General features: G+C 60.6%; 55 protein-coding genes, 1 pseudogene and 1 riboswitch (1 of these 57 running past the window's edge). Of the genes and pseudogenes, 24 read left to right on the top strand and 32 right to left on the bottom strand.

What is annotated here, in order from left to right:
• Positions 1-324: 324 nt before the first annotated feature.
• From ssuD to RlegSU303_RS12535, 8 genes are all read left to right on the top strand, one after another.
• On the top strand, positions 325-1,515 hold the full coding sequence (ssuD, locus tag RlegSU303_RS12570; RefSeq protein WP_131644254.1) for an FMNH2-dependent alkanesulfonate monooxygenase: 1,191 nt from the start codon (positions 325-327) through the stop codon (positions 1,513-1,515).
• Positions 1,516-1,602: 87 nt separating this feature from the next.
• On the top strand, positions 1,603-2,439 hold the full coding sequence (locus RlegSU303_RS12565) for an ABC transporter permease subunit (RefSeq protein WP_131628974.1): 837 nt from the start codon (positions 1,603-1,605) through the stop codon (positions 2,437-2,439).
• A 10-nt stretch (positions 2,440-2,449) separates the two neighbouring features.
• Positions 2,450-3,277, top strand: coding sequence for an ATP-binding cassette domain-containing protein (locus tag RlegSU303_RS12560; protein WP_131628973.1), 828 nt, complete (start codon positions 2,450-2,452; stop codon positions 3,275-3,277).
• A gap of 247 nt (positions 3,278-3,524) precedes the next feature.
• Positions 3,525-3,848: an ArsR/SmtB family transcription factor gene (locus RlegSU303_RS12555; protein WP_094085762.1), complete on the top strand. Its 324-nt coding sequence runs from the start codon at positions 3,525-3,527 to the stop codon at positions 3,846-3,848.
• A complete protein-coding gene (locus RlegSU303_RS12550) occupies positions 3,845-4,255 on the top strand; it encodes an SRPBCC family protein (protein WP_017960779.1) in 411 nt (136 codons plus the stop codon). Before RlegSU303_RS12555 ends, RlegSU303_RS12550 begins: the two co-directional genes overlap by 4 nt.
• Before the next feature lie 57 nt (positions 4,256-4,312).
• Positions 4,313-4,534: a hypothetical protein gene (locus tag RlegSU303_RS12545; protein WP_026158716.1), complete on the top strand. Its 222-nt coding sequence runs from the start codon at positions 4,313-4,315 to the stop codon at positions 4,532-4,534.
• A gap of 11 nt (positions 4,535-4,545) precedes the next feature.
• On the top strand, positions 4,546-5,016 hold the full coding sequence (locus RlegSU303_RS12540; protein ID WP_131718602.1) for a DUF1801 domain-containing protein: 471 nt from the start codon (positions 4,546-4,548) through the stop codon (positions 5,014-5,016).
• A gap of 47 nt (positions 5,017-5,063) precedes the next feature.
• The gene (locus RlegSU303_RS12535) at positions 5,064-5,531 is read left to right on the top strand and encodes a DUF1801 domain-containing protein (RefSeq protein WP_131628971.1); all 468 of its coding nucleotides are present in this window, start codon (positions 5,064-5,066) and stop codon (positions 5,529-5,531) included.
• A gap of 78 nt (positions 5,532-5,609) precedes the next feature.
• On the opposite strand, the gene RlegSU303_RS12530 is transcribed toward RlegSU303_RS12535, so the two are convergent.
• The 4 genes from RlegSU303_RS12530 to RlegSU303_RS12515 form a co-directional block, all read right to left on the bottom strand.
• Positions 5,610-6,086 carry an SRPBCC family protein gene (locus RlegSU303_RS12530; RefSeq protein ID WP_131718601.1) on the bottom strand — a complete coding sequence of 159 codons (477 nt, stop codon included), beginning with the start codon at positions 6,084-6,086 and terminating at the stop codon, positions 5,610-5,612.
• Positions 6,083-6,424, bottom strand: coding sequence for an ArsR/SmtB family transcription factor (locus RlegSU303_RS12525; RefSeq protein WP_131628969.1), 342 nt, complete (start codon positions 6,422-6,424; stop codon positions 6,083-6,085). Before RlegSU303_RS12525 ends, RlegSU303_RS12530 begins: the two co-directional genes overlap by 4 nt.
• Positions 6,421-7,107 carry a glutathione S-transferase family protein gene (locus RlegSU303_RS12520; RefSeq protein WP_131628968.1) on the bottom strand — a complete coding sequence of 229 codons (687 nt, stop codon included), beginning with the start codon at positions 7,105-7,107 and terminating at the stop codon, positions 6,421-6,423. The genes RlegSU303_RS12525 and RlegSU303_RS12520 overlap by 4 nt, the downstream gene beginning before the upstream one ends.
• Positions 7,108-7,235: 128 nt before the next feature.
• Positions 7,236-8,054, bottom strand: coding sequence for a class I SAM-dependent DNA methyltransferase (locus RlegSU303_RS12515; RefSeq protein ID WP_131718600.1), 819 nt, complete (start codon positions 8,052-8,054; stop codon positions 7,236-7,238).
• 114 nt (positions 8,055-8,168) lie between these two features.
• Between RlegSU303_RS12515 and RlegSU303_RS12510 the strand changes: the two genes are divergently transcribed.
• On the top strand, positions 8,169-8,894 hold the full coding sequence (locus tag RlegSU303_RS12510) for a DUF2270 domain-containing protein (RefSeq protein WP_131628966.1): 726 nt from the start codon (positions 8,169-8,171) through the stop codon (positions 8,892-8,894).
• A gap of 59 nt (positions 8,895-8,953) precedes the next feature.
• Here RlegSU303_RS12510 and RlegSU303_RS12505 read toward each other — a convergent pair whose 3' ends face one another.
• From RlegSU303_RS12505 to RlegSU303_RS12490, 4 genes are all read right to left on the bottom strand, one after another.
• The gene (locus RlegSU303_RS12505; protein ID WP_003540344.1) at positions 8,954-9,220 is read right to left on the bottom strand and encodes an usg protein; all 267 of its coding nucleotides are present in this window, start codon (positions 9,218-9,220) and stop codon (positions 8,954-8,956) included.
• 221 nt (positions 9,221-9,441) lie between these two features.
• On the bottom strand, positions 9,442-10,272 hold the full coding sequence (locus tag RlegSU303_RS12500; RefSeq protein ID WP_131628965.1) for an ABC transporter permease: 831 nt from the start codon (positions 10,270-10,272) through the stop codon (positions 9,442-9,444).
• On the bottom strand, positions 10,269-11,075 hold the full coding sequence (locus tag RlegSU303_RS12495) for an ABC transporter permease (protein ID WP_017960769.1): 807 nt from the start codon (positions 11,073-11,075) through the stop codon (positions 10,269-10,271). The genes RlegSU303_RS12500 and RlegSU303_RS12495 overlap by 4 nt, the downstream gene beginning before the upstream one ends.
• A 113-nt stretch (positions 11,076-11,188) precedes the next feature.
• On the bottom strand, positions 11,189-11,962 hold the full coding sequence (locus tag RlegSU303_RS12490) for a transporter substrate-binding domain-containing protein (protein WP_017960768.1): 774 nt from the start codon (positions 11,960-11,962) through the stop codon (positions 11,189-11,191).
• Positions 11,963-12,292: 330 nt separating this feature from the next.
• Here RlegSU303_RS12490 and RlegSU303_RS12485 point away from each other — a divergent pair, with 330 nt between their 5' ends.
• A complete protein-coding gene (locus RlegSU303_RS12485; protein WP_131628964.1) occupies positions 12,293-14,443 on the top strand; it encodes an OmpA family protein in 2,151 nt (716 codons plus the stop codon).
• A gap of 254 nt (positions 14,444-14,697) precedes the next feature.
• On the opposite strand, the gene RlegSU303_RS12480 is transcribed toward RlegSU303_RS12485, so the two are convergent.
• The 11 genes from RlegSU303_RS12480 to RlegSU303_RS12430 form a co-directional block, all read right to left on the bottom strand.
• Entirely contained in the window at positions 14,698-15,786 is a 1,089-nt protein-coding gene (locus RlegSU303_RS12480) for an ABC transporter ATP-binding protein (RefSeq protein WP_017960766.1), read from the bottom strand.
• Positions 15,787-16,005: 219 nt separating this feature from the next.
• The gene (locus RlegSU303_RS12475; protein ID WP_017960765.1) at positions 16,006-17,460 is read right to left on the bottom strand and encodes an ABC transporter substrate-binding protein; all 1,455 of its coding nucleotides are present in this window, start codon (positions 17,458-17,460) and stop codon (positions 16,006-16,008) included.
• A 44-nt stretch (positions 17,461-17,504) separates the two neighbouring features.
• Positions 17,505-18,533: a carbohydrate ABC transporter permease gene (locus RlegSU303_RS12470; protein ID WP_131718599.1), complete on the bottom strand. Its 1,029-nt coding sequence runs from the start codon at positions 18,531-18,533 to the stop codon at positions 17,505-17,507.
• Positions 18,530-19,405, bottom strand: a complete 876-nt coding sequence (locus RlegSU303_RS12465; RefSeq protein ID WP_003540324.1) for a carbohydrate ABC transporter permease — start codon at positions 19,403-19,405, stop codon at positions 18,530-18,532. Before RlegSU303_RS12465 ends, RlegSU303_RS12470 begins: the two co-directional genes overlap by 4 nt.
• Positions 19,402-20,334 (bottom strand): ribokinase, encoded by a 933-nt coding sequence (rbsK, locus tag RlegSU303_RS12460; protein ID WP_131718598.1) that lies wholly within the window; start codon positions 20,332-20,334, stop codon positions 19,402-19,404. The genes RlegSU303_RS12465 and rbsK overlap by 4 nt, the downstream gene beginning before the upstream one ends.
• A gap of 12 nt (positions 20,335-20,346) precedes the next feature.
• Positions 20,347-20,802, bottom strand: a complete 456-nt coding sequence (locus tag RlegSU303_RS12455) for an RbsD/FucU family protein (protein WP_017960761.1) — start codon at positions 20,800-20,802, stop codon at positions 20,347-20,349.
• 159 nt (positions 20,803-20,961) lie between these two features.
• Positions 20,962-23,349, bottom strand: a complete 2,388-nt coding sequence (locus tag RlegSU303_RS12450; RefSeq protein ID WP_094085768.1) for an aldehyde dehydrogenase family protein — start codon at positions 23,347-23,349, stop codon at positions 20,962-20,964.
• Positions 23,350-23,354: 5 nt separating this feature from the next.
• Positions 23,355-24,383 carry a deoxyribose-phosphate aldolase gene (deoC, locus tag RlegSU303_RS12445; RefSeq protein ID WP_165505269.1) on the bottom strand — a complete coding sequence of 343 codons (1,029 nt, stop codon included), beginning with the start codon at positions 24,381-24,383 and terminating at the stop codon, positions 23,355-23,357.
• Positions 24,384-24,558: 175 nt separating this feature from the next.
• Positions 24,559-25,281: a DeoR family transcriptional regulator gene (locus RlegSU303_RS12440; RefSeq protein WP_094085769.1), complete on the bottom strand. Its 723-nt coding sequence runs from the start codon at positions 25,279-25,281 to the stop codon at positions 24,559-24,561.
• Between the two features lie 399 nt (positions 25,282-25,680).
• Positions 25,681-26,439, bottom strand: a complete 759-nt coding sequence (locus RlegSU303_RS12435; protein ID WP_094085770.1) for an alpha/beta hydrolase — start codon at positions 26,437-26,439, stop codon at positions 25,681-25,683.
• A 51-nt stretch (positions 26,440-26,490) separates the two neighbouring features.
• Positions 26,491-28,266 carry a cytochrome c biogenesis protein DipZ gene (locus tag RlegSU303_RS12430; protein ID WP_131718597.1) on the bottom strand — a complete coding sequence of 592 codons (1,776 nt, stop codon included), beginning with the start codon at positions 28,264-28,266 and terminating at the stop codon, positions 26,491-26,493.
• A gap of 359 nt (positions 28,267-28,625) precedes the next feature.
• Between RlegSU303_RS12430 and RlegSU303_RS12425 the strand changes: the two genes are divergently transcribed.
• From RlegSU303_RS12425 to maiA, 6 genes are all read left to right on the top strand, one after another.
• Complete coding sequence (locus RlegSU303_RS12425; RefSeq protein WP_131619799.1) at positions 28,626-29,675, top strand: alpha/beta fold hydrolase; 1,050 nt, start codon at positions 28,626-28,628, stop codon at positions 29,673-29,675.
• Positions 29,676-29,801: 126 nt separating this feature from the next.
• Positions 29,802-30,542, top strand: coding sequence for a response regulator (locus RlegSU303_RS12420; protein WP_094085773.1), 741 nt, complete (start codon positions 29,802-29,804; stop codon positions 30,540-30,542).
• On the top strand, positions 30,539-31,861 hold the full coding sequence (locus tag RlegSU303_RS12415) for a sensor histidine kinase (protein ID WP_131619800.1): 1,323 nt from the start codon (positions 30,539-30,541) through the stop codon (positions 31,859-31,861). Before RlegSU303_RS12420 ends, RlegSU303_RS12415 begins: the two co-directional genes overlap by 4 nt.
• Positions 31,862-32,069: 208 nt before the next feature.
• Complete coding sequence (locus tag RlegSU303_RS12410) at positions 32,070-32,486, top strand: organic hydroperoxide resistance protein (protein WP_017960752.1); 417 nt, start codon at positions 32,070-32,072, stop codon at positions 32,484-32,486.
• A gap of 66 nt (positions 32,487-32,552) precedes the next feature.
• The gene (locus RlegSU303_RS12405) at positions 32,553-32,714 is read left to right on the top strand and encodes a hypothetical protein (protein ID WP_165504554.1); all 162 of its coding nucleotides are present in this window, start codon (positions 32,553-32,555) and stop codon (positions 32,712-32,714) included.
• Positions 32,715-32,733: 19 nt separating this feature from the next.
• Entirely contained in the window at positions 32,734-33,369 is a 636-nt protein-coding gene (gene maiA / locus RlegSU303_RS12400) for a maleylacetoacetate isomerase (RefSeq protein ID WP_094085774.1), read from the top strand.
• A gap of 88 nt (positions 33,370-33,457) precedes the next feature.
• On the opposite strand, the gene RlegSU303_RS12395 is transcribed toward maiA, so the two are convergent.
• Positions 33,458-34,447 (bottom strand): aldo/keto reductase, encoded by a 990-nt coding sequence (locus RlegSU303_RS12395; protein ID WP_094085775.1) that lies wholly within the window; start codon positions 34,445-34,447, stop codon positions 33,458-33,460.
• 14 nt (positions 34,448-34,461) lie between these two features.
• The gene (locus RlegSU303_RS12390; protein WP_017960749.1) at positions 34,462-34,857 is read right to left on the bottom strand and encodes a (R)-mandelonitrile lyase; all 396 of its coding nucleotides are present in this window, start codon (positions 34,855-34,857) and stop codon (positions 34,462-34,464) included.
• Between the two features lie 121 nt (positions 34,858-34,978).
• Here RlegSU303_RS12390 and RlegSU303_RS12385 point away from each other — a divergent pair, with 121 nt between their 5' ends.
• The 3 genes from RlegSU303_RS12385 to RlegSU303_RS12375 all read left to right on the top strand — a co-directional run bounded on the left by RlegSU303_RS12385 (position 34,979) and on the right by RlegSU303_RS12375 (position 39,669).
• On the top strand, positions 34,979-35,872 hold the full coding sequence (locus tag RlegSU303_RS12385; protein ID WP_017960748.1) for a LysR family transcriptional regulator: 894 nt from the start codon (positions 34,979-34,981) through the stop codon (positions 35,870-35,872).
• A gap of 145 nt (positions 35,873-36,017) precedes the next feature.
• A complete protein-coding gene (locus RlegSU303_RS12380) occupies positions 36,018-37,529 on the top strand; it encodes an ATPase domain-containing protein (RefSeq protein ID WP_017960747.1) in 1,512 nt (503 codons plus the stop codon).
• Entirely contained in the window at positions 37,504-39,669 is a 2,166-nt protein-coding gene (locus tag RlegSU303_RS12375) for an ATP-binding protein (RefSeq protein ID WP_231283822.1), read from the top strand. Before RlegSU303_RS12380 ends, RlegSU303_RS12375 begins: the two co-directional genes overlap by 26 nt.
• On the opposite strand, the gene mobB is transcribed toward RlegSU303_RS12375, so the two are convergent.
• From mobB to RlegSU303_RS12360, 3 genes are read right to left on the bottom strand one after another with little or no spacing between them, the layout of a single operon-like run.
• Entirely contained in the window at positions 39,601-40,122 is a 522-nt protein-coding gene (gene mobB / locus RlegSU303_RS12370; protein ID WP_017960745.1) for a molybdopterin-guanine dinucleotide biosynthesis protein B, read from the bottom strand. The two genes, RlegSU303_RS12375 and mobB, sit on opposite strands and share 69 nt — an antisense overlap.
• Positions 40,119-40,748, bottom strand: a complete 630-nt coding sequence (mobA, locus tag RlegSU303_RS12365; RefSeq protein WP_017960744.1) for a molybdenum cofactor guanylyltransferase MobA — start codon at positions 40,746-40,748, stop codon at positions 40,119-40,121. The genes mobB and mobA overlap by 4 nt, the downstream gene beginning before the upstream one ends.
• A gap of 9 nt (positions 40,749-40,757) precedes the next feature.
• Complete coding sequence (locus tag RlegSU303_RS12360; protein WP_131718596.1) at positions 40,758-41,666, bottom strand: DMT family transporter; 909 nt, start codon at positions 41,664-41,666, stop codon at positions 40,758-40,760.
• A 327-nt stretch (positions 41,667-41,993) separates the two neighbouring features.
• On the opposite strand from RlegSU303_RS12360, the gene RlegSU303_RS12355 reads away from it, so the two are divergent.
• Positions 41,994-42,761 (top strand): SDR family oxidoreductase, encoded by a 768-nt coding sequence (locus RlegSU303_RS12355; RefSeq protein WP_131644237.1) that lies wholly within the window; start codon positions 41,994-41,996, stop codon positions 42,759-42,761.
• A gap of 85 nt (positions 42,762-42,846) precedes the next feature.
• On the opposite strand, the gene ribB is transcribed toward RlegSU303_RS12355, so the two are convergent.
• From ribB to RlegSU303_RS12325, 6 genes and pseudogenes are all read right to left on the bottom strand, one after another.
• Entirely contained in the window at positions 42,847-43,482 is a 636-nt protein-coding gene (gene ribB, locus RlegSU303_RS12350; protein WP_131718595.1) for a 3,4-dihydroxy-2-butanone-4-phosphate synthase, read from the bottom strand.
• 126 nt (positions 43,483-43,608) lie between these two features.
• Positions 43,609-43,760, bottom strand: a riboswitch (FMN riboswitch).
• 195 nt (positions 43,761-43,955) lie between these two features.
• Positions 43,956-44,737 (bottom strand): annotated as a pseudogene (locus RlegSU303_RS12345) (glucose 1-dehydrogenase).
• Positions 44,738-45,007: 270 nt separating this feature from the next.
• A complete protein-coding gene (locus tag RlegSU303_RS12340; protein ID WP_131718593.1) occupies positions 45,008-45,796 on the bottom strand; it encodes an SDR family oxidoreductase in 789 nt (262 codons plus the stop codon).
• A gap of 22 nt (positions 45,797-45,818) precedes the next feature.
• The gene (locus RlegSU303_RS12335) at positions 45,819-47,297 is read right to left on the bottom strand and encodes a sugar ABC transporter ATP-binding protein (RefSeq protein WP_131718592.1); all 1,479 of its coding nucleotides are present in this window, start codon (positions 47,295-47,297) and stop codon (positions 45,819-45,821) included.
• A gap of 28 nt (positions 47,298-47,325) precedes the next feature.
• Positions 47,326-48,255, bottom strand: coding sequence for a sugar ABC transporter substrate-binding protein (locus tag RlegSU303_RS12330; protein WP_003540275.1), 930 nt, complete (start codon positions 48,253-48,255; stop codon positions 47,326-47,328).
• A gap of 116 nt (positions 48,256-48,371) precedes the next feature.
• A complete protein-coding gene (locus RlegSU303_RS12325) occupies positions 48,372-49,352 on the bottom strand; it encodes an ABC transporter permease (protein ID WP_094085787.1) in 981 nt (326 codons plus the stop codon).
• Between the two features lie 210 nt (positions 49,353-49,562).
• On the opposite strand from RlegSU303_RS12325, the gene RlegSU303_RS12320 reads away from it, so the two are divergent.
• The 4 genes from RlegSU303_RS12320 to RlegSU303_RS12305 all read left to right on the top strand — a co-directional run bounded on the left by RlegSU303_RS12320 (position 49,563) and on the right by RlegSU303_RS12305 (position 53,892).
• Positions 49,563-50,372, top strand: a complete 810-nt coding sequence (locus RlegSU303_RS12320; RefSeq protein WP_017960734.1) for a transketolase — start codon at positions 49,563-49,565, stop codon at positions 50,370-50,372.
• Positions 50,372-51,328 (top strand): transketolase family protein, encoded by a 957-nt coding sequence (locus RlegSU303_RS12315; RefSeq protein WP_131709211.1) that lies wholly within the window; start codon positions 50,372-50,374, stop codon positions 51,326-51,328. Before RlegSU303_RS12320 ends, RlegSU303_RS12315 begins: the two co-directional genes overlap by 1 nt.
• A 125-nt stretch (positions 51,329-51,453) precedes the next feature.
• The gene (locus RlegSU303_RS12310; protein ID WP_131718591.1) at positions 51,454-52,920 is read left to right on the top strand and encodes an FGGY family carbohydrate kinase; all 1,467 of its coding nucleotides are present in this window, start codon (positions 51,454-51,456) and stop codon (positions 52,918-52,920) included.
• 21 nt (positions 52,921-52,941) lie between these two features.
• Positions 52,942-53,892, top strand: a complete 951-nt coding sequence (locus tag RlegSU303_RS12305) for a sugar-binding transcriptional regulator (RefSeq protein WP_094085790.1) — start codon at positions 52,942-52,944, stop codon at positions 53,890-53,892.
• 24 nt (positions 53,893-53,916) lie between these two features.
• On the opposite strand, the gene RlegSU303_RS12300 is transcribed toward RlegSU303_RS12305, so the two are convergent.
• Together RlegSU303_RS12300 and RlegSU303_RS12295 are read right to left on the bottom strand one after the other, a co-directional pair.
• Positions 53,917-54,669, bottom strand: coding sequence for an ABC transporter ATP-binding protein (locus RlegSU303_RS12300; RefSeq protein WP_094085791.1), 753 nt, complete (start codon positions 54,667-54,669; stop codon positions 53,917-53,919).
• Positions 54,663-54,834, bottom strand: the 3' portion of a protein-coding gene (locus RlegSU303_RS12295) for a FecCD family ABC transporter permease (RefSeq protein ID WP_131709209.1). 899 nt of this gene lie beyond the right edge of the window; 172 of the gene's 1,071 nt are visible here — the last part of the coding sequence; the start codon falls outside the window, past its right edge — the gene reads right to left on this strand; it ends in the stop codon at positions 54,663-54,665. Before RlegSU303_RS12295 ends, RlegSU303_RS12300 begins: the two co-directional genes overlap by 7 nt.

Below are 54,834 nucleotides of genomic sequence, written 5' to 3'. Positions count from 1 at the left end.
GAGAGGGCCTCCATGCCGCCGAACCGGAAAAATATTCCCCAAAACGGATTAGAATAGCAAATTGATATTGTCGATCTAATTGATGGTCTATGTCACTATCCTCACGATCGAGCGGACAGCGAAAGGGCATCTGGCTGCTGCCATCCGATCGACAGGGATATTTCAGATGCTCGCACATAGACAGACAGCCGGCCTTCTTGCCGCCTCCGCCGCCACTACGATCCTCCCAAGCATCTGTGCGGCGGCGCTATGCCAGGCAGACAGAGAGCCATCTCGACCACGCGAGTTGATTTTCGAATTCCGCAGCTAAAGGACCGTCTTCCAATGACCACCATCTCCCATACTGGCCAATCCGAGCCCATCAATTTCCTCTGGTTCATCCCGACATCGGGGGACGGCACCTATCTCGGCTCCTCCGATCTTAACCGCGCGCCCGAGATCGGCTATCTCACGCAGATCGCCCAGGCCGTCGACCGGCTCGGCTATTCCGGCGTGCTGTTGCCGACCGGGGTTGCCTGCGAAGAATCCTTCGTGACGGCGGCAGCCCTTGCCGCCAAGACCGAGAAGCTGCAGTTCCTGGTGGCGATCCGCCCGGGCACGGCGTCTCCGGCCTATTACGCGCGTCTGGCGACGACGCTCGACCGAATCTCCAACGGCCGCCTGCTGCTCAACATCGTCGTCGGCGGCAGTCCGGCGGAGCTTGCCGGCGACGGCATCCATCTTGAGCATGACGAGCGCTACGCCCATGCCGAGGAGTTCTTCACCGTTTTCGAGGAGCTGCTGGAAAAGGGAACGGCAAGCTTCGACGGCAAATACATCAAGGCAACCAATGCGCGCCTCGGCTTTCCCTCGGTGCAAAACCCGCGTCCGCCGCTCTATTTCGGCGGCTCGTCGGATGCCGGCATCGATTTCTCCGTCGGCCGTGTCGACAAGTATCTGACCTGGGGCGAACCGCCGGCACAGGTTGCCGAGAAGATTACCAAGGTGCGCAAGGCCGCCGGCGAGCGCGGCCGCGAGGTGAGCTTCGGCATCCGTCTGCACTTCATCGTGCGCGAAACCGACGAGGAGGCGTGGGAGGCGGCCGAGCGGCTGATCCGCCATCTCGACGACGACACGATCCGCGAGGCGCAGGAGCGCTTCGTTCATGAGTCCGACTCGGTCGGCCAGAAGCGCATGGCTGCCCTTCACGGCGGTCGGCGCGACAAGCTCGAAGTCTCGCCGAACCTCTGGGCCGGCGTCGGCCTGGTGCGTGCCGGTGCAGGCACGGCGCTGGTCGGCTCGCCGAAGACGGTGGCCGCGCGCCTTCGCGAGTATCAGGAGATCGGCATCGATACGGTGATCGGCTCCGGTTATCCGCATCTCGAAGAGGCCTATCGCGTCGCCGAACTGCTTTTCCCCGAACTCGGCATCACCCGAGAGCAGCAGCGCCTGGGCTTCAACAACGAGTTCGGGCGCAAGCAGGTCTTCGCAGGCGGAAGCCACGGCGGCAATCTGAAAGTCGTCTCCGGCTCCTGATCTCGAACGAAGACGCCGAGCGTGACACCGCCGCAAGCCGCTTGGGGCTTGCGGCATCCTGCTCCCGATAAGCGCGAGGACAATCCCATGTCGACTTTCGATACTCCGTTCGTACGGTCGGTCGCTTCCGAAAAGGCCGGGAAGGCGGGTTTGCGCCTGCCGCTGCCCGGCCTGGAGAAGCTGACGCCCTATCTGGTGCCGGTGGCGATCGTGGCGTTCTGGCAGCTTGCCTCCTCGGCCGGCTGGATCTCATCGCGCATCATGCCGTCGCCGGCCGATGTCGGCCTTGCCTTTTGGTCGACGATGGTTTCCGGCCAGTTGCCGAATGACGTGCTGGTGAGCGCCGGCCGCGCCTTTGCCGGTCTTCTCGTCGGTGGCTCGATCGGCTTCCTGCTCGGTATCGCCAATGGCGTATCGCGCATCTCCGAACAGCTGACGGATACGACTCTGCAGATGCTGCGCACCATTCCGCATCTGGCGATGATCCCGCTTGTCATCCTATGGTTCGGGATAGGCGAGGAATCGAAGCTGTTTCTCACGTCGCTCGGCGTGCTCTTCCCGGCTTATCTCAACACCTATCACGGCGTGCGCAATGTCGATCGCGATCTGATCGAGATGGGCAAGGTCTATGGCATGGGCAACTGGACGCTTTTTCGCAAGGTGATCTTTCCAGGTGCGCTGCCGTCGATCTTCGTCGGCCTCAGATATGCGCTCGGCATCATGTGGCTGACACTGATCGTATCGGAATCGATTGCCGCATCGTCTGGCATCGGCCACATGGCCAACAACGCCCGCGAATTCATGATGACTGACGTCGTCGTGCTCGCCCTCGTCATTTATGCCGTGCTCGGCAAGCTTGCCGATGTCATCGCCCGGGTGCTGGAGAGGTGGCTGCTCGCCTGGAACCCGGTCTATCAGAAATAGGAGAGACGCCATGACATCGATCGCAGATGAGCGTTTTCACGCCGTCGCCGAAGAGCCAGCTTACGTGCGCGAAAACGCGCCGGCAGTCGGCCGTAGTGCGCCCGCGGCGATCAGCCTGACGGGGCTTGAAAAGAGTTTTGGGGCCAACCGCGTGCTGCGCGGCATCAACCTGCATATTCCGGGCGGCCAGTTCGTCGCCGTTATCGGCAAGAGCGGCTGCGGCAAGAGCACGCTGCTGCGCATCCTGATGGGCCTCGACGAGCCGACTGCCGGTGAGCTGCATTTCGAGGATGCCGACGGCGCGCAGGCGAGCCCGAACGCGCGCATCGTCTTTCAGGAGCCGCGGCTGCTGCCCTGGCTCAGTGTCGCAGACAATGTCGTCGTCGGGCTCGGCGACGGCGTCGACAGCCGGGCGGCGGCGAAGGCGGCCGATGCCGTGCTTGCCGAAGTCCAGCTTGGCGAAAAGACCGGGGAATGGCCGGCGCGGCTTTCCGGCGGGCAACGGCAGCGCGTGGCGCTGGCGCGGGCGCTGGTCAGCCGGCCAGGCGTGCTGGCGCTCGACGAACCGCTCGGTGCCCTCGATGCGCTGACGCGGATCAGCATGCAGGAACTCATCAACCGTGTCTGGCGCGAACTCGGTTTCACCGCCGTGCTCGTCACCCATGATGTCAGCGAGGCGGTGCATCTCGCCGATCGGGTCATCGTGCTCGACGAGGGGCGGATCGCTCTCGATCTTCCCATTCCCTATCCGCGTCCGCGCCGGCATGGCCATCCTGGCCTCGCCGAGCTGGAAGGCCGGCTGCTTGCCGCGATTCTCGGCACCGACGGCGGCCATTGATCCAGGTCTATTCGCGACGCTGCATGACCTCGGCATAGGCGAGGCGTGTCCGCCCGAGCATGCATGCGCAATGGCGAAAATGTATAGCCTCTTGGATATGTGAAATTCACCCCACCTCTGCCAAGCGCGTTGCCATTCGTACTAAATGCAGCAGTAACTATTTTTCAAGTTGCTTTACGTTCAGCTTGACTCATTCATGCCTCCATGGCTATACGTCGATCCATAGTCAACGAGATATGGATTGTAGATGTCGGAAACCCAAGACGTGCTCTTCAGAACGCTCGCCGATCCGACCCGGAGGGCTCTTTTCGAACGGCTGTGCCGCGAAGGGGAGAAGACGGTCGGGGCCCTGACGGCTCGGGCCGGGGTCTCGCAACCGGTCGTCTCGAAACATCTCGGAATCTTGAAGCAGGCCGGATTGGTGCGTGATCGCCATGAAGGTCGCCAGACCCACTATAGCGCCCAGCTCGGTGCGCTGGCACCGCTGGTCGACTGGACACGTGAGATGGCGGGCTTTTGGCAAAATCGGTTCGACCAGCTGGAAGATCTATTGAAAAGGATGGACCAATGACCGAAATTTCAAACGAAACCCGTTCCGTCATCGTCGAACGAGAGATCCCTTTTCCGGCGGAAAAGATCTGGCGCGCGCTCACACAGCCGCATCTGATCGCGGACTGGCTGATGAAGAACGACTTCGTGCCGATCGTAGATCACCGTTTCAAGCTGAGCGCGGATTGGGGCTCCGTCGATTGCCAGGTCCTGGAAGTCGAGCCGAACAAGACCCTGTCTTACACCTGGGCTGCCTATGATCTCGAAAGTGTCGTCACCTGGACTCTCACGCCCACGGGCGCGGGCACGCAGCTGCGCATGGAGCAGTCGGGCTTCCGGCCGGATCAGCGGCAGGCTTACGGGGGCGCCAAAAGCGGTTGGCAGCAGTTCTTCGCAAAGCTGGAGCAGGTGCTGACGCGCATCGAGTGAGACCGCTGCCAAAACGGATCACGCCATCCGCTTCGCTTGTTTTCGCAGGAGGTTCCCTTGAATTGGAACATTTGGCTTCGGCAGATCCACCGTTGGCTGTCCACTGCCTTTACGCTGGCCGTCATAATTAATATCATCGCGATGGTGCAAGAGAAATCGTCCGTCTGGGTGGGCCTCATGGCGCTGCTGCCGCTGACCTTGCTGCTACTCACCGGTCTCTACTTGTTCGCGCTGCCATATGCCACCAGGTGGCGCGGCGCAGGACGCAGCGGAGGGTAGGAGTGAAGGCAATGTCCGGCAAGCCATCCAAGACCGCGGCAAAGGTCACGAAGAAGACAGTCGCCAAGCCTGATACCGCGGAGCCGGTCCTTCTCTCGGGCGGCAACCCTCAGATCGCCAAGGGTTACGGTGACGCTCCCGTGCAAGCCTACATCGCCGCCATGCCCGGCTGGAAAAGCGACGTCGGGCATCGCCTCGATGCGCTCATCACGCGCACGGTGCCCGGGGTGTATAAGGCCGTGAAATGGAACTCGCCCCTCTACGGCATCGAAGGGCAGGGCTGGTTCCTCGGTGTCCATTGCTTCGCGAAATATATCAAGGTTGCTTTCTTCCGCGGCACGTCGCTCAGCCCCATCCCGCCCGGCGAGTCCAAACAAAAGGACGTGCGTTACTTCCACATCCATGAAGAAGACCAACTCGACGAAGCTCAGCTGGCCGCCTGGGTCGAACAGGCCAGCCAATTGCCTGGCGAACGAATGTGAACGGACGCCAAGGCATCAGGCACTTAAGGGATGGAGGGGAGATATCGATGAAGAAAGCCACGGCAACCGCGAAAAAGAGCGGCTCCAGCGAAGAGAAGGACGGAGACTCTCCTTCTCGTTTGATCGACTCGAGAATTGAGGAGTTGAGCGACTGGCGCGGCGAGATGCTCGCTCGGGTCCGAACTCTCATCAGGCAGGCCGAGCCCGACGTGGTCGAGGAATGGAAGTGGAGAGGCGTTCCGGTGTGGGAGCGCGCCGGGATCATCTGCACTGGCGAGATCTACAAAAGCGTGGTGAAACTGACCTTCGCCAAGGGCGCCTCGCTGGAGGACCCTTCAGGCCTTTTCAACTCCAGCCTTGACGGCAACACCAGGCGCGCCATCGATTTCCATGAGGGCGACGAGATCGACGAGGAGGCGTTGAAGGCGCTCATTCGCGGTGCTGTCGCACTCAACACCTCAAAGCGGGCTGCGGTTCGTCCTGCCGGCTCGGGGAAAAAATCAAGCAGCGCTTGAGGCTTGGCTCATTTCGCCCGAAACGCGTCGCGTCAAACTTGATTCATGCGAGGCGATTTGGTTTTGCGTGACATGCGATCAGTGGATCGGGCTTTCCTCGCGCTCGAGGAAGAGTTCCAGATTGTCGAGGCCGATCTCGGTGCCCTGGAGGCGGGCGCCGTTGTCGGCGTAGCCGTCGAGGAAGACCACCTGTTCGGTGAAGAACAATTTCGTGCCGCCGGGTGCGGCTTCGAAGGCAACGGTTGTGAGCGACGCGGAGATGCGGCTTTCCCCAAGCTTCATCTCATAGGCATAGATGATGCGGGCATCGGGCACGATATCGATGTAATGGGCGTCATAGGCGTGCAGGAGGCCGTCAGTATCGGCGACGTAGTTCCTTTCCGCGCCGCCGGGGCGGAAATCGAGCCCGTAGTCCAGCGGCACCCACTCGCCATGGCAGGCGAACCATTGCCGTTTGGATTCCGGTGTTGACCAGGCGCGGAAGGCGCGGGAAATCGGCGCTTTGAGGTGGCGTTCGATGACGAGAGTGGCGTGTTCGGCGGATCGTGTCGTCATTCGGGGAGGGTCTCCGTTTCATTGGCGAGAAAGTGGTCCAGCCTGTCGAAAGTGGTCGTCCATTGGATCTTCCGCTGTTCCACCCAGCGCTCGACGGCGACAAGCGCGTCCTGCTGCAAGCGGTAGGTTCGCACCCGGCCGGATTTTTCGGAGAAAACGAGGCCGCTTTCCTCCAGCACCTGCAGATGTTTCATCACCGTCGGCAGGGCAACCGCGAGCGGCGCGGCCAGTTCGGTGACGGAGGCCGGGCCGCGGCCGAGACGATCGATCATGCCGCGGCGGCTGCGGTCGGAAAGCGCGTGAAACATGCGGTCGAGATCTGCCTGGCTTTCCATCATCCCGCCGCATCCCGGAAGCGGGCCGGCAGCCTGTCTTTGTAGGGATAGAACTTAAAGTAGGGGCGGGCCTCTTCCAGCGCCCGTGCAAAGGACGGGCGCGCCTGCAGTCGCTCGTAGTAGCCGCGAAGGTTCGGCTGTTCCGATGAAAACGGAACCAGAGTCTCGGCATAGAAGAGGGCGGGGGCGGCGGCGCAATCGGCCATGGTGAAGCCGTCGCCTGATATCCATTGCTTGTCGGCGAGCTGCTTTTCGATCATCGCGTAGGCGGTCGCGAGTGTCGCCTTGGCGGCTGCCACCTCCATTTCATCTGCCATGCCCTCGGTGCGCCGACGATTGCTGACGATGGTCTGCATCGGCGCCTGGACATAGTGGTCGAAAAAGCGGTCCCAGAGGCGAACCTGTAGCGTCCGGTCGACCTCCGGCGGCAGCAGGCGAAGGGGGCCGGGATAATATTGCTCGAGATATTCGATGATGATCGACGTCTCTGGAATGGTGCTGTCGCGCGCCTCGTCGCGGAGCAGCGGCATCTTGCCGATCGGCCAGAAGCGGAACAGATCGGCGCGCGAGCTTTCGTCGGAAAGATCGACTATACGATTTTCGAAGGGGGTACCGTTTTCATAAAGCGCGATCAGCACTTTATGGCAGAAGGAGGCGAGCGGATGCCCATAGAGCACGAGCGACATGCGGCAACATTTCCTATCGTTGCGGTAAACTTTACCGATCGACTAACTATCAGGTCGCGACGCATTAGGCAATAGATACTTCGCCAACCGGTCAAGTATTCCGTCAGCCGACATATCACGTGTTGGCGTCAGCCATTATACCGGGCGATCACCAAATGGCCTGGTGTCGGCTGGCCGTTTTCCATGCGCACGTTGATATCCGATATCTCGACGAGTTCGAAACCGGTGGCCGTCAGGCGTTCTCTGACATAGGCGTCGGCATGGGCGAAGCGCTGGTATGGGCCGACCATGTAGGCGCGGCCGGCGAGTATTTCCTCGGGCAGAGTTTCCGAGGAGAAGATGAACAGGCCGCCCGGCGTCAGGTTCTCGGCGGCGCCGAAGAACAGCGGTTCGAGCGCGCCGAGATAGGGCAGCACGTCGGTGGCGGCGATGATGTCGAAGGCTTCCTCGTCGTTGTCGTCGAGGAAATCCTCGACCTCGGCGACGAAGAGCGTCTCGTAGAGATCCTTCTCATGGGTGATCTCGACCATCTTCTCCGATATATCGATGCCGGTCATATCAGCGCAGAGGTCGCGCAGTGCGCCGCCGGTGAGGCCCGTGCCGCAGCCGAGATCGAGCAGCCGCTTGAACGGTCCGAGCTTCAGCGCCTGCAGGCGCTGACGCACCAGCATCGGCACGTGATAGCCGAGCTGCTCGACGAGCACATCCTCGAAAACTTCCGCATGCTGGTCGAACAAGGTCTCGACATAGGCGTCGGGCGCCTTGACCGGCGTTTCGCCGCGGCCCATCGCGGCAATGCGCACGGCCGCACCGCCGTGATCGTCGGGATCGATCGCCAGGACTTCCACATAGGCTGCAACGGCGGCGTCGACATCGCCGGCCTTTTCCAGCGCCAGCGCGCGGTTATAGGCTTCGCCAAGAGCTTCTTCGTCGATCTTCTTTGCCATCGCAGTCCATCGTCCTTTTGTTTCAGGCATGCGTCTAAGACGGCTTTCGATGTTTTGCAATGGCGCGATTGCGGGCGCAGAATGGCCGAAAAGAAGACCAAGGGAGGAAAGGCCATGAAAACGGAGCCAGAGAGGACATCATCGGCGAGGGAAGGAGATACCGGCCGGGCATTACTGCTACCTACGACACCAAACGAGGTCACCAACACGCTCAGCCATTATTACCGTGGTGAACTCGGGCGGATGACGAGCTGGCGCGACCGCATCGATCGGACGTCCAACTGGGCGATCACCGTGGTCGCAGCACTGCTTTCGGTGTCGCTGTCGACGCCGACCTCACATCACGGGGTGCTGCTGTTCGGGGTGATGCTGGTGACGCTGCTTCTGATGATCGAGGCGCGGCGCTACCGCTTCTTCGATATCTATCGCGCCCGCATTCGCCAGATCGAGCGCTGCTATTTCGCGCAAATCCTGGCGCCCGACGCCAATGCCGGCAGCGAATGGGCGGTCGTGGTCGCCAGTAGCCTGCGCAAGCCGCGCTTCCTGCTCAGCTATCAAGAGGCGATGCACCGTCGGCTCAAACGCAATTATGGCTGGATGTATTTCATCCTGTTGCTCGCCTGGTGCCTGAAGATCTCGACGCCGAAGCTGCAGACGGAGGGCATGCCGGCGCTGCAGGCGCAGTCATGGGCCTATGTCATCGACAATGCCGTGCTCGGGCCGGTTCCCGGCCTTGCGGTCATTGCCATCGTCGTCGCCTTCTATCTCGGCATGCTCGGTTTCGCGCTTCGCCCGGATCGCGACGAAGGCGAATTCGGCCATGGCGAGGCGCATGTCTGACGCGGTCAGAACATATCGCCCGACCGTTCACACTTTTCGGCATCATGTTGCAGAGCCGATCAGTGCAGGATGAACTCGCCCTTGAGTGCCCGCCACTCGGTTGCCGAGATCAGTTTGCGGTGGATGTAGCGCACCGAGTGCAGCGGCCCGTCCAGCTTCTCTTCCCAGAATTTCAGGAAACCGCGCATTTCGGGAAAGTCGGGGGCGAGGTCGTAATCCTGCCAGACATAGGTCTGTAGGATCACCGGGTGGTCCGGCAGACGGTAGAGGATCTGGGCGGTCGTCAGACCATAGCCCTTCAGTTGTTTTTCCATGTCCTTGTGCATCGTATTCCGCTTCTTCTTGTTCCCACTCGCGCGCTTATTAGCGCTCCATGATATGGAAACATGCGAGTGGTTAACGGAAGCTTTACAGATACTTCGTAAAAGGACAATTTATTTTTAATATCAATATCTTGGCAGCATCGTCCCAGGAGTGCTGCCAAACTGGCCTTTGTTTGATGAATGCCGTTATCCCAAAGCCGCGACACAGTTTTTGGCGTCATGCATCAGCGTTTGAGGTGCCGGGTCAGGCGGCGCTCGAACCAGGCCCAGAGATGGCGTAAGGCCTCTACGATGGTGAGGTAGAAGATCGCCGCCCAGAGATAGGTCTGGTAGTCGAATGTGCGGGAGAAGGCGTAGCGGGTTTCGCCCATCAGGTCGAGCACGGTGATGATGGCGACGACCGCCGAGCCCTTGATCAAAAGGATGATCTCGTTGCCGTAAGGGCGAAGTGCGACGATGAAGGCCTGCGGCAGGATGATCTTGCGGAAGGCGATGCTGTTATGGATGCCAAGTGCCGCGGCGGCCTCGCGCTGGCCGTGCGGCACGCTTTCGATCGCGCCGCGCAGGATTTCCGCCTGGTAGGCCGCGGTATTGATGGTCATGGCAAAAAGGCCGCAATACCAAGCTTCGCGGAAGAACCACCAGATGCCGACGGCCTCAAGCTGCGGGCGGAATACGCCGAGGCCGTAATAAACCAGGAACAGCTGGGCAAGCAGTGGCGTGCCGCGGAAGAAATAGATGTAGCCGTAGGCCAGCGCATTCAGCACGCGATTGTTTGACATGCGCGCCATGGCAAGCGGCAGTGACAGGATGGCGCCGCAGATAACGGAAATGAAGACGAGGCTCAGCGTTATCCAGAGACCATGGAGGTAACGCGGCCCGTAGCGAATGAATTTTTCCGGATCCCAGCCATTGATGACGGAAACGACAAGAAGGGCCGCGAGCACAGCCCAGATGGCGACGAGAATATAGCCGGCCATGCGCGTCGGCGTCATCGGCTTCATCAGCTCGCGGGGCGGTGGCTGCGGCGGGATCAGCGTTTCGGCGTAGCTCATCGACGGACCTCCGAACGCTTGGCCCAACGCTCGACATAGACGAGCAGAAAGGAGGAGAGGATGGCGAGCACCAGATAGAGACAGCAGGCCACACCATAGAAGAAGAAGGGTTCCTTGGTCACACGGACGGCGACACTCGTCTGGCGCAGGATATCGGCAAGGCTGATGATCGAGACGTAGGAGGTGTCCTTCAACAGGACCATCCAAAGGTTCGTCAGACCCGGCAGCGCGATGCGCACGAGCTGCGGAAGGATGATAAGGCGCAGCGTGCGGCCGCGATGCAGCCCAAGCGCGTCGCCCGCTTCATATTGTCCCCTGGGAATGGCGTGGAAGGCCGAGAGCAGCACTTCCGAACAGTAGGCGGAGAAGACGACCGAAAGCGCGATGACGCCAGCGAGGAAGGCGTTGATCTCGATCGGTGGGCCGTCATAACCGACGAAGGCAAGCAGAGACTGGATCAGCATCTGCATGCCGTAGTAAATGATGAAGAGCGTCAAAAGCTCCGGCAGGCCGCGGAAGATCGTCGTGTAGATGCCGGCCGCCAGCCGCAGCGACTTTTCCTCCGATTGCTGGCCGAGGGCAACCAGGAAGCCGATGGCGAGGCCGATCGGCAGGGTGACGATCGCCACCGAAACGGTGACCTGTAGGCCAAGCGCAATCTCGTCGCCCCAGCCGGTATCGCCACAGGCAAGAATCGTCGACTGACCTAACCAAGTGAAGATGCCAACGGGTCCGCACAGCGGATCGAAAATGTGCACAATCCAGCTCCAGAAGGAGCCCAGCGCGGAAAATAATCCGCCCATGCGAGAATTCCCCTCACGGCTTTTGCCGTTTTAATCTTGCTATCTTTGTCAAACAAAAATGGCGGAAGAGCAAGCCTTCCGCCATTACCTTCATCGGCGAGATAACGAATTTCTTATTCGCCGTAAACGTCGAAGTCGAAGTACTTGTCCTGGATCTTCTTGTATTCACCGCTGGCGCGGATCGCAGCGATCGCCGTGTTCAGCTTTTCCTTCAACGGGTCGCCCTTGCGGATGGCAATTCCTGCGCCGTTGCCGTTGATTTCCTTGTCGACCGGCAGGGTCGTCAGGATCTTGCAGCAGGCGCCGGCGTCGGACTTGACCCATTCGGAGAGAACGACGACGTCGTCGATGACGGCGTCGACACGGCCGCTGGCAACGTCGAGCTTGTATTCGTCAGCGGTCGGATAGAGCTTCAGCTCGGTGTCGGCGAGATGCTTCTCGGCATAGTTGGCGTGCGTCGTGGAGGTCTGCGCGCCGATCACCTTGCCCTTGAGACCGGCGACGTCTGATATCGTCGAATCCTTCGGCACGGCAATGGCCGGCGGGGTGTTGTAGTACTTGTTCGAGAAATCGACGAGCTTCAGACGCTCCGGCGTGATCGACATGGAGGAGACGATCATGTCGAACTTCTTAGCGTTGAGCGCCGGGATAATGCCGTCCCAGTCGGTGCTGACGAAGGAGCATTCGGCCTTCATTTCAGCGCAGAGCGCCTTGGTGATATCGATGTCGAAGCCCTGGATTGTGCCGCTGGCATCGACGAATTCGAAGGGCGGATAGGTCGAATCGGTGCCGATCACGTATTTCTCGCCCTCGGCCATGGCCGAGCTGGCAAAGAGCGACATTGCCGCGATCGAGGCTGCCGCGAAGATACGGGTAGGGTTAAGCATGAGGATCCTCTCTGTTGGTAGCCGTCGCTCGTTTTTCTGTTGGGCTGACGGCCGCAGTTCAACGGTGTCGACACCGCCTTGTGGCGATAATCAGACTTTTTTTCATGGAATTGCAACAGAAATTCCCGCGCAATTGTGCGGTGCAAATAACAGGCGAGATGAACGAAAGCAGACTGCAACATTCACGGGAGGTTAATCCCCGACTTCCTAGAACCGGAACAAATCGGCGGCTCGGCAATTGCCATTCCGCCGTTTCGCCTCAATGCGAAGCTAGGGGCGGAACTAGGGCCTGGCGGCCTCAAGAAGCTCAAACAGGATCGAGGAAACCCGATGGGCATGAAATCAAGATTGTTCGCGAGCGCGGCTTTTCCGTTGCTTTCTCTTTCGCTGGCTCTCCAGCCGGCAACGGCGATGGCGGCCGTGGGCGGCGCCGCAACCGAGACTGCAGCCGTGCGGCAGATTGAACAGGGCAGTTTCGAAGTGGCGCAGGACGCGCCCTCCGAGGAGGAGCTCTTAAAGAAGAAGCGCAAGCAGAAGGAGGAAGCACCGGCTGAACAGGCGCCGGCCGCCGAGCAGCCGAAGGAGGCGCCCGCCGAGAAGCCGAAGGCCGAGCGGAAGGAGGCGCCTGCGCCCGAACCCAAGGCAGAGCCGGAACCGCCGAAGGCCGAAGCGCCGAGGGAGGATCCTGCGCCCGAAAGCAAACCGCAGCGGAAAGCCAAGCAGGCAGCTCAGCCGGAAGCCGAGCCGCAGCAGGAAGAGCAACCCGTAACGCAGGAAAAGCCGAGAAAGCCGAAGAAGCAGGAGACGCAGCAAGCCGAGCCTGAGGCGCAGCCGGCGCCCGAGCAGCAGCCTGCCGCCAAGGAAACTCAGCCGGAGACGGAACAGGCCCAACCCGAGCCCAAGCCTGAAGGCGGTAAGCGGGAAAAAGGGCAGGATAAGGCCCAGGGCCGAGACAAGGGCAAGGCTAAGACCGAAACTGCCGCTCCGGAGGCAGTGTCGCCGGCCGAGGAACAGGCAAAGCCCGAGGTGAAGCCGGAGGCAAAACCCGCTGCCGAAGCGCCTGCCAAGAAGCCGACAAAGGGCGAGGCTGCAGCACCCGCAGAGAAGCCAACCGAAGACAAGGCGGCCGCTCCCGAAGCCGCCCCCGCCGAAACGCCCAAGGATGGCAAAGCTGCAAAGCCTACCGGCGAACAGCCCGCCGGCGGACAGTCGGCTGTACCCGCCACCGACACTGCCCAGCCGCTGCCGGATGCCAGCAGTGGTCAGCAGGTGGAGCAGGCCATTCCGGCGCCGGAAAAAGCTTCGCCCGAGGAGTTGGAGCGCCGCAAGAAGATCGCTGCAGATCCAGCCAAGAGCAACGAGACCGTCGTGCTGCCGGTCGAAAACGGTGCAGCCGTGCTCGACAGCGACAAGGATGCCGACCGCAGCAAGGGCCGGGAGGGCCGCCGCGATCGTGACAGGCAGCGGGCAGACAGCCAGGAGGTGAAGGTGCCGACCTCGGATGCCGATGCACAGGCTTTGAGCGGCGCCAAAGCGCCGGCGCCGGTCAAGCTCGAGGCAGTGACCAGCGAGAAGGGCAGGAAGCTCGACGAGCGGCCGCGATTCGTCCGTCCCGACGGTGCGCGCTTTGACGACCGCGGCGACGACAGCCGTGTGATCATCCAGTACGATAACAGGACGATCGTGCGCAGCGATGACGACAGGCGCTTCCTGCGTGACGGCGAACGGCCGAGCTACGAAGAGCTCTCCGGCGACCGCTACCGCGAGACGATCACGCGGCCGGAAGGCTATCGGATTGTGACGATCCGCAACCGCTATGGCGACATCATCCAGCGGTCGCGCGTCGATGCCCGCGGGCGCGAGGACGTGCTCTATTATTCGCAGGATCTCTATGATGATCCGGACCGCGACTATTTCGAGGATCCGGGGGCCGACCTGCCGCCGATGCGGCTGCGCGTACCACTCAGCGACTACATCATCGACACTCGCAGCGACCCGAACCGGGACTATTACGAGTTCCTGAGCGAGCCGCCCGTCGAGCCGGTGGAACGTGTCTATTCGCTCGACGAGGTGAAGTACTCGGCCCGTATCCGCGACAAGGTGCGCCGCATCGACCTCGACACGATCACCTTCGCGACCGGTAGCGCCGAGATCCCGATGGCCCAGGCGCGCACCTTGCGCAAGGTCGCCGACGCGATCAGCCAGGTGCTCGAGAAGGATCCGAGCGAAACCTTCCTGATCGAGGGTCATACGGATGCTGTCGGCTCAGACCAGAGCAACCTGATCCTCTCCGACCAGCGGGCGGAATCGGTCGCCAACGTGCTCTCCGACGTCTACGGCATCGCGCCGGAGAACCTCGCGACGCAGGGCTATGGCGAGAACTACCTGAAGGTCAACACGTCGGCCCCTGAGCAGGAAAACCGCCGCGTCACCATCCGCCGCGTCACGGCACTGGTCCGCCCGGTCGCTGCCAACAAGTGATGATTTGGGTGCCCCTCTCCATTCTCGGGAGGGGCATTCCGTTCTTGCTTCTTCTTTCCAACTGGCTTGAAGGATTGAGAAGTGCGGTTCGCTCGCTCTTCTCCGGAGATATCGGCAGGAGAGCGGATTGTCGTCGATCACCGGAGGCATTGGGACGCCTTTCCCCACGTGGCGCTGCCGACGCCACGTGTCTTTGAATTCATACGGATGTTCGAATGTCCTTTTGGTGGATTGCCGTACAAGTTACGGAGATTTTAGCCCACCGTGTCTCCGGTACTTTTAAGAAAAAAGTGCATTTTTTGGGTGTCAATTGGAACACTAATCCTGTCATCCGGGCCAACGCGCGATGACGCGTGGATCTGGGCAGTAAAGGCCGCTGACCCGACCTTGCCGATCGCCAGTGTATATGGACCGAGGGGCTCGATATCGGCGACGTGAAGGCTCACAGTTGAAACATTGGAATCCCCAACCATAGTATGTTCCGGTCGGATCCCCAGAACCACGGACTGTCCTACTGCCGCCGAAAGGCGCTCGGCTCTTTGTGTAGGAACCGGAATGTCGACCCCACCCTCGGCTTGGAAGGCAATTCCACCGGCGTTTTGTACAAGTTGCCCCTCGATGAAGTTCATGCTTGGCGAGCCGATGAAGGCAGCAACAAAGAGATTCTTCGGAGATTCGTAAAGGGTGATCGGATCAGCGGCCTGTTCGATCCGCCCTTGATTCATAACCACCACCCGATCGGCCATCGTCATCGCCTCTACCTGATCATGTGTAACGTACACGATCGTGGTTTTGAGCCTGCGATGTAAGAGCTTGATTTCTGTTCGCATTTCAATGCGCAATTTAGCGTCGAGATTGGACAACGGTTCGTCGAACAGGAACACATCCGGCTGGCGAACAATCGCCCGGCCAATCGCCACGCGTTGGCGTTGGCCACCTGAGAGCGCGTTCGGCTTGCGTTTCAAATAGGCACCGAGATTGAGAATGCGCGCCGCATTTGCAACGGCGGCATTGATGTCCTGCTTCGGCGTTCCGCGCACCTTCATGCCGTAGCCGATGTTTTCGGCAACTGTCATATGCGGATAGAGCGCGTAATTCTGAAACACCATCGAGCAATTGCGCAGACCCGGGCGCAGCGTTGTAACGTCCCGCTCGCCGATACGGATTTCCCCTGATGTCGTCTGTTCTAGCCCCGCGATCATCCGCAGGGTGGTTGTCTTCCCGCAGCCGGAAGGTCCGACAAGAACCACGAATTCCTTGTCGGCAATTGCCAAATCGAGCGGAGGGATGACCTCAACGCTACCAAAGGATTTGGTGACCTGATCCAAACGCACCTGGGACATGCTGTAACCTTTTCATGAGAATTCCATCGCCTGGCCCAGCGCATCGGCCCGAAAATCGGAATCGATTTTCGGAAAGCATGATGCGTAGATTCAAAGTGTTAGAGCGTCCTTTCTGCGTCCGAAGGACGCACCGCGCTCTAAGCGGAGATGGTTTGCTTCTTCTTCCAACGATGTCTAATCCCATCCCGGCACCGCCGGGATGGGATGTTGAGGATGGGTTTACTTTGCAGGCAGACCCATCGACGAACGATAGGCTGCCAGTTGCTTGTCGCGGCCGAACTCGTCCGTCAGCTTGTCCCATCCGGCAGCCACGGTATCCAGCGCCTGCTGTGGCGTCACCTCTCCAGCCAATGCCTTGGAAAGCTCGATTTCGAGAATTTCCGTATAGGAGAAATAGCCCGGCAGGCGCATGTCGAGCGCCGTGTTCTTGGCGGTCACCGCGTTCTTCTGGCTTCCGAGATATTCCTTGGCCTCACGCTCGGAAAAGATCTTCGACCACAACGCCGTATTTGTCGTGTGCGAAAGACGGTAAGGATTGACGCCTGTGCCGCCGGTGATGGCCGCCTGACCGGAAACCGCCGGGCTCGTCAGGAACTGGATATAGTTCCAAGCGGCCTCCTGGTTCTTGGAGGACGACGGAACAGCCGCCTGCCAACCGCCGAAGGCCATGAAGGAAGTCTGGACGACCTCGGGCTGCTTGTCCCACTTCTTGGTCTTGTAGTTCCAGATCTCGTCCGAGCCCGGCAGCGATGCCGAACCGACATTGCCGGCGACCTTGGACTGCTTCGGGTCGGCGGCGATGACGCCGGTATCGCCCCAGCCGATCGATTCCGCGACCTGGCCACCGGCAAAGGCGGCATTGACTTCGCCAAAGGAGAAGTTGAGCGCGTTCGGCGGCGCCAGTTTCGAAGCGCGGATATATTCCTCAAGGCCGCGAACCCAGCCCGGATTGTTCACCTGCGCATCCATCGTATCCGGATCGAAGAACATGCCGCCCGGATTATCGGGATGGCTTGTGTAGCCGGCAACATGGCTGAACAGGAACCAGAATTGCTGGCCACCACGGCGGAAGGCTTCCGCCGTGCCCCAGAGGCCCTTGTCCGGCTGCTGGAAGAATTCAGCGATGTCGAGATACTGCTTCCATGTCTTCGGCGGGGCCAGATCGTAGCCATATTTCGCCTTGAAGGCGCTCTGGTTTTCCGCGTTTTCAAACAGATCAATGCGGTAGGTATAGGTATGAGCGTCGCCGTCCATGGTCTGCGACAGGACCTTGCCGTTCCAGACCATCAATTGCTCGCGGTAAACCGGGGCGATGTCTTCCCAGTCGGCACCTGATTGCATACTCTTCGGCATTTCCGAAAGAAAGTCGGTGAAGTCCGGTGCCCAGGCCGGCGCAAAGGCAACCACGTCGAACGTGTCTTCGCCCGAGGTCAACGAGGTTACGATTTTTGGATAGAGTTCCGACCACGGAAATTCGACGACATTCACCTTGCCGCAGGTCTTTTCCTCCCAGCCCTTGGCGGCGAGTTGCAGCGCAGAAGCAATATAGGGGCCTGTCTGCGTCGTGGCGGTGAGCGTGACACCGGTGTAGTCCGGTTCGCATGCGAGCGCGGATGGGACGCCCGCCACAGCAAATAGTCCTGCGGCCGTTGAACTCAGTAGCAATCTTCTCATGTTTTCCTCCCTGGAATTGAACAATGACTAGGCTTGTCGAACGGTCACTTTATTGCTCCTAAAAGCAGGCCAGACCGCATCAGCCTGCTCAAAATGCCCGCCATGACGACCATGGGTATGATCGCAACCAGGGCGGCTGCCGATATCGACCACCACTCGTCACCGCGCTGGCTATTTTGCCCTGAGACGAGAATGGGAAGTGTCTGCCATTTGGAACTGGTCAGGAAGAGTGCGAACAGGAACTCGTTCCAGACGAAGGCGAGCGTGATCATGAATGTCGCGATCAGGCCCGGCTTGGACATGGGCAGGACGATACCGAAAAAAATTCTCCACGACGGCACATTGTCGACCATCGCCGCCTCTTCGACTTCCACCGGCAGTGCCGCAAAGAAATCGCGCATCAGCCAGATCACGATCGGCAGCGAGAAGGCGACATAAGCGAAGGTGAGGCCTGTATAGGTGTCCACCAGTTTGAACCCCAACTTGCCCATTTCCGTGTACATCAGGAACAAGGCAAAGGCGGCGACGATAGGCGGAAACATGCGCTGGCTGACAAACCAGAAGACGATATCATCATTGCCGAGGAGCGGCCCCGGAAGCTTCATTCGGCTGGAGCCGATGGCGAGCGCAAGCGCGGCGACAAAGGCGTAGATCAGCGAAATAGCCTGTCCGTAGCCCAGAACATGACGGCCAAGAAGATATCCGCCGAAGGCAACAACGACGAAAATCACACCGGACAGCAGCTTGACCTCGAAGGTGAAGCGCACCAGCGCATAGGCTGCCATCGATCCGATGAAGGTGGCCAGCACCGATGCGGAAAGCCCGACGATCGTGGAAGCGATGAAGGTGTTGTAGAACTGGCCGCGGGCGCCCGAGAGAAGCTCGCTCCAGGCTGTCAGCGTCGGGTCGAAGTCGACAAATGGAATATAGGTCGGCCCGCCGACGACGCCGAGCGGCGACTTGAACGAGGTGATCGCGACCCAGTAAAGCGGAAAGAAGGTGAAGGCCAGCCAGAGCAGGCAGCCTGCGAGCGCCCACCAGCGGCCGGATCCTTTGAGGTCACGCACGCTCATTTGTGCTTCTCCAGATAGGGCTTCAGGATGGCGAGATAGACGAGCCCGATCACGGTAATGACGATCAGGAAGAGGAAGGAGAGGGCGGATGTGTAGCCGAGGTTGAACTTCTTGAAGCCCTCCTGATACGCGAACAAGGTCAGCGTTTCGGTCGAAATGCCGGGTCCTCCGCCTGTCATGACGAACACCGTGTCGATGATCTTGTAGCTCTCGATGAGGCGGATGAAGACCACGGCCACCGAAATCGGCAGCATCATCGGGAATGTGATCCCCCAGAACTGTTGCCAGGGGCTGGCATTTTCAAGCGCGGCAGCCTCGTAGACGTCCTCCGGCAGGGTTTGCAACCCGGCAAGGAGCATAAGGATGACGAAGGGTGTCCACTGCCACACTTCGACGGAAATGATGGCGCCGATAGCCCATCTGGTCTGCGTCAGAAAAGGCAGGTTGGGAAAACCGAAGACGGTCATCAGCTCATTGAGCGGGCCCATCGTGGGATTGAGGATCTGGCGGGCAATGAGTGCGACGGCAACGGGCGCTACAAGCATTGGCACCAGGAAGCTGACCCGAAACAAACCTTCGCCGGGCACCCGACGGTTAAGCGCCAGCGCCACGGAAAAACCGATGACATACTGCAGCGTCACCGCCACAAAAGCGATGATCGTCGTCGTCCAGGCGACATTCCAGAAGCGTGGATTCTGAAGCAGTTCCGTATAGTTGCCGAAGCCGACGAAACGCGCGGGGATCGGCGGCACGAGGCGCAGGCTCATGAAGCTGGTGGTCAGCGAATAGATCAGCGGGAAGATCGAGATCACCAGCACGATCAGCAACGCCGGCCAGATGAAGAAGTGTTTGATCGGATCGTTGCGGGTCATGCCGCGTCTCCTTTCCGGAGAAGCGCCTCGATTTCCTCGATCTTTGGCATTGCAGGCGCGGTGCCCCGCCGCGTCACCGCAATACCGGCGGTAGCGCAGCCGAAACGCACGGCCTCGACCGGAGTTGCGCCCCGCGAGAGCGCTGCCGAGAAGCCGCCGACAAATGCGTCGCCGGCGCCGGTGGTATCGATGACCGCTCCCGAGGAGACCGCCGGAAGATGAACCGATTGCCCGGCCGTATGATAGAGCACACCGCGACCGCCCAGGGTGATCAGCGCGGCTTTCACGCCCTTGGCAAGAAAGGCATCGCCAGCCCGTCTGGCGTCGTCGAGCGTGTCGAGCGGAAAACCGACGATGGCCGCTGCCTCGGTTTCGTTTGGGACGATATAGTCGCAGAGCGGATAGATCGTGTCCGGAAACGGCTCGGCCGGCGCTGGATTGAAAACAGTGGTAACGCCGGCCGCATGGGCGATTTCGAGGGCGCGCTGCGCCGCTTCGGCCGGTTGTTCGAGCTGGGTCACGAAAACAGCCGATTGCTCGATGGTTTCGCGTGCCGCCTCAACATCACCAACGCCAATGGTGCCTGCGGCACCTGGATAGACGATGATGGCATTGTCGCCGTTACCGTCATTGACGTAGATGAAGGCAGCGCCGGTCGGCATATCGTCCATCTGTACAACCTTCGGCGTCACGCCTGCTTCCGCATAGGTCTTCAGCGCCATATCGCCGAAGGTGTCGCGGCCGATCTTCGAGATGAAGGAGACTGTTCCACCGGCGCGGGCAGCAGCGACAGCCTGGTTGGATCCCTTGCCGCCGGGGCCTACTGCAAAACCGGTCCCGGTGATGGTCTCCCCAACGTTTGGCATGCGCTTGGCCAGATAGGCCGTGTCGGCGACGAAAATCCCGAGGATCGAAACACCCACCTTCATTATCGTTTCCCCTCAAACGGTTTCCGGCGGAATCACGCCTTTGGTGAAGAGGAAGCAGCCGTAGAAGCGGTTTTCGCCCGTGGTGATGACGCAATAGGCCTTTTTGGCCTCCTCATAGAAGGCGAAACGCTCGATGCCATACATCGGCGCCAGCTTGCCCTCGGCGCCATCGATAACGGCCTGGACTTCCTGCTGCACGGGAGGGATCTCGTCCGGCGCGCCCATGATTTCCATTCGCCCGGCAGACGGCTGCAGCGGCGTATCCAGCGGCATTACCGAAAGAATAGCTTTAATGGCGCGGGCAGCAGATACATTGTCTATCCGCAACAGCTTGCCGAGCACCGTTTGCCGGGCAATGGAGTCCGAAGGAAAATTGGTGTCGGAAACGACGACCGTGTCGCCATGCCCCATGGACCGGAGCGCGTGCAGCACATCCGCATTCAGAGCCGAATCGATATTCTTCAGCATGGAAATCCTCCCTTAGTTGCACCATTTCGCAGCACCTCGTGCCACAAAACAGAGCCCAATAACCGCAGCTCCGTTACAGCTCTGCGATTCCCTCAAATTCCGTTGTTCTCGCCTGCCGATGCGGTTCTCCTCCCGCCCGGATGACCAGAGTTGGAGCCCTTATTCTCCGTAGGGGATCCAGATATTCTTCACATCCACGGCCCGGCGTAGGTATAGCGCGCCTTCGGCAGCGGCTCTGTCCATCCAGTCCGTCGCCTTGCCATTGTCCACGAAGGTTCGTTTGAGATTGCCCGAAGACAGCTTCTCCACCGTCGTCGAAAGTTCCGCAGAGCCGAAGGCCCACAACGCATCAACGTCATTGTGCGCGGCAAGGATCTTTGCCAGTTCGATCGCCGATCCGGTGACGATATTGACGACACCGGCAGGCACATCCGACGTTTCCAGGACGGAATAGAAATCCGTGGCCGAAAGCGGGAAGGGCTCACTCGGCACCGCGACGACACGATTGCCGGTGGCAATCAACGGCGCAACCAGACTGATAAAGCCGAGCAGCGGCGCTTCCGGCGGGCAAATGACGCCAACGACGCCGATGGCTTCCGGCATGGCCAGGGCAACGCCGCGAAGCGGCGGCTGGTGAATGCCGCCCTCATATTTGTCCGCCCAGGCTGCGTAGGTGAAGAGACGGGAAATCGCGGCGTCGACCTCGGCGTTTGCATTGGCTGCGGAAGCTCCGGTCATCGCTGTTATCCGCGAGGCGAACTCGTCGGCGCGGCCACTGAGGTTTTCGGCGATGTAATAGAGAATCTGGGCGCGGTTATGAGTGGTCGCATTCGACCAGGCGGAGGCGGCCTGTGCGGCAACCACCGCATTGCGGATGTCCTTGCGGTTGCCTTCGCCAACTTCCCCGATCGCCTTGCCCTTGGGCGAGGCGATGACACGGGAATAATTGCCGTCCGGGCGTGCCTGCTTGCCGCCGATGAAGAGCTTTGCCGTCCGGTCGATGCTTGGCAGGGCAAAATCGCCGGCAACCGGCTTTACTTGCGAAAGTGCGGGCATAGCTGCGCGCGCCTTGCGACCGACCCAAGCCTTCGGCTTCAGATATTCGTAGCAACCTTCGCGTCCGCCTTCGCGGCCAAATCCGGATTCGCGCTTGCCGCCAAAACCGACGGCGGCATCGAAAAGATTGGTGGCATTCACCCAGACCACGCCGGCTGCGAGCTTTGCCGCAACGTTCAGCGCCAAGCCGATCGTCTCGCTCCAGACGCTGGCGGCGAGGCCGTAGCGGGTGTGATTGGCAAGCTGGATAGCCTCTTCCGGTGTGCGGAAAGTCATGGAGACTGCAACCGGCCCAAAGATTTCCTCGGTCGCGACGATCGATGTGGGCTGCACGCCGCTGAGAAGCGTCGGCGGGTAGAAGCTGCCGCCCTTCGGCAGGTCGATCTTGGCCTGATGCAGTGTCGCGCCTTCTGAAACTCCCTTTTTCACCAGCGCTTCGATACGCGTCAATTGCACGGGCGCTATGATCGCACCCATATCGATGCACTTGTCCAAAGGCAGACCGACCCGCAATGTCTCCATCCGGCGCTTCAGCCGCGCATGGAAAAGATCGGCAATGCCTTCCTGAACCAGAAGCCGCGAACCGGCGCAGCAGACCTGTCCCTGGTTGAACCAGATCGCGTCGACCACGCCTTCCACGGCGCCGTCGATATCGGCGTCGTCAAAGACGACGAAAGGGGACTTGCCGCCGAGTTCCAGCGTCAAGGATTTGCCGCTGCCCGCGGTACGCTCGCGAATAACGCGCCCGACTTCGGTCGATCCGGTAAAGGCAATTTTGTCGATATCCTCATGCCCGACGAGCAGTGCGCCTGTTTCGCCTTCTCCCGTCACGATATTGAGTACGCCCGGCGGAAGGCCCGCCGCGGATGCCAGTTCGGCAAAGAGAAGCGCCGTCAGCGAGGTGAATTCGGCAGGCTTCAGGATGACGGTGTTACCGAGCGCCAAAGCCGGCGCCACTTTCCAGGCCAACATCAGGAATGGGAAATTCCACGGGATGATCTGGCCGACGACGCCCACCGGCACATGATCGGCAAATTCCGTGTCCTGGATTTGCGCCCATCCGGCGTGATGATAGAAATGACGGGCTGCCAGGGGCACGTCGAGATCGCGGGTTTCGCGGATCGGCTTGCCATTGTCGATGGCCTCGACCACAGCAATCAGACGCGCATGGCGCTGGATCATCCGGGCAAGTGCATAGAGATGGCGCGCCCGCGCGTGGCCCGGCAATCGCGCCCATGACGCCTGTGCCTTGCGGGCCGCAGCAACTGCGTTGTCCACATCCGCCGCGCCGCCGATCGCGAGCTTCGCCAGGACCTTGCCGGTGGCTGGCTCGAACGTGTCGAAGTTCTTGCCCGACGCGGAGGGCACGAACGCGCCATTGATGAAGTGACCGAAACCGGAAGCGTGGCGCGCCAGCCAGTCGCGAGCTTCGATATCGGACTCAGGGGCAGGGCCGTAGGACATTTCGTCGAAATACTTTGCAACAGTCATCTGGATCATCCAATCGGGTGTCTGTTGAGGGCCGAATAGGCACCGGTGACGTGATGCTCCAACTGCCGCTCGATATCCGCAAGCAAGCTTGATGCACCGATGCGGAAGAGATCGGACTCCAGCCACTCGCGCCCCAGTTCGTCCTTCATCAGGAACTGGTAGTTCAACACGTCCTTCGCCGCCGAAATGCCACCGGCCGGCTTGTAGCCGATCTTGATACCGGTGCGCTCATAATAGGCGCGGATCGCCCGCAGCATGGTCAATGTCACGGCAAGCGTCGCATTGACGCCTTCCTTGCCGGTCGAGGTCTTGATGAAATCGGCTCCCGCCATCATGCAGACCAGCGAGGCCCTGGCGACATTGCGGAGCGTCTTCAGGTCGCCGGTCGCCAGAATGGCCTTGACATGCGCATCACCGCAAGCGGCGCGATATTCTTTCATTTCCTCGTAGAGTGCTGTCCAGTTGCCGGTCAGCACATGCTCACGGGTGATGACGATGTCGATTTCCTTCGCGCCATCGGCAACTGACGCCTCGATTTCTTTGACCTTGAGGTGGTGCGGGCTGAGGCCGGCAGGGAAACCGGTCGAAACCGCGGCGACCGGAATGCCGGAATCTCCGAGCGCCTCGACGGCCGTTGCAACAAAACGATGGTAGACGCAGATGGCGCCGGTGGTGATCGAACGGCCGCTCATGCCAAGGGAATCCAGAATGTCGGCACGTATCGGATTCATCGCCTTCGCGCACAAGCGTTTGACGCGTTCGGGGGTATCGTCGCCGTTCAACGTCGTCAGGTCGATGCAGGTCACCGCCTTCAGGAGCCAAGCCGCCTGTGCGTCCTTTTTGACGGTGCGGCGTCCGGGAAGCGAGGCTACGCGGCGCTCGGTGGCAGACAGGTTGACCCGCGTATCAAGCACCCACGACAGATCGAGTTCCATACCGGTATTGCGCGGCCGGTTATGGGTGCCGTCCGGCAATCGCGAAGGGGCTGCGTGATGCGCCGTGTTTGCCGCATTGTGAACAGCAACGGTTTCCAAATCGAATCCTCCCGGCCAGAGCGTGAAAGTCTTGTTGCCATCAGTGCAGACGCACGAAGTGGAAGCTTCACAACTGGGTCAAATGTGATTTTTTTTTCATTGTTTGTGAGGTTTGCATCACCGTACCGCTGCGTCAAGTTTAGATTTCAATAGGCGCAGAAAAAATGCGGATCTCTCAGTCGAAGTCGTTCATACCGTTTTCGGTGATGACCACATCGAACGACTTCATGTCGCTGAAAAAGGCCGGCTTAAGCTTGCCGATTTTGCTGCTGTCGGCGAGAAGTATATTCTTTCGTGCCCGGGACATCGCCTTTTTCTTGATCTCCGCTTCGTGAAAATGCGCGCAGGTCGCGCCACGCCGGGCATCGACACCGGCTGCAGAAAGAAATGCCACGTTGATTACAAGCTGATCGAGCATTTCCAGCCCCGAGGCCCCGGAAAAGCTCGCCGATGCTGGGTGGTAAAGACCACCGAGCATAACAAGGCGAACGTTGGGTTTTCGCGTCAGACGATCGGCGACATTCATGGCGTAACAGATCGCCGTTATGTGAATCTGGTCTGGGAGCAGATCGACCAGATAGGGTAACGTGGTGCCGCAATCGAAAAACACCGTATCATCATGGTGAATGTAATCAACGGCTTGTGTGCAAACTTGCCGTTTTGCCGCGGCATGACTGTCGGCTGCCTTGGAAATTTCATAGGGATCGTTTTCCGCTTCGACAGCCGCAACGATATGGCCGCCGAGAAACGCGAACTGGCCTGCATTGGCGCTGACATCACGCCGAACCGTCATCTCTGAGACGCCCAGGATCTCGGCAGCATTCTTGATGTGTAGAATGCGATGTTGTGAAAGGGCCTCGGATAAGACTGCGATGCGCCGGCCCCTGCGACTATCCATATCGCATGTCTCCCTTATCGTTTACACTGCAATAGTGTTCTGATGAAAATTTAACAAGGGACTGCCATTCCCATCTAGTTTTTCCCTCGACCTACGATCCGGCATTTGCGCCGAGATACAGCTTCTGCACCAGCCGGTTGCGCGCGACACGGCATATCGCCTCAATTTTATAGGGAAACCCCGCGATTTGAAATGAGAATTTGTGACTGATCTTCCATTTTTTGATGGAATGGTCACAATGTCGCATAAGTGGGTGCCCGACTTCGACTGCGGGAAGCAGGGGACCACGAGATCGACATTTCGACCGGCAGGGGCGACTTCGTTACGCCTCCGGTCGGGTGGCCCTCCGACCAGGGGCTTCATCCTTGCGACTGCTTAAGACATTCCTGGCTGCGCGTGCTACTCGCCGGCTTTCCTTGCTGCCGTTTCGATCACATCGGCGACCTTTTCCGGTTGGGATGCGAAGACGGCGTGGCTTGCCTTTATTTCAGTCACGTCGCTTCCGGCACGTTTTGCCATGTCACGTTCCAGCTCGGGGTTGATGGAGCGATCCTCGGTGGCGACGATCGACCAGCTTTTCTTCGTCCGCCATGCAGCCTGAGTGATCTTGGCGGAGAATGCCTGCTTTGCGGCGAAGACCTGTGACTTTGCCATGAAATCGGCTTCGGCTTGCGGAAGGTCGGCTGCGAAAGCTGCGGCGAAGGCGCCCGGATCGAGATAGAGATATTTGCCGTCCTTCGTTTCCTTTATATCCATGCTGCCGGCGGGCTTCGAGCTGGCGAGGCTGAGCAGACTTTCGCCCTTGTCTGGTTGGAACGCCGCGACATAGACCAGGCCCGCGACGGCGGGGTCGTTGCCAGCTTCGGTGATGACCATGCCGCCGTAGCTATGGCCGACGAGCAGGACCGGTCCGTCCTGAAGGTCGAGAACGCGCTTGGTCGCCGCCACATCGTCGTCGAGCGAGGTGATGGGCTGCTGGACGATGGTGACGTTGAAGCCGCGCTTCTCGAGAATGTCCGTCGCCTTGCGCCATCCCGAGCCGTCGGCCAGCGCGCCATGGACGATCACGATGTTCTTGACCGTGGCAGCCTCTGCTGCGAACGCGATGGCGGTGGTGGCAAATGCAAGTGCTGCAGTGAAAAGAAGACGTTTGTTCATGACTATCACTCCTTTGGTCGTTGTTGATGATCGCGATTGATGCGTTCAGGTTCAGCCAAATGTGAAGGCGTAAGCCTGCACGCCGGGATCGAGGAAGCGGATCTCGAAGTTGCGGGCGGCGACCGTGCCGGACTGGCGGACGAGTTGATAAAGCCTCGTCGTGGTCACCGTGCCATTGCCATCGGCATCGACGTCTGACCCGTGATCGGGCCCTGGCGCCTTGCCGTCGATCTTCACCTGGAAGCGGATCGGCTTGTCGCCGGCGCCAGGCCCAAGAACGAGATGCAGATCGCGGGCGCTGAAGCGGTAGGTGATGCCGCCGCCCGGCTGATCAAGCGTCGCCTGATCCCGGCCGACGGTCCAGATTCCAGACAGGCCCCAGCCATTGAGGCCGGGTTCGGCGATCGAATAGCTTTTCGCCGTGTCGGCCTGCAGCCCTTCGGGAGAGGCGAAGTTCGCCGCCTGTTCGTAGCCGAGATAGGTTTCGCCGGAGCGGATATTGCCGAGATCAGGACCTGCTTCCACGCCCTTGGCATCCGGCACGACCGGCGCACTTGCCGTCGTTTGGCTGCCGGCTTCGCGCAGAAGGTCCTGAATGGCCTTTTCGGTCCTGTTATAATTGCCTTCGCCGAAATGGTGGTAGCGGATCTGGCCCTTGGCATCGATCAGATAAGCGGCAGGCCAGTAGCTGTTTTCGAAGGCGCGCCAGATGCCGTAGTCATTGTCGATCGCAACGGGATAGCCGATCTGGAAGTCGCCAATTGCCTTCTTGACGTTGTCGATCTTCTTCTCGAAGGCAAATTCCGGGGCATGGACGCCGATCACCACGAGACCCTGGGCCGCATATTTTTCGGCCCATGCTCTGACATAGGGGATGGTACGAATGCAGTTGATGCAGGAATAGGTCCAGAAATCGACGAGCACGATCTTGCCGCGCAGCTGTTCCGTGGTGAGAGGCTCAGAGTTCAGCCATTCGACCGCGCCGTCGAGCGAAGGGGCGGGGCCTTCGACGGGCAAGTCGCTACGGAAGGGGTTCTTCGCATCGGCTGCGGCGATCATCACTTCGTTGCTCGCCAGCTCGGAAGATGCGCCACTGAGCGGCTTTGCATGCAGCCTGTCGAGCACGGCCTGTTCCAGCGATGCGGTGCTGGCATAGGAGAGCCGGGCGAGCAGGCTGGTGTCGAGGCCGAGCGCGATGACGGCGACACCCGCCAACACGGCAGCGCCGAGCCCCTGACGAATCCTGTCGCCAACGCCGAGCGAACGCTTCATGGCGGTGAATATCCGGCCGCCGACAAGCAGGGCGACCGCAAGCGAACTTGCAGCACCAGCGGCATAAGCGATCAGCAGGAAGGTCGTCTGCAGATTAGCGCCCTGTAATGCGGCTCCGGTCAGCACAAGGCCGAGAATCGGACCGGCGCAGGGCGCCCAGAGCAGTCCGGTGGCGACGCCGAGAAGAAGCGAGCTTTTCACAGCCGTGGCGCCGCGTCCGCTGCCGGTGGCGTTGATAAGATTGTTGCCAAGGTCGACGACCGGGCGGGCAAGCGTGCTTGCGAAACGCGGTGAAAGCAGGCTTGCGCCGAAGAGAGCAAGCAGAACGATGGCGGCAAGGCGGCCATATTCATTGGCCCGAATGGCCCAGCTGCCGCCGACTGCGGCCAGTGTGGCGACCAGCGCGAAGGTGGCGGCCATGCCCGCCAGCATAGGCAGCGTGCTTCTGACGAAGGGCTGTCCGGCACGCGCGAAGACGAAGGGGAGGATGGGCAGGATGCACGGGCTGAGGATCGTCAGCGCGCCTCCGAGATAGGCAATGATCAGAAGTGTCATCATCGTTTCCTTTGAAACCGATTGATCGGGCTCTGGACGGCGATGGGGCCCGAACCAGCAACGCCGGGGATATGGCCGGGCGGACGTATCCCGGATGTGTCGGGTTTGGCTGGGAAATGTACCGAACCATTGCGATGAGGCGCGGACGATACAAAGCGATACAAACTACCGTCCCGGCGGTGGACCGCCGCGAAATGGCTGCTGCCGGTGGATGCTTTGCTCGGTCGGCGCGATTGTATCAGAATGTATCCCGATGGCCGGAAGCTACATCCGTATTCAAAAACCGAGGACTTGCGACATATGGTCGATACAAGCGCCGCGTCATATCCGCACTGTGATCCATTCGACAGGAGAGACCGATGTCAGAGCAAATCAACCATCACCGCCGCCGTTTCTTCGGCATGACGGCAGTCGCCCTTGCGGTCGTCGAGTTCGGCGTGGCCGGCATGGCCGCCGCCCAGTCGTCTGCGACGGCCGCATCGGTGCCAGCTATAAAGCCTGGAACCAACACGTCCTTCGAAGCGCTGAAACAGGTCAAGGCAGGCGTGCTCGACATCGGTTATGCCGAGGCGGGAAAGGCGGATGCCCCGGTCGTATTGCTGCTGCATGGCTGGCCCTATGACATCTATAGTTTCGTCGATGTCGCGCCGCTGCTTGCCGCGGCAGGCTACAGGGTGATCGTGCCTTATCTGCGCGGTTACGGGACGACGCGCTTCCTGGACGATCAGACGCCGCGTAACGGCCAGCCGTCAGCGCTCGCCGCCGACATGATCGCGCTGCTCGATGCGCTGGATATCGAGAAGGCTGTCATTGCTGGATACGACTGGGGTGGGCGGACCGCCAATATTATGGCGGCGCTCTGGCCCGAGCGCTGCAAGGCGATGGTATCTGTAAGCGGCTACCTGATCGGCAGCCAGGAGGCCAACAAGAAGCCGCTTCCGCCGAAAGCCGAACTTGCCTGGTGGTACCAGTTCTATTTCGCCACCGAACGCGGTCGTCAGGGATACGAGAGCAACACGCACGATTTCGCAAAGCTCATCTGGCAGACTGCTTCGCCGAAGTGGAACTTCGACGATGCGACATTCGACAGATCGGCCGCCGCCTTCGCCAATCCTGACCACGCCGCGATCGTCATTCACAATTACCGCTGGCGCCTCGGGCTTGCCGAAGGCGAGGCCAAGTATGATGCCTACGAGACGACGCTTGCCACAACGCCCATCATTTCGGTGCCGACCATCACCATGGAAGGTGATGCAAACGGTGCGCCGCATCCGGAGCCTTCCGCTTACGCCGGAAAATTCTCCGGCAAATACGAGCATCGCACGATCGGCGGCGGCATTGGCCACAACCTGCCTCAGGAAGCGCCGCAGGCTTTTGCGCAGGCGGTCATAGACGTCGATCGCTTCTAGGTCGACGATGCCGGTTGCAGAGCCTCGTTGCTCCGGCCGGCGGAATGTGCGTAGCTCGCGTCTGTCGCTTCGGTCAGCAACGAAGCGACAGACGCGGCCGATTCTATCGATAAGGAACAGGGAAATATGGATCATGTCGATCACATCCTGATCGTCGATGACGATCGCGAAATCCGCGAGCTGGTATCGGGCTATCTGCAGAAGAATGGTCTGCGCACGAGCGTTGCTGCCGACGGACGGCAGATGCGCAGTTTTGTCGAAGCCAATGCGGTCGACTTGATCGTGCTCGATCTGATGATGCCCGGCGATGACGGGCTGGTGCTGTGCCGCGAACTGCGCGCCGGCCGGCACAAGGCGATTCCGATCCTGATGCTGACGGCCCGCACCGACGAGATGGACAGGATACTCGGGCTGGAGATGGGCGCCGACGACTATCTTCCCAAGCCCTTTGCTGCGCGTGAGCTTCTCGCCCGCATCAAGGCGGTGCTGCGGCGCACGCGGATGCTGCCGCCCAACCTGCAGATCAGCGAGGCCGGGCAATTGCTGACCTTCGGCGACTGGCGGCTCGATACGGTCGCCCGGCACCTTCTCGACAGGGAAGGGACCGCGATTGCGCTGAGTGGCGCCGAATACCGTCTGCTCCGCGTCTTCATCGACCATCCGCAGCGTGTGCTCAATCGCGACCAGCTTCTGAGCCTGACGCAGGGCCGCGACGCCGATCTCTTCGATCGCTCGATCGATCTCCTGGTCAGCCGCCTGCGTCAGAGGCTGGGCGACGATGCGCGCGAACCGACCTATATCAAGACGGTGCGCAGCGAAGGCTATGTGTTTTCGGTTCCGGTCGAAATATCGGAGCCGCGCCAATGAAGGCGGCAATCCACTGGCGTTCGGGCCTGACGTGGCCAAGCACGTTGCGGTCGCGGATATTTCTCATCCTGCTGATCGGATTGGCCTTGGCCTACGGGTTGTCGTTCAGTGTGCTCTATATGGAGCGGTACATGTCGGCCAAGGCGGTGATGCTCGGCACGCTGGAAAACGACGTGGCAACATCGATTGCGGTTCTTGATCGGCTTCCGCCGGGCGAACGCGGCGATCTGCTCGACCGGCTGAGCCGCGGCAATTATCGTTTCGTGCTCGGGCCCGGCCTTCCCGGCGTGCCTGACACGTCAAGCAAAGGGGCGGAAATCTCAGGAAAGATCGAGGAGGCCATCGGGCACCGCTTTCCAATCCGTATCGAACGGATTCCTGGCGATGTGAACCGATTGCAGGCGCATCTGACGCTGAGCGACGGAAGCCCCTTGACGATCGACGTCACGCCGAAGGGCGTCATGCCGATTGCCGCATGGCTGCCCTATGTCTTCATCGTCCAGATGGCGCTGCTCATCCTCTGCACCTGGTTTGCGGTTCGCCAGGCGATCCGGCCGCTTGGCGAGCTTGCCGCCGCCGCCGATGCTCTCGATCCGAACAAGGACGGTCCGGCTTTGAGCGAGGCCGGGCCGAGCGAGGTCGCGCATGCGGCAAGGGCGTTCAACGCGATGCGGGAGAGGATCGCCCATTATCTCGAGGAGCGCGTCCAGATATTGGCGGCAATCTCGCATGACCTGCAGACGCCGATCACCCGTATGCGGCTGCGCGCCGATATGGCGGAGGATTCGCCTGAGAAAGACAAGCTGGTGCATGATCTCGGCGAGATCCAGCGTCTCGTTCAGGACGGCATTGCCTATGCACGCAGTGCGCATGGCAATGGCGAGAAGAGCGCCCGCATCGATCTCGCCTCGTTCATCGACAGCATAGCCTACGACTACCAGGACATCGGAAAGGCAGTCACCGTCATCGGCCTGGTTCAGGGTGCCGCTTTCACCAAGCCGCATGCCCTTCGCCGCATCCTGTCGAACTTCATCGACAATGCACTGAAGTTTGCCGGCGCCGCCGAGATCAGCGTCGAGCGCAGCCCAGAAAACGATATCATCATCACTGTCATGGACCGCGGGCCTGGAATTCCCGACGATATGCTCGAGGCTGCCATGCAGCCTTTCTTCCGGCTGGAGCAATCCCGCAACCGGGAAACCGGCGGCACCGGTCTCGGTCTTGCGATCGCCCAGCAGCTGACGGCCAAGATCGGTGGGTCGCTCCGGCTCTACAATCGCGCCGGCGGTGGGCTTGCCGCGGAAATCACTATCCGTTGACATCAGGGGCGCTGCAAAATTTCGAGACGTTTTGTATGCGAACATGTCCTCGATATCTGCTGCTACGCTTTGTGACATTTCGGGCATTTTTGGAAACATGGCGGATATATCCATCGGTCAAACCACACTCCGTCAACCCGGTCGCGCACCGCGACCAGTCGCGCTGAGCGACCCAGTCGCCTTTAGCGACGCAACAAAGGAGTGTTCCATGATAAAGATCGACAAGGTTCTCTATACCGGCAAGACCCACACGACAGGCGGGCGCGACGGCGCTTCGCAAAGCGACGACGGCGAATTGGACATCAAGCTTTCGCCTCCAGGCAGCAACCGTGCCGGCACCAATCCCGAACAGCTTTTCGCCGCCGGCTGGTCTGCCTGCTTCATCGGCGCGATCGGCATTGCTGCGGCTAAACAGAAGATCAGGCTTCCCGCAAATCTTGCCGTCGACACCGAGGTCGATCTCGGGGCGACCGACGGCGACTATTTCCTGCAGGCTCGCCTCAAGGTCAGCCTGCCAGGTATCGAAGCGGATCTGGCAAGGGCGCTTGTGGATGAAGCGCACCGCACCTGCCCCTATTCGAAAGCAACCCGCGGCAATATCAATGTCGAATTGAGCATTGCCTGACAGATGGGATCGATCGCCAAAAGGAAACATGACGAGGCCGATCGGGCCTCGTCGATGGAGGAACCAATGAGACCGATGATCATCTGCTTTCTGGGGGCGGCGATTTTCGCAGCGCCCTGCATCTACGATGTAAGTTCACAGGAGCCGTCGCCGCTTGCCGGCCTCGTGACGGCGGCATCCGCAGCTTCATCCTCAGGGGAGCGGCCGCCGCTCCAGCTGCTCTTTTAGATCACCAGGGAGAAAGACAGTGAAACTCTATCAGAACGAAATTTCCTCGGCGACATCTCGAGTCCGCATTGCACTCGCCCTGAAAGGCCTGACGGCCGAAGCGCTGCCGGTCACCATCCTCGGCGAAGATTCCGAGAGCCGGCAGGCCGGATATCGCAGTATCAATCCGCAGGGGCTCGTGCCCGCCTTGCTGACGGATAGCGGCGTTCTCCTCACCCAGTCGCTGGCGATCGTCGAGTATCTCGATGAGCTGCAGCCTGAACCGCCACTGCTGCCCGACACGGCGGAGGGCAGGGCCCTGGCGCGGTCGATCGCGCTTGCGATCACAGCCGAGATCCATGCGCTGTTGCCGCCGCGGATCGGCCTGCATCTCAAAACAGCCTTCCAAGCCGACGCCGATGCCATCGCCGCCTGGAGCCGTCACTGGATCGGTGAGGGCATGGGTGCGGTCGAGACGATGATCGCCGGCCGCAGGCAAGGAGTTTTCGTTGTCGGAGACCGCCCGAGTATTGCCGATATCTTCCTCTTCCCGCAGGCGATCAGCGCGAGGCGCTTGGGGTTCGATCTCACGCAATGGCCTAATATCGCGGAGATCGTCGCAAAGCTCGAGGCGATACCGGCTTTTCACGAGAACGCGCCGGCGCCAAGGAAATGATGCGATTGATGAAGAAGCGGCCGCAAACGACTGCGGCCGCATTTCTTCTGGTGTTCGGATGAGACGTCGCCACCCGTTTGGCCGCTTCTCAGCGATTGACCCTTGCCTGCAGATGGGCGGGGTAACGATCACCCTCTACCTTGATCGTGGCGAGCGCGCTTTCGATACTGGCGAGATCCTCGGCCGTCAGTTCCACCTCAGCGACCTGGATGTTCTCCTCAAGGCGATGCAGCTTGGTGGTGCCTGGGATCGGCACGATCCAGCGCTTCTGCGCCAGCAGCCATGCCAGAGCCACCTGGGCCGAGGTGGCCTTCTTGCGCGCGGCAATCTCCGCGAGGAGATCGACGAGCACCTGGTTGGCCTTTCGCGCCTCCTGAGAAAAGCGCGGCACGATGTTGCGGAAGTCTTTGCTGTCGAAAGTGGTGGTCTCGCTGATCGCGCCGGTGAGGAAGCCCTTGCCAAGCGGGCTGAAGGGCACGAAACCGATGCCGAGTTCTTCGAGCGTCGGCAGGATCTCCTGCTCGGGCTCGCGCCACCACAGTGAATATTCGCTCTGCAGTGCCGCCACCGGCTGGACCGCATGGGCACGGCGGATCGTCCGGGCGCCTGCTTCCGAGAGGCCGAAATGCCTGACCTTGCCTTCAGCGATCAGTGCCTTGACCGTGCCGGCGACATCCTCGATCGGAACATCGGGGTCGACGCGGTGCTGGTAGAAGAGATCGATGACATCGGTCTTCAAACGCTTCAGCGCCTTGTCGGCCACGGCGCGTATCTGCTCCGGCCGGCTGTTCATGCCGCTCTGGCCGCCATTGGCATCGAAGTTGAAACCGAATTTCGTGGCGATCACCACCTCCTCGCGGAAGGGGGCGAGGGCCTCTCCCAGAAGCTCTTCGTTCTTATAGGGGCCATAGGCCTCGGCCGTGTCGAAGAAGGTCACGCCACGTTCAAATGCCCGCCGGATCAGTGCGGTCGCTTCCTGAATATCTGTCGCCGGGCCATACCCGTAACTCAGCCCCATGCAGCCGAGACCGACGGCCGAGACTTGAAGTCCGCTCTTTCCAAGTTCACGCTTCCGCATAGACGTTTCCATTTTTAACCTTGGTATTGCGTGTCGGTGACATGCTCCATCCAGTCGACGACCTTGCCGTCGAGCTGTTCCTGGATGGCAATATGGGTCACTGCCGTCGTCGGCGATGCGCCGTGCCAATGGCGTTCACCCGGTGCGAACCAGATGACGTCGCCGGCGCGGATCTCCTCGACGGGGCCGCCTTCGCGCTGCACGCGACCGAAGCCCGATGTGACGATCAGCGTCTGGCCGAGCGGATGAGTGTGCCAGGCGGTGCGGGCGCCGGGCTCGAAGGTGACGCTGGCGCCAGCCGCGCGTGCGGGGCTGGTCACGGCAAACAGCGGGTCGACACGCACGCTGCCGGTAAACCAATCGGCTGGTCCCTTGGCCGAAGGCTGCGAGCCGCTTCGCTTGATCTCCATCTTTGTCGTCCTTTCCAATGTCGGGGTGGATATGTCCACTCGAGTAGCAAGGTATTTAGCGCGTGCGCCTGGTCGCGATTAGATGGTATAAACGGCAAGAACCCATGAGAAAGTTTCATAAATGCCGCGCCCCGCCGTCAACGACCTCATCGCCTTCCTCGCCGTCGCACGCGCGCAGAGTTTCACCAAGGCGGCGGGCAAGTTGGGTGTGTCGCAATCGGCACTCAGCCACACCATCCGCGGGCTCGAGGAGCGGCTTGGACTGCGATTGCTGACACGCACGACCCGCAGCGTCGCGCCTACAGAGGCCGGCGAACGCCTGCTCCTCTCCATCGGACCGCGGCTCGACGAGATCGAAAGCGAGCTGGCTGCCTTGAGCGCGTTCCGGGAGAAGCCTGCAGGCACCATCCGCATCAATGCCGGCGAGCATGCGGCCGATACCGTCCTCTGGCCTGCCTTGGAAAAGCTGTTGCCCGATTATCCCGATATCAATGTCGAGATCATCGTCGACTACGGTCTGACTGACATCGTCGCCGAGCGTTACGATGCGGGGGTGCGGCTTGGAGAACAGGTGGCGAAGGACATGATCGCGGTGCGCATCGGCCCCGACATGCGCATGGCCGTGGTCGGCGCTCCCACCTATTTCGACACCAGGCCGAAGCCGCTAACGCCGCAGGACCTTACGGATCACAATTGCATCAATCTGCGCCTGCCGACCTATGGCAGCGTTTATGCATGGGAGTTCGAGAAGGGCGGCCGCGAGCTCAGGGTTCGCGTCGAAGGACAGTTGGTCTTCAACAATATAGCCCTGCGGCTGAACGCCGTGCTGGCTGGTCTTGGGCTGGCCTATATGCCGGAGGACTTGGTCGAGGCACATCTTGCCGAAGGGCGGCTGATGCGCGTCCTCGAGGATTGGTGTCTGCCGTTTTCCGGCTACCATCTCTACTATCCGAGCCGCAGGCATGCGTCGCCGGCTTTCGCCCTCGTCGTCGATGCACTTCGCTATCGAGGATAGACGGCCACTGTTTCGAGCCGCCCGGACAGGCATATATCCGCACCACGAGTGATCGGCTCTTGGCGGAAGCGAAATCATGCCCGCCGGTGATTTGACATTCCATCACTCGCCGCTAATTCACACTTGAAATTGAAGGAAACAGTGAATGAATACTGCGGCACCTGCCACGAAAGCTCGGACCGGCGTGTCCGGTTTGGATACAGTTCTGGCTGGGGGCCTTTCGCCGGGGCACGTTTTTCTCCTGGAGGGAAATCCGGGAGCTGGCAAAACGACGATTGCGCTGCAGTTCCTGATCGAAGGTGCACGGCTCGGCGAGCAGGGGCTCTACATCACCCTTTCGGAAACCGAGAGCGAACTTCGGGCCGGTGCCGCATCACACGGCATGGTCATCGATGGCAATATCGAGGTCTTCGAAGTCGTGCCTCCGGAAAGCCTGCTGGATGCCGACCAACAGCAGAGCCTGCTTTATTCCTCGGATCTTGAACTCGGAGAGACGACAAAGGAAATCTTTGCCGCTTTCGAGCGGATCAAGCCACGTCGCGTGGTTCTCGACAGTCTGTCGGAGATAAGGCTGCTCGCGCAAAGCTCGTTGCGCTACCGCCGGCAGATCCTCGCGCTCAAACATTATTTTGCCCGACAGGGAGCGACAGTGCTTCTCCTGGATGATCTGACGTCCGAGGTGCTCGACAAGACGGTGCACAGCGTCGTGCACGGTGTCATCCATCTCGAAGAGATGGCTCCGAGCTACGGCTCCGAGCGCCGACGTCTTAGGATCATAAAATATCGCGGACAGGCCTTTCGCGGCGGTTATCACGATTTCATCATCCAAACCGGCGGCGTTGTCGTCTTTCCGCGGCTCGTCGCCGCCGAACACAGGTCGAGCTACGCCCGCGATCAGATTTCCTGCAATATTGCGGAACTGGACCTTCTTCTGGGAGGTGGCCTCGAGCGAGGTTCCAGCACGCTCATCCTTGGTCCTGCCGGCACCGGCAAAAGCACTTTCTCGTTTCAATTCCTGGTGGCTGCGGTCGCGCGCGGCGAGAAAGTGGCGGCCTTCATTTTTGACGAGGAGCTAGGTCTGCTTTTTACGCGGCTGAAGGCGCTCGGAATTGATCTCGAAGCCATGCGAAACGCGGGCGATATTCACATCGAACAGCTCGATGCCGCCGAACTGTCGCCGGGCGAATTCGCCCACCGCGTGCGCAACTGCGTTGACAAGTCGGATGCGAAAACCGTCATCATCGATAGTATCAACGGTTATCAGGCTTCGATGCCAGATGAGAATTCGTTGGTTCTTCATATGCACGAGTTGCTGCAATATTTGAACAGGCAAGGCGCCAACACTTTCCTCACCGTTGCCCAACACGGGCTGGTCGGTGACATGAAGGCGCCTGTCGACGTCACCTACCTTGCCGACACCGTCATTCTGCTGCGCTACTTCGAGGCTGCGGGAAAGGTGCGGCGGGCAGTCTCGGTAATCAAGAAGAGGACCGGCTTTCACGAGGATACCATCCGGGAGTATCGCATAGACGCTTCCGGCTTGAGGTTCGGCGATCCCCTCGTCGGGTTCCAGGGTGTGCTTCGCGGCGTTCCCGAATTTGTCACGACCTCGACGCCGCTCCTCGCGACCGTTGGCGGGGATAGCGGCAATTCCTAATTCAGGCAAACCGAAAGCATTGATCTACACCCCCGCCGGTCGCGATGCCTGGGTGGCGAGATCGTTGGTCGATGAGGCCGGATTGGCATCGATTGCCGCCACCGACCTGCCTATGTTCGCCTCATCGCTCAGCGATGACGTCGCGCTTGGCGTCCTGACGGAGGAGGCCGTTCGCTCGAGCGATCTCAAGCCGATCGCCGCCTGGGTTTCGGCCCAGCCGAGCTGGTCAGACCTACCGTTCATCGTGCTCACCACACGTGGCGGCGGGCCTGAACGAAATCCGGCCGCTGCCAGGCTTTCCGAGGTTCTTGGCAACGTCACCTTCCTGGAAAGGCCGTTCCATGCGACCTCTTTCATCAGCGTGGCCCGTACGGCATTAAAAGGACGCCTGCGCCAATATGAAGCGCGAGCCCGGCTTGAGGCTCTGGGCGAGGGAGAGCGGCGGTTGCAAACGGCGCTCGCCGCCGGTCGTCTCGGGGCCTGGGAGCTGGAGCTGTCCTCGATGGCCTTGTCTGCCTCGGCGACCTGCAAGGCAATCTTCGGCCGAGGGCCGGATGACGACGTGACGCGCGACGATCTGATCGCAAGCATCCACCCCGACGACCGGGATCTTGTGCTGGAACGCTTGCGCCGGACGATTGATACCGGACGCGACTATTCGATCGAGCACAGGACAATCTGGCCGGATGGATCGCTGCATTGGACCGAGGTCCATGCGCAGCTCTATTCCGATAGATATGGTTCCGCCAAGAAACTCGTTGGCGTCTGTTCCGATACTACCGTCCGAAAGACCATCGAGGAAAATCTGAGACGGCTCAATGAAAACCTAGAAGAGCGTGTGAGGGAACGGACTAAAGAGGTCAATACCGCTCACCAGACCCTGCTCCAGGAAGTCGCCCAGCGTGAAAGAGCCGAGGAGCAGCTTCGCCAATCGCAAAAGATGGAGGCGATCGGCCAACTGACCGGCGGCGTCGCCCACGATTTCAACAATTTGCTGATGGTCGTTCTCGGAAATCTGGAGCTGCTCGGCAAGCACGTTGCCGGAGATGCCAAGGCGACGCGTCTGGTCGAGGGCGCCATTCAGGGCGCGCGGCGTGGGGCGGCGCTGACGCAGCGGCTGCTGGCTTTTGCCAGACAGCAGGATCTGCAGGTCAAGCCCATCGATCTGGCCGAGCTGGTCTCCGGCATGAACGACCTGTTGCGGCGCTCGGTCGGATCCTCGATCAGCATCGAAACCGTCCTGCCGGCGACGCTGCCGCCGGCGCTGGTCGATGCGAACCAGCTCGAACTGGCGCTGCTCAATCTTGCGGTCAATGCCCGCGATGCGATGCCGGATGGCGGGACGCTGTCCATATCGCTGCGTGAGGAGCAGGTGGTCGGTGATGACGGCGCTCTCGGCGAGGGGGCCTATGTTGTGTTGGCGGTGGTCGACAGCGGCACCGGCATGGACGCGGAGACGCTGAAGAAGGCAGTCGATCCATTTTTCTCGACCAAGGAACTCGGAAAGGGCACGGGCCTAGGCTTGTCGATGATCCACGGACTGGCCGTTCAGCTCAATGGTGCACTTCGTCTGACCAGCGAGCTTGGAGTGGGAACGACCGCCGAGCTGTGGCTTCCGGCGACCCAACGGCGCCCCGAGCGGGCGATCGAAGCGGAATTGCCCATTCCGCAAGCTGCGTCCAGACTGAAGATACTTCTGGTCGACGACGATGCCTTGATCGCCATGAGTTCGGTCGACATGCTTGAAGATCTCGGCCACGAGGTCGTCGAAGCAAACTCCGGCTCGCAGGCACTGGAACTGATCAGCAGCGGCCAGCATTTCGACCTTGTCATAACCGACTATTCGATGCCTGGCCTGACCGGCGCACAGCTTGCCCAGGCCGCGCGGGACATTCATCCGGCATTGCCGATCGTGCTGGCGACAGGTTACGCCGATCTTCCTGCCGGCACCGATATCGATCTTCCGAGATTAGCAAAGCCCTATGACCAGGCTCAGCTCGCCAAGGAAATCGCCAAGGCGATGGCAAGCGAAACGGTTCCGCTTCTGAGGTCCGGCAGCGACGCAGGTGGTTCAAAGCCTCGCCTGTCCAAGGCCAACGATGTCAGCGATGAAATCGGCGATGGCGCCTGTGTCGTCTAGATCGAAGACCGGCAGGGCCGTATCGGTGACGGCATGATCGGCGGCGATGGCGCAGATATGGGGATCGCTCGGCGCCAACGGTTCACGATTTGCCGCCTCTAGGCGGCGGGCCTCGATCTTGGGGATCGGCTCGCGCTTGTATCCTTCGATCAGCACGAGGTCGCAGGGGGCGAGGCGGGCGAGGATCTCCTCGAACTCAGGTTCCGGCGCACCGCGCAGCTCGTGCATGATGGCGTAGCGGGTGCCGGAGACGATGGTGACCTCATGAGCGCCGGCCTGGCGGTGGCGGTAGCTGTCGGCCCCGACCTTGTCGATGTCGAAATCATGATGGGCGTGCTTGATCGTCGAGATCTTGTAGCCGCGGCGGGTGAACTCGGTCACCAGCCGGACGGCGAGACCCGTCTTGCCCGAGTTCTTCCAGCCGGCGATGCCGAAGATTTTCGGTGCGGTCATGCGCGAAGGGCCTCCAGCCAGCGTTCCGCCTCGACGAGATCGTCGGGCGTGTTGATGTTGAAGAAGGGATCGAGCAGGCTGGCACGGGTCGGATGCAGCGGGAACGCCACTTCCGTAACGTCATGCCGTAACAGGAAGTCTCGCACGCGGCGCTTGTCGTCGGTGGCGATCCAGGCTTCGAGATCGGCGGCCAGCGTCACCGGCCAGAGCCCGAAGACGGGATGGCTGCGGCCCTCGGAGGCGGCAACGGCAATCTGCGAAGGGTGCTCGACCGCTGCCGCCAGCCGGGCGACGAGATCGGCCGGGAAGAACGGGCAATCCACCGAGACGGTGACGACATGGGTGATCGAGGGCAGGCCGGCGGCATAGACCATCGCCGCATGGATGCCGGCCATCGGCCCGGCTTTGCCGGGAAAACGGTCGGGAAGGATAGGCACGGCTTCGGGGGAGGCATCGGCATTGACGGCAACGAGCAAGGCCTGCTGCGAGAGGCGGGTCAGCACATGGCGGAGCAGGCTCTCGGTCCCAAGCATCACGCCCGCCTTGTCGCGGCCCATGCGCTGCGAGCGGCCGCCGGCCAGGACGACGCCTGCTATATGAGATTTATCCAACGAGAACTCAGCCATCATCCTTCCTCAAACCGGCGCGCGCGGCGCGGATTCCTGCGCGATCGGCGATACGCGGCGCTTGGCCTCACGATAGAACGTATAGAGGCCGGAGGCGATGACGATCGCAGCCCCCACGAGTGTCCAGCTGTCAGGCACTTCGGCGAAGAAAAAGAAGCCGAGCACAGAAGAGAAGATCAGGCTGGTATAGCGGAATGGCGCGACGAAGGAGATTTCGCCGGTGCGCATGGCGAGGATGACCGACTGGTAGCCAACGAGCACCAGCACCGAGGCGAGCGCGAGATGCCTAAGGGCAGCGGCGCTGACCGGCTGCCAGCCGCCGAGCACCGGGATGAGGAGCGCGCCGAAGAAGGAGGCTGATATGGCGGTGATGACGGTTATCATCAGCGAGGGAATCTCGGGACTGATGCTCCGGGTGGCGAGATCGCGGCCGGCCGTCGTCAGCACCGCGGCGACGCAGAGGAGGGCGGCGGCGGTGAATCCCTCAGGGCCGGGGCGGATGATGATCATCACGCCGACGAGGCCGACGAGGATCGCCGACCAACGCCGCCAGCCGACCGGCTCGCCGAAGAAGAGGGCAGCGCCGAAGGTGACGACCAACGGCAGCGATTGCAGGATCGCCGAGGCATTGGCGATCGGCATCATGCCGAGCGCGGTGATATAGGTGACGGCGGCGAGCGCCTCGCAGATGATCCTGAAGATGATCATCGGCTCCAGCACGATGCGCCAGGAACGCAGCGCGCCCATTCTCCAGGCGATCAGATAGACGAGCAGGCTGGTGAAGAGGCCGCGGAGGAACATGATCTCGCCGGCGTTCATATAGGCGATCACCGATTTGGACAGAGCGTCGCTTGCGGAAAAACCGGCCATCGCCAAGCTCATATAGATGGCGCCCTCAGTATTGCGTGACCGCGGCATGAAGAGATTCCCGTTACCTGTGCGCTCCTTTTAGTCGCGAAGATGCATGAAGGGAATCGGATGAATGTCACACAAAGCATAAATCGATGATGCAGTGCACAATACGCTGACGTCAACGCAGGCGTGTGAGTGGAGATCGCCGCAAATCCCCGTTTTATAAGATGAATTCCGATATTTCCGACGCCGCAATCAAGGCGTCGATGAGGACGCGCCGTCGAGCTGCCGGTTCGGCCATAGGCGTTTTTCTCTTCCTGCGCGGGAAACGGGTGGCTGCATCGCCTGATGTTTGAGCATCTCAGATCTCGCAACAACCCAGGAGAGACCGATATGACACTTCTTAACGACAAGATCGCAATCATCACCGGCGCAAGCTCCGGCATCGGTCGCGCGGCGGCGAAACTCTTTGCGCGGCAAGGCGCCAAGCTTGTGGTCACCGGCCGGCGGCAGGATGCGCTCGATGCCGTCATCACAGAAATCGAGGCGGAGGGCGGACAGGCCGTCGCCATATCAGGCGATGTCAGGGACGAGGCGCTGCAGGCAAGGCTCGTCGAGACGGCAGTCTCACGTTTCGGTGGGCTCGACATCGCCTTCAACAATGCCGGCATCCTCGGTGAGATGGGGCCGGTCGCCGGGCTGTCGCTGGAGGGCTGGCGCGAGACGATCGAGACCAATCTCACCGCCGCCTTCCTCGGCGCCAAGTACCAGTCGGCGGCGATGGAAAAAGGCGGCGGATCGCTGATCTTCACCTCGACTTTCGTCGGCCACACCGTCGGCATGCCTGGCATGGCCGCCTATGCGGCGAGCAAGGCGGGGCTGATCGGCTTCGTGCAGGTGCTCGCCGCCGAACTCGGAGCGCAGAAGATCCGCGTCAACGCGCTGCTTCCCGGCGGCACCGACACGCCCGCCAGCATCACCAACGCGCCTGATGCCACGCCGGAGGTGCTCGCCTTCGTGGAGGGGCTGCATGCGCTGAAACGCATGGCGCAACCCGAAGAGATCGCCAATGCGGCGCTTTTCCTGGCCTCCGACATGTCGAGCTTCGTGACCGGCACGGCGATGCTGGCAGATGGTGGGGTTTCGATCAGCCGAACATAGGGCGGCGAGGAACGGTGCCGTCACGGTCATCACTGCGGCACGATCTTTGTTGCGGCGGGCTATGCCGCCGCAACAAAGGCATCGATCAAGCGACTTCGCGTATGTCTCTTTCTGCCTGGCGGTCGAGATAGGTGACCAGGTCCTCGATGGTGACGAGGGGGAGGTTGTGGCGTTCGGCAAAGAGCGTGAGTTCGGGCAGGCGGGACATGGTTCCGTCGTCGTTGGCGACTTCGCAGATGACGCCGGCGGGGACCCTTCCGGCGAGGCGGGCGAGATCGACGGCGGCTTCGGTGTGGCCGGGGCGGCCGAGGACGCCGCGGGGGTTGGCGCGCAGCGGAAAGATGTGGCCGGGGCGGGCGAAATCGGCGGGCTTCGCGCGATCGTCGACCAGGGCGCTGACGGTGGCGGCACGGTCCGCCGCCGAAATGCCCGTCGTCGTGCCGTTGAGATAATCGACCGAGACCGTGAAGGCGGTTTTGTGCGATTCCGTGTTGTTGGGCACCATCAGCGGAATATCGAGCGCATCGAGGCGCTCGCCTTCCATGGCGATGCAAACGAGGCCACGGGCGTGGGTCATCATGAAAGCGATTGTTTCCGGGGTGACGGCATCGGCCGCGACCACGATATCGCCTTCGTTTTCCCGGTTCTGGTCGTCGACGACGACGACCATCTTGCCGCTGGCGATGGCTGATATGGCATCTTCAATTCTTGCGATAGTCATGCTGTCTGGCCTTTCAAGGGTTATGTCAGCGGGCTGACATGGTCTGCTCGGCTCAATCCGTGAGCGAGCCTTCTGCCCTTGGGCGAACAAACGTCAGCCGACTCCAGGATGGAGTGCGACTGCCCGTGTTGTCCTCTTCCATCCGGACTATACCGTCGGCTCCGGCATCTCACCGGATCTGCTGACCTTCAGGCAGCTAGCTGCCTGAAGCGCTCGCGGGCTCCAGGATTGCTCCTGATACCGCCGGTGGGGAATTACACCCCGCCCTGAGAACATTTCAAAGATAGGATCAAAAACAGGCAGATGGCAAGGTCACTCGACGGGCAAAAATGCAAAGCTGCCCTAACGCCGGCGGACACACTGTTCACACGGAGGCGACGACCGTGTCGCCTTCCGCTCTTCACGGACGGTATGATCTTTGTTCCATGCATGTCGTTGTCCCAAAACCGCTACACACTTTTGGGCGACATGCATCAGGACATGATCAGGCCGCCGTCGACATTGATCGTCTGGCCGGTGATATAGGCGGCATCCTCGCTGGCGAGGAAGGTCACCAGGCCGGCGACGTCTTCGCCGGAGCCGGCCCGTTTCATCGGGATGCCCTCGACCCATTCCTTCATCAGTTCGCCGGGGGCGTAGTTGCCGAGCAGCTTGCCCCAAGCCTGGTCGTTATAGGCCCACATGTCGGTCTCGATGATGCCGGGGCAGAAGGCGTTGACGGTGATCTTCTCGATCGCGACTTCCTTGGCCAGGCTCTGGGTGATGCCGACGACGCCCATTTTCGAGGCGGCATAATGCGGCGTGTAGATAAAGCCGTCGCGGGCCTGGCCGGAGGCCGTGTTGATGATGCGGCCGCCGCGCTTGTGCTTGCGCATTCTTGATATCGCCTCCTGGGCGCAGAGGAAGACGCCCTTGGTGTTGACGGCCATGACCTTGTCCCATTCGTTTTCGGTCAGGTCCTCGACGCGGGCGATGGTGATGACGCCGGCATTCTGGATCGAGACGTCGACCGAGCCGAATTCCTTCTCGGCGGCATCGTAGAGGGCCGTGACGCTCGCTTTGTCGGTGACGTCGCCGATAAAGGAGATCGCCTTGCCGCCTTCGGCCGGATCTGTTCGGCAACGCCGTGAACCAGATCCTCGTTGGCCGAGACGACGAGATTGGCGCCTTCTTTCGCAAAGCGTTTGGCGATCGCCGCTCCGATGCCGCGGCTACCCCCGGTAATGACGACAGTCTTCTGCTCAAAGCGTTTCATGCTCTTTCCTTGTGTCCGTCGATAAACAGCAAATCTGGGTGCGACCTACCATGCGATCATTATTGGAGCGCAACCGGTTGTCGCAAATTCAGGCAGTCTTGAGCGCCGATGACGACGCCCCGAGCCATCCGCCCGTTCGATCGGCGTGAAGGGCGGGCAGACGACGATATCGCACGCCGTCATACCCGTTGGTCCCTTCAGCGCCTCGATCTCAGCCAGGGAGGAAGCGAGACCGTGCATTTTCCGGCGGCAATGAGCTTTCTCATCGCATCACCAGCAGCAGAAACCGCCGTCGACGAGCAGATCGACGCCGGTCACGAAACTTGCCGCATTCGACAGCAGGAACACCGCCGGACCTACCATCTCATCCACCGCTGCCATTCGCTGCATCGGCGTCTGCTCTTCGAAGAGCTTGGTCTGGTGGACCATCTCGGGACGGGTGTTCATGGGCGTTGCCGTGTATCCGGGGGAGATGGTGTTGACGCGAATGCCGCGGTCGACCCATTCCATCGCCATAGACTTCGACATGTGGATCACGCCCGCCTTGGAGGCGTTATAGTGCGCTTGGCTCAGTCCCCGGTTTACGATCACGCCGGACATGGAAGCGATGTTGACGATGGAGCCGCGTCCATTCTTCAGCATGGCGCGAGCCTCGGCCTGGCAGGAAAGAAAGACGCCTTTCAGGTTGATATCCATCAACGTCTGATATTGGTCCTCCTCCATCTCTTCCGCCGCGTTCGCGTTGGCGATGCCCGCCGCGTTGACTGCAAGTGTCAATGGGCCGAGATCGGCCTCGGTACATGCTATTGCCTCTCCAAGGGAAGACTTGCTCGTGACATCCGCCGCGATCTGGATCGAGCGGCGGCCGGCGGCGCGAATATGTTCAGCCGTTTTGGCCAGCCCGTCGTCGGTTCGACGGTCGAGCAGCGCCACGTCGGCGCCGCATTGCGCAAGGCCGATGGCAATGCGCTGACCAATGCCGCTGCCGGCTCCGGTAACGATGGCAACCTGGCCGCTGAGATCGAAAAGCTTCGGGGCGTTCAGAGTGATGTCGGACACCGCTCTTCCTTTCTCTGTCTGTTTAGATGGTGGCTAGCTCCATGACCGAAACGTCATTTGCCTGGTCACGATTGAGAATCCCCGCCTGCTTGCCTTGCGCAAGCACGAGAATGCGATTGGAGACTCCGAGAACTTCTTCGAGGTCCGAGCTTACGACGATGACCGCGACGCCCTGTTTGGCAAGATTGACGATGATGTCGTAGATGCCCGCTCGGGCGCCGACGTCGATGCCTCTCGTCGGTTCGTCGAGCACGACGACCTTGGGATCGCGCATGAGCCACTTCGCGATCACGACCTTCTGCTGGTTGCCGCCGGATAGGTCCGAGGCGTGCTGTTCAGCACGGCCCTTTACCCCGAACTTGGCAACTGCTTTTTCTGCAAAGGAGCGCTTGACGCGCGGCGTGATCCAACCGCCGCCGAGTTTGTCAAGATTGGCATAGATAATGTTCTCGCTGATCCGGTGCCCGACGATCAGGCCTTGCTCCTTGCGGTCTTCCGGAACCATCACGATACCCTTGGCGATCGCGTCCGCCGGATCTCGCAGCCTCAGTTCCTCGCCTTCCAGCTTGATCGAACCAGCACTGATTGGGTCTGCTCCCGAAATCGCACGCACCAGTTCGGTGCGGCCGGCACCGACCAATCCGGCGATTCCGAGAATTTCCCCGGCCCGAACCTCGAAGGTAACCTCACGGAACGAGTTGTCCGGCGAGCTCAGCCCGGACACCTGGAGTACCGGACGATCTGTCGGAACCGGCAGGGTAGGGAACAAGCGGTCAAGCGGGCGCCCGACCATGCTCTCGACAATCGTTCGCACCGGGGTCGCGCTGTCTGAGAATTCTTGCACCCGCTCCCCGTCACGCAGAACGACGATCCGGTCGGTTATCTGCTTGATCTCTTCCATGCGGTGGGAAATATAGACGATGCCGACGCCTTCTGAGCGAAGCTTCCGAACCTGTTCGAAGAGAGCTTCCGTCTCCGCGCCGCCAAGGGCGGCTGTCGGCTCATCGAGGATCAGGAGCTTTGCGTTGAGAGCCAGCGCCTTGGCGATCTCGATAAGTTGCTGATTTGCCGTGGAAAGGCCGGCGACCGTCCGCGTTGCGGGGATGTGAAGGTTCAAGCGAGCGAGCTGGTCCTGGGCCCGGCGAACCATCTGGGCGCGGTCGACGACGCCGTTCTTCATCGGCCAACGTCCGATGAAGACGTTTTCCGCGATCGACAGCTGCGGCAGAAGCAGCAGCTCCTGATGGATCAGCACAACGCCCTTGTCGATCGCTTCCCTTGGGGTGGCCGGGGCATAAGGCTGCCCCAGCCACGTCATTGATCCTTCGGATGGTGTGCGGGACCCGGCGATGATGCCCGATAGCGTTGACTTGCCTGCTCCGTTTTCACCGAGAAGTGCAACTACCTCGCCCGGATAGACGTCCAAGCTGACATTCTTCAGAACCTGGAGCGGCCCATACCATTTGGATATGCCCTTCAGGGAAAGAACTGGATCAGTCACGGCACACCTCCTCTAGACCTCGACTTCATTACGGATGGTTGGCGATGAAGCCTGCGACATTTTCCTTGGTTGTCAGCGTGGCATCCAGGAGTTGGACCGGCGGCACCTTTTCTCCGGCGACAAGCTTGGCGGCATTTTCAACCGCGTCGCGGCCCATCTTCTGCGTCTGCTGGGTCGCCGTTACGTTGAAGACGCCCTTGCTGAGTGCTTCGAGAGCTGCGGTGTCACCATCGAAGCCGCCAACCACGATCTTCTGGGAAGGGTTGGCGACCTTGATCGCCTGCGCGGCGCCAAGTGCGAGGCCGTCGGCCTGAGCGAACACGATCGAAACGTCCGGATTTGCCTGCAGCATATTCTGCATGATCTGGAATCCTTCGTCCTGGCTCCAGATGTTCGAGAACTGCTCGGCGACAACCTTGACATCAGGATATGCCTTGAGAGATTCAGCGCAGCCCTTCGAACGATCGACTTCCGGCGTCGTGCCCTTCTGGCCGTGGATGATGACCATCTTCCCCTTGCCGCCGGCTTCCTTCAGGATGTAGTCGCACACGGCTTTGGCAGACGCGACGGAATCCGTTGCAAGGAAGGTATCGCCGGGTGCTCCCTCGGCGTTGCGGTCGACGTTCACGACCGGAATACCAGCGCTCTTGGCGAGTTTGACCGGAACGGTCGCAGCCGCCGCACCTGCCGGAATGTAGATCAGCGCGTCGATCTTCTGGGTCAGGAGGTCCTGGATCTGATTGACCTGCGTCGGCCCGTCGCCCTTTGCGTCGACCGTGATGACTTCGATGCCGCGCTTCTTGGCTTCGGCTTCGACGGATTGCTTGATCTGGTTGAAGAAGTTTGCCTGAAGGTTGGCAACGGCCAGGCCGAGCTTTTTCAGTTCCGCCGCGTGTACGGGGCCGAGCATGAGACCGAGCAGGGCAGCAGACGCGAGCATGGTGCGCGCAATTTTCATTGTATTTCCTCCGTTGTTAGATGGAACCCTCGGGTATGTCCTCCCCCTCGGGGTATTGATCCGACCCAAATTTTTGGGGCGGATTCCTGGTCCGCCGACGCGGCGGACCCCGTTCGTCAGGCGCGACGCCGACGAATGGTCTCCGCGCCGACCGCGAGCACGATGACGATGCCGATGATCACTTGCTGCAGGAACGGCGAGACGTTGAGAAGATTGAGCCCGTTGCGAAGGACGCCGATGATGAGAACGCCGATCAGTGTTCCACCGATACCGCCCGCGCCGCCGGAGAGCGAAGTCCCGCCGATGACGACCGCGGCAATGGTGTCCAACTCATAGCCCAGACCGCTGGACGGCTGGACGGAATCCAGTCTGGCGGCGAGCACGATGCCTGCGAGCCCCGCAAGGACTGAACTTGCGACGTAGACGCCAATCGTCACGAGCGGGACGTTGATGCCCGCCAGCCGCGCGACTTCCGGATTTCCTCCCACCGCGTAGAGCATGCGACCTTCGGACCGGAAATGCAGGAAAAGCCACGCCGCAAGAACAACCGCAAGCATCAGAAACACAGTGGCTGTCAACACGCCGAAATGGCGATCGATTGCCAGCATCATGAACCAGTCGGGGAATCCGACGATCTGCTGGCCGTCCGTGATCATATTTGCAACGCCGCGAGCCGCGGACATCATCGCAAGAGTGGCAATAAACGCTGGAACCCTGAACTGCGTCACCAGAAGTCCGACGATCAGGCCTGAAACGCCCGATGCGACCAGAGCAAAAGCGATCCCGACCGGCAGCGGTAGGCCGGCGACATTCGCAGTCCAGCCCATGACCATCATCGCAAGAGCGAGTGCCGAGCCGACGGAGAGATCGATCCCGCCGATCAGAATGACAAAGGTCATACCGACGGCCATGATGCCGAGGACAGTGATCTGATCGAGGATGTTGAGACCGTTCCGAACCGAAAGAAACGTGTCTGTGCTGAGGCTCAGAAAGACGCACAGCGCGAGCAGTCCGACGAGTGGGCCGGTAGCTCCCTTGAGCTTGCTCAGCCAGGCTCCAGACGAAAGCCTCTGTTCATTGATATCGAGCGCCACCATTGCTCCTCCATATGCGTAGGCTTGTATCCGATATTTGTGCATTTCAGAATAATTATTCATGCTTGCTGGAAAATTCATTAACAACTTGCTATCGGGCTGTCAATAAGGTTTCCTCTGGTGTGTGCTCCTCACGGACTGCTTAAGGGGCTTGACTAATCGGTCTGTTATGCAAAAATATTGATGATTGAATATTTATGCATGGAGGGATTAATGAATCCGATAGAACTTGAGCGCATCGCTCGCCAGATCCGATTGCGCGATCTCCAGGCGGTCTTTGAAGCGGGCGCCGGCCATATTGGCGGCGAGATGTCGGTCATCGACATTTTGACGGCTCTCTATTTTCGTGTGCTGAATGTTTGGCCGGATCAGCCCAAACATCCCGACCGCGACAGGTTCGTTCTTTCAAAGGGGCATACCGCATGCGCGCTGTATGTAACGCTGGCGAAACGCGGCTTTATCCCAGAGGATGAGATTTCCACCTTCTTGCAGCCGCATTCGAGGCTGAACGGGCATCCAAATTGCAACAAGGTTCCTGGCGTCGAGACGAATACCGGGCCGCTCGGCCACGGTCTCCCGGTCGCGGTAGGGATGGCGATAGCTGCCAAGCTCTCAGGCGCGAAATTTCACACCTATGTCGTGACTGGCGACGGTGAGATGCAGGAGGGCTCAAACTGGGAAGCGATCATGGCGGCAGCTCAGTTCAAGCTCGACAACTTGACGTTGGTCATCGATCACAACAGGTTCCAACAGGGCGCCGCCTTGGCCGAAACCAATGATCTCGCCCCGCTTCGTCCGAAGCTTGAAGCGTTCGATTGGGAAGTCAGCGAAATCAACGGCAACAACATGAGCGAAATCGTTCCTGCTCTCGAACACCGCGGGTCAAGACCACATTGCATCGTCGCCCATACCAACAAGGGCCATGGAATATCGTTTATGCAGGACCGGGTCGACTGGCACCACAAGGTACCGAGCAGGGAACAATACGAAATCGCATTGGCAGAATTGTCGGAGGCACTGTAATGAACGCGCCAATAAACGCATCCAAGCTCTACGATTGCCGCGACGCATTCGCTGCTACGCTTGAGCGGCTGGCCGCCGAAAACGAGACGATCGTTGCCGTCTGCAACGACTCCGTAGGCTCCTCCAAGCTCGGCGGTTTCAAGGCGAAGTTTGGAGAGCGCCTCGTCAATGTCGGTATCGCTGAGCAGAACATGGTAGGGGTTGGGGCAGGCCTCGCCAATGGCGGCCGCCTTCCGTTCGTGTGCGCCGCCGCTCCGTTTCTAACAGGACGGTCGCTGGAGCAGATCAAGGCCGATATTTCGTATTCGAATGCCAACGTCAAGCTGGTCGGCATTTCTTCCGGAATGGCGTATGGCGAACTCGGCCCGACCCATCATTCGATCGAAGACTTCGCCTGGACACGGGTTCTGCCTAATCTTCCGGTCATCGCGCCTTGTGACCGCATCGAAACAGCTGCTGCGGTTGAATGGGCCGCGGCCTACAACGGCCCCTGCTTCCTGCGTCTGTCTCGCGTAGGTGTGCCTGATCTGCTTCCGGAGGGTCACAAGTTCGAACTTGGCAAGGCAAATCTGCTTCGCCAGGGTTCCGACGTCACCCTGATCGCAAACGGCACTTTGACTCATCGCATTTTGAAGGCGGCTGAAATCCTCGCAGACCGCGGCATCAATGCCAGGGTGCTCAACCTCGCAACGGTTCGTCCGATCGACGAAGAGGCTATCATCGCCGCGGCGAAGGAAACCGGAGCGATCGTTACAGCCGAAGAGCATTCGATCTTTGGCGGGCTCGGTTCCGCGGTAGCCGAAGTGGTCGTCGACAATGCCCCAGTCCCGATGAAACGTCTTGGAGTGCCCGGCGTCTACGCTCCGACCGGTTCGGCAGAGTTCCTGCTCGACGAATTCGGAATGGCGCCGTCCGCAATCGCCGACGCCGCGCAGTCGCTGATCAGGCGCAAGTAACTGGGATCACGCGACTTTTGTTCTTACGCAATTCCGGACGGAAAACCGCTTGGCACTTTTCCTGGAATTGCTCTAGCCGGGACGCTTTTGTCGCCCCGGCCGCCACCTGATCTGGGGAGGATAGAATGCGGGCAATTCTGGCAATCGACCAGGGCACGACCAATTCAAAGGCAGTTCTGGTTTCCGAAAAGGGAGAAATCGTCGGCAGAGGTTCGGCTCCTGTCGGCATTTCCTATCCGAAGCCGGGCTGGGTCGAACAAGACCCACGCCGGCTCTACGCATCGGTCTGCGAAGCGATCGACGCCTGCCTGAAGGCTGGCCCCGATGTGGCTATCGAGGCGGTGGCCATTTCCAACCAGCGCGAGTCTGTCACTGCCTGGGACGCCGAAACGGGAGACGCGCTTGGACCGGTGGTAAGCTGGCAGTGTCGTCGTACGGCACAGGATTGCGAACGTCTCATTGCCGAAGGCCGCCTTGACCGTGTGCAGGCGCTCACAGGCCTGCCATTGGATCCGATGTTCCCGGGTTCGAAATTCCGATGGCTGCTCGACCGTATTCCGGCCGGGCGATCGGTGCGGCTGGGAACGGTCGACAGTTGGCTCGTCCACTGCCTGACCGGCGGGCGTCGGCATGTTTGCGACGCTTCGAATGCTGCCAGGAGCCAGTTGTTCGATCTCCGGGAGCAGAGATGGAGCGAGGAACTTGGCGAGATCTTCGGCGTAGATATCGCGCTCCTGCCCGAGGTACTCGACAGTTCTGCCGATTTCGGCCGAACGCAAGGATTGCCTGGGGTGCCGGATGGCACTCCGATAATGGCTGCGATCGGAGACAGCCACGCAGCCCTGTTCGGTCATGGAGCATTCAAGCCGGGTGACGGGAAGGTGACCTTCGGAACCGGCTCTTCGGTAATGACGACGCTGCCGCGGTTCATTCCCCCACGGAATGGCGTCACAACCACCGTCGCATGGCGTATCGAGGGAAAGCCGACTTTCGCTTTCGAAGGCAATATTCTCGTTTGCGCCGCCAGTCTCCCCTGGATGGCAGGCATTCTCGGCCTTTCGGACGTGGCGGCCCTTGTCGAACTTGCGGCGAGCGCTGAGCCGGGGGGACCTGGCTTCGTGCCAGCATTCGTCGGACTGGGCGCACCCTATTGGAACTCCGACGCCCGTGCCCTGTTCTCCCAGATCAACTTCAATACGACACGTGCGCAAATGGCTCGGTCGGTCACCGACTCGATCGCCTTGCAGGTGCATGACGTGATCGCGGCCATGCGGGCACAGAGTGGCGGCGAGCTTGGCGCGCTCTACGTGGATGGTGGGCCGAGCCAGAACCGCTTTCTGATGCAGTGTGTCTCGAACCTCATCGAACATCCGGTAATCCAATGCGAAGCCCCCGAGGCGTCGGCTTTGGGGGCTGCTTATCTGGCGGGGCTTTCACTCGGCTTGTGGAGCGATCTCCAGATGATCGCGGAGTTGCCGCGAAACGCCCAAATCATTGAGCCGCAACCCCAGGATCGCGCGGGGCTTCTCGATACCTGGAATGATGCGCTTGCCCGCTCGACGGCCCGCGAAACACAGGCTAAAGGTGAATAAAAATTCACTCTGGGATTAGCGATGACTCGCCTTAACGAACTCCGCCTGATTTCAAGGGTCGCCCAGATGTACCATATGGAGGGACGGCGACAGGCAGAGATCGCACAGCACCTTCGCCTGTCGCAGGCGACGGTGTCGCGCATGCTTAAGCGTGCCGAGGCTGAAGATATCGTGCGAACCAGCGTGATCCCTCCCGCCGGTACCTACAGCGAGCTTGAGGGTGCGCTTCGCGAGAAATACGATCTGCCTGAGGCGATCGTCGTTGAGTGCACGGAAGATCGGGACGGAGCGATCATGGCCCGTATCGGTGAGGCAGCGGCTCATCTCTTGGAAGTGACGCTTGCGCCCGGGGAAATCATCGGCGTTTCGAGTTGGAGCCAGACCATTTTCAAGATGGTTGAGAACATTCATCCTCAGAAGAGCGCTCAGGCGAAATACGTCGTCCAGACCCTTGGAGGCATGGGGGATCCTTCAGTGCAGACGCATGCGACGCAGCTTACCACGCGGCTCGCGCGCCTGACTGGCGCCGAGCCGAAACTGCTCGCCGTGCAGGGTGTTACGTCGTCCAGAGAGGCAAAGCTTCTTATGCAGGCCGACCCGTTCGTCCGCGAGACGATGGACCTGTTCGGCAGCATAACGCTTGCGATTGTCGGAATCGGAGCAGTCGAACCGTCCGAACTTCTCGCACGGTCCGGCAACATCTTTTCGTCTCGCGAACTGTCCGATCTCGCGGAAGCGGGAGCCGTCGGCGATATCTCTCTTCGCTTCTTCGATAAGAACGGCAAGCCGGTCAAGACGCCCCTGGACGACCGGGTTATCGGCCTTCCACTTGAGGATCTCGAACGAGTGGACCGGGTCATTGCTCTTGCCGGCGGATCCAAAAAGACTGACGCGATTGCAGGCGCGCTCCGCGTGGGGGTCATCGATATGCTTGTTACAGACAAGTTTACCGCGCAGCGATTGATCAGCTGATAAGGCAGACTGATTTTGCCAACTTCAATGCGCCGTCCCATCCACGATTACGTGGTCGTGATCCAGCGAGCATTTCTCCACCCGGGCCTCGACCCGGTAGATCTCCCGCAGCATTTCGGCGGTGACGACGTCGCGGGGGGAGCCGCAGGCGTGCATGCGGCCGTTGGCGATGACGAGGACCTTGTCGGCGAAGCGCAGCGCCTGGTTAAGGTCGTGGATGGCGATCAGCACGATCATGCCCTTGGTACGGGCCTGGCGGCGCATGAAGTCGAGGACCTCGACCTGGCGGTGAAGGTCGAGCGCGCTGGTCGGCTCGTCCATCAGCATGATCTCCGGCTCGCGCACCAGCGCCTGGGCGATCGAGACGAGCTGGCGCTGGCCGCCGGAAAGCGCGCCGAGATCGCGGAAGGCGATGGCTGTGATATCCAATGCCTTCATGATCTCGTCGATGAAGCGCAAATCGCTGTCGCTGACGGCCCAGGACTTGCCCTGCTTGCGGGCAAGCAGGATGGATTCATAGACTGTCAGCACCGCGTTTGCCGAGGTATCCTGCGGCATGTAGCTGATGGCGTTTTTCGTCTTCGATCCTTCGACCACGACATGACCCGGCCCTTTGAGCAGGCCGGTGATGCGCTTGAAGAGCGTCGACTTGCCGGCAGCATTCGGGCCGATCACCGCCACGACCTCGCCTGATTTAATCACCGGCGTCGTCACGTCTTCGACGAAGAGCTTGCGGCCGTGATAGGCGCCGACCGATTGCAACTGAAGCGCTACCACGACCGGCTCCTGTTCGAGAGGATGAGCGAGAAGAAGAAGGGCACGCCGACCAGCGCGGTGATGATGCCGATCGGGAAGACGACACCCGGGATGATCGACTTCGAGACGATCGAGGTCAGCGACAGGAGCAGCGCGCCTGACAGGATCGAGCCCGGCAGGAAGAAG

Source organism: Rhizobium sp. SU303 (genome assembly GCF_021052345.1).
Lineage (GTDB): Bacteria > Pseudomonadota > Alphaproteobacteria > Rhizobiales > Rhizobiaceae > Rhizobium > Rhizobium laguerreae.
Note: the sequence above shows the minus strand (reverse complement) of the source record. Positions and strands in the feature narration are given on the sequence as shown.

What these genes read in the sequence shown, in the direction of transcription:
- ssuD (WP_131644254.1), top strand. Translation starts at nt 325, where the DNA reads ATGACCACCATCTCCCATACTGGCCAATCCGAGCCCATCAATTTCCTC.
- RlegSU303_RS12565 (WP_131628974.1), top strand. Translation starts at nt 1,603, where the DNA reads ATGTCGACTTTCGATACTCCGTTCGTACGGTCGGTCGCTTCCGAAAAG.
- RlegSU303_RS12560 (WP_131628973.1), top strand. Translation starts at nt 2,450, where the DNA reads ATGACATCGATCGCAGATGAGCGTTTTCACGCCGTCGCCGAAGAGCCA.
- RlegSU303_RS12555 (WP_094085762.1), top strand. Translation starts at nt 3,525, where the DNA reads ATGTCGGAAACCCAAGACGTGCTCTTCAGAACGCTCGCCGATCCGACC.
- RlegSU303_RS12550 (WP_017960779.1), top strand. Translation starts at nt 3,845, where the DNA reads ATGACCGAAATTTCAAACGAAACCCGTTCCGTCATCGTCGAACGAGAG.
- RlegSU303_RS12540 (WP_131718602.1), top strand. Translation starts at nt 4,546, where the DNA reads ATGTCCGGCAAGCCATCCAAGACCGCGGCAAAGGTCACGAAGAAGACA.
- RlegSU303_RS12535 (WP_131628971.1), top strand. Translation starts at nt 5,064, where the DNA reads ATGAAGAAAGCCACGGCAACCGCGAAAAAGAGCGGCTCCAGCGAAGAG.
- RlegSU303_RS12530 (WP_131718601.1), bottom strand. Translation starts at nt 6,086, where the DNA reads ATGACGACACGATCCGCCGAACACGCCACTCTCGTCATCGAACGCCAC.
- RlegSU303_RS12525 (WP_131628969.1), bottom strand. Translation starts at nt 6,424, where the DNA reads ATGATGGAAAGCCAGGCAGATCTCGACCGCATGTTTCACGCGCTTTCC.
- RlegSU303_RS12520 (WP_131628968.1), bottom strand. Translation starts at nt 7,107, where the DNA reads ATGTCGCTCGTGCTCTATGGGCATCCGCTCGCCTCCTTCTGCCATAAA.
- RlegSU303_RS12515 (WP_131718600.1), bottom strand. Translation starts at nt 8,054, where the DNA reads ATGGCAAAGAAGATCGACGAAGAAGCTCTTGGCGAAGCCTATAACCGC.
- RlegSU303_RS12510 (WP_131628966.1), top strand. Translation starts at nt 8,169, where the DNA reads ATGAAAACGGAGCCAGAGAGGACATCATCGGCGAGGGAAGGAGATACC.
- RlegSU303_RS12505 (WP_003540344.1), bottom strand. Translation starts at nt 9,220, where the DNA reads ATGCACAAGGACATGGAAAAACAACTGAAGGGCTATGGTCTGACGACC.
- RlegSU303_RS12500 (WP_131628965.1), bottom strand. Translation starts at nt 10,272, where the DNA reads ATGAGCTACGCCGAAACGCTGATCCCGCCGCAGCCACCGCCCCGCGAG.
- RlegSU303_RS12495 (WP_017960769.1), bottom strand. Translation starts at nt 11,075, where the DNA reads ATGGGCGGATTATTTTCCGCGCTGGGCTCCTTCTGGAGCTGGATTGTG.
- RlegSU303_RS12490 (WP_017960768.1), bottom strand. Translation starts at nt 11,962, where the DNA reads ATGCTTAACCCTACCCGTATCTTCGCGGCAGCCTCGATCGCGGCAATG.
- RlegSU303_RS12485 (WP_131628964.1), top strand. Translation starts at nt 12,293, where the DNA reads ATGGGCATGAAATCAAGATTGTTCGCGAGCGCGGCTTTTCCGTTGCTT.
- RlegSU303_RS12480 (WP_017960766.1), bottom strand. Translation starts at nt 15,786, where the DNA reads ATGTCCCAGGTGCGTTTGGATCAGGTCACCAAATCCTTTGGTAGCGTT.
- RlegSU303_RS12475 (WP_017960765.1), bottom strand. Translation starts at nt 17,460, where the DNA reads ATGAGAAGATTGCTACTGAGTTCAACGGCCGCAGGACTATTTGCTGTG.
- RlegSU303_RS12470 (WP_131718599.1), bottom strand. Translation starts at nt 18,533, where the DNA reads ATGAGCGTGCGTGACCTCAAAGGATCCGGCCGCTGGTGGGCGCTCGCA.
- RlegSU303_RS12465 (WP_003540324.1), bottom strand. Translation starts at nt 19,405, where the DNA reads ATGACCCGCAACGATCCGATCAAACACTTCTTCATCTGGCCGGCGTTG.
- rbsK (WP_131718598.1), bottom strand. Translation starts at nt 20,334, where the DNA reads ATGAAGGTGGGTGTTTCGATCCTCGGGATTTTCGTCGCCGACACGGCC.
- RlegSU303_RS12455 (WP_017960761.1), bottom strand. Translation starts at nt 20,802, where the DNA reads ATGCTGAAGAATATCGATTCGGCTCTGAATGCGGATGTGCTGCACGCG.
- RlegSU303_RS12450 (WP_094085768.1), bottom strand. Translation starts at nt 23,349, where the DNA reads ATGACTGTTGCAAAGTATTTCGACGAAATGTCCTACGGCCCTGCCCCT.
- RlegSU303_RS12440 (WP_094085769.1), bottom strand. Translation starts at nt 25,281, where the DNA reads ATGGATAGTCGCAGGGGCCGGCGCATCGCAGTCTTATCCGAGGCCCTT.
- RlegSU303_RS12435 (WP_094085770.1), bottom strand. Translation starts at nt 26,439, where the DNA reads ATGAACAAACGTCTTCTTTTCACTGCAGCACTTGCATTTGCCACCACC.
- RlegSU303_RS12430 (WP_131718597.1), bottom strand. Translation starts at nt 28,266, where the DNA reads ATGACACTTCTGATCATTGCCTATCTCGGAGGCGCGCTGACGATCCTC.
- RlegSU303_RS12425 (WP_131619799.1), top strand. Translation starts at nt 28,626, where the DNA reads ATGTCAGAGCAAATCAACCATCACCGCCGCCGTTTCTTCGGCATGACG.
- RlegSU303_RS12420 (WP_094085773.1), top strand. Translation starts at nt 29,802, where the DNA reads ATGGATCATGTCGATCACATCCTGATCGTCGATGACGATCGCGAAATC.
- RlegSU303_RS12415 (WP_131619800.1), top strand. Translation starts at nt 30,539, where the DNA reads ATGAAGGCGGCAATCCACTGGCGTTCGGGCCTGACGTGGCCAAGCACG.
- RlegSU303_RS12410 (WP_017960752.1), top strand. Translation starts at nt 32,070, where the DNA reads ATGATAAAGATCGACAAGGTTCTCTATACCGGCAAGACCCACACGACA.
- RlegSU303_RS12405 (WP_165504554.1), top strand. Translation starts at nt 32,553, where the DNA reads ATGAGACCGATGATCATCTGCTTTCTGGGGGCGGCGATTTTCGCAGCG.
- RlegSU303_RS12395 (WP_094085775.1), bottom strand. Translation starts at nt 34,447, where the DNA reads ATGCGGAAGCGTGAACTTGGAAAGAGCGGACTTCAAGTCTCGGCCGTC.
- RlegSU303_RS12390 (WP_017960749.1), bottom strand. Translation starts at nt 34,857, where the DNA reads ATGGAGATCAAGCGAAGCGGCTCGCAGCCTTCGGCCAAGGGACCAGCC.
- RlegSU303_RS12385 (WP_017960748.1), top strand. Translation starts at nt 34,979, where the DNA reads ATGCCGCGCCCCGCCGTCAACGACCTCATCGCCTTCCTCGCCGTCGCA.
- RlegSU303_RS12380 (WP_017960747.1), top strand. Translation starts at nt 36,018, where the DNA reads ATGAATACTGCGGCACCTGCCACGAAAGCTCGGACCGGCGTGTCCGGT.
- mobB (WP_017960745.1), bottom strand. Translation starts at nt 40,122, where the DNA reads ATGACCGCACCGAAAATCTTCGGCATCGCCGGCTGGAAGAACTCGGGC.
- mobA (WP_017960744.1), bottom strand. Translation starts at nt 40,748, where the DNA reads ATGGCTGAGTTCTCGTTGGATAAATCTCATATAGCAGGCGTCGTCCTG.
- RlegSU303_RS12360 (WP_131718596.1), bottom strand. Translation starts at nt 41,666, where the DNA reads ATGCCGCGGTCACGCAATACTGAGGGCGCCATCTATATGAGCTTGGCG.
- RlegSU303_RS12355 (WP_131644237.1), top strand. Translation starts at nt 41,994, where the DNA reads ATGACACTTCTTAACGACAAGATCGCAATCATCACCGGCGCAAGCTCC.
- ribB (WP_131718595.1), bottom strand. Translation starts at nt 43,482, where the DNA reads ATGACTATCGCAAGAATTGAAGATGCCATATCAGCCATCGCCAGCGGC.
- RlegSU303_RS12330 (WP_003540275.1), bottom strand. Translation starts at nt 48,255, where the DNA reads ATGAAAATTGCGCGCACCATGCTCGCGTCTGCTGCCCTGCTCGGTCTC.
- RlegSU303_RS12325 (WP_094085787.1), bottom strand. Translation starts at nt 49,352, where the DNA reads ATGGTGGCGCTCGATATCAATGAACAGAGGCTTTCGTCTGGAGCCTGG.
- RlegSU303_RS12320 (WP_017960734.1), top strand. Translation starts at nt 49,563, where the DNA reads ATGAATCCGATAGAACTTGAGCGCATCGCTCGCCAGATCCGATTGCGC.
- RlegSU303_RS12315 (WP_131709211.1), top strand. Translation starts at nt 50,372, where the DNA reads ATGAACGCGCCAATAAACGCATCCAAGCTCTACGATTGCCGCGACGCA.
- RlegSU303_RS12310 (WP_131718591.1), top strand. Translation starts at nt 51,454, where the DNA reads ATGCGGGCAATTCTGGCAATCGACCAGGGCACGACCAATTCAAAGGCA.
- RlegSU303_RS12305 (WP_094085790.1), top strand. Translation starts at nt 52,942, where the DNA reads ATGACTCGCCTTAACGAACTCCGCCTGATTTCAAGGGTCGCCCAGATG.